General features: G+C 56.0%; 60 protein-coding genes, 2 tRNA genes and 3 pseudogenes (1 of these 65 cut by a window edge). 44 read left to right on the forward strand and 21 right to left on the reverse strand.

Features of this window, described 5'->3' with window-relative positions; translation table 11 throughout:
• The first annotated feature begins 150 nt into the window (after positions 1 to 150).
• Positions 151 to 645, forward strand: a complete 495-nt coding sequence (locus B9Z41_RS06515) for a hypothetical protein (RefSeq protein WP_100146253.1) — start codon at positions 151 to 153, stop codon at positions 643 to 645.
• A 392-nt stretch (positions 646 to 1,037) separates the two neighbouring features.
• On the opposite strand, the pseudogene B9Z41_RS17320 reads toward B9Z41_RS06515, so the two are convergent.
• A pseudogene (locus B9Z41_RS17320) lies at positions 1,038 to 1,162 on the reverse strand (IS110 family transposase); the annotation flags it as partial.
• Positions 1,150 to 1,337 (reverse strand): annotated as a pseudogene (locus B9Z41_RS06520) (IS110 family transposase); the annotation flags it as partial. The pseudogenes B9Z41_RS06520 and B9Z41_RS17320, both read right to left, overlap by 13 nt.
• A 155-nt stretch (positions 1,338 to 1,492) precedes the next feature.
• Between B9Z41_RS06520 and B9Z41_RS06525 the strand changes: the two are divergent.
• On the forward strand, positions 1,493 to 2,425 hold the full coding sequence (locus B9Z41_RS06525; RefSeq protein ID WP_100146255.1) for a hypothetical protein: 933 nt from the start codon (positions 1,493 to 1,495) through the stop codon (positions 2,423 to 2,425).
• 426 nt (positions 2,426 to 2,851) lie between these two features.
• Here the strand turns inward: B9Z41_RS06525 and B9Z41_RS06530 are convergent.
• Positions 2,852 to 3,368 (reverse strand): annotated as a pseudogene (locus tag B9Z41_RS06530) (transposase).
• A 486-nt stretch (positions 3,369 to 3,854) separates the two neighbouring features.
• Here B9Z41_RS06530 and mauJ point away from each other — a divergent pair.
• The 13 genes from mauJ to pdxA all read left to right on the forward strand — a co-directional run bounded on the left by mauJ (position 3,855) and on the right by pdxA (position 11,876).
• Entirely contained in the window at positions 3,855 to 4,361 is a 507-nt protein-coding gene (gene mauJ, locus B9Z41_RS16920; RefSeq protein ID WP_143474163.1) for a methylamine utilization protein MauJ, read from the forward strand.
• A 288-nt stretch (positions 4,362 to 4,649) separates the two neighbouring features.
• On the forward strand, positions 4,650 to 5,264 hold the full coding sequence (locus B9Z41_RS06540; RefSeq protein ID WP_100146257.1) for a LysE family translocator: 615 nt from the start codon (positions 4,650 to 4,652) through the stop codon (positions 5,262 to 5,264).
• A gap of 98 nt (positions 5,265 to 5,362) precedes the next feature.
• Positions 5,363 to 5,731, forward strand: a complete 369-nt coding sequence (locus tag B9Z41_RS06545; RefSeq protein ID WP_100146258.1) for a VOC family protein — start codon at positions 5,363 to 5,365, stop codon at positions 5,729 to 5,731.
• A gap of 77 nt (positions 5,732 to 5,808) precedes the next feature.
• Positions 5,809 to 6,198 (forward strand): phosphoribosyl-AMP cyclohydrolase, encoded by a 390-nt coding sequence (gene hisI / locus B9Z41_RS06550; protein WP_100146259.1) that lies wholly within the window; start codon positions 5,809 to 5,811, stop codon positions 6,196 to 6,198.
• Entirely contained in the window at positions 6,195 to 6,587 is a 393-nt protein-coding gene (locus B9Z41_RS06555) for a phosphoribosyl-ATP diphosphatase (RefSeq protein WP_369823298.1), read from the forward strand. The genes hisI and B9Z41_RS06555 overlap by 4 nt, the downstream gene beginning before the upstream one ends.
• An 8-nt stretch (positions 6,588 to 6,595) precedes the next feature.
• Positions 6,596 to 6,982, forward strand: coding sequence for a hypothetical protein (locus B9Z41_RS06560; protein WP_100146480.1), 387 nt, complete (start codon positions 6,596 to 6,598; stop codon positions 6,980 to 6,982).
• A gap of 10 nt (positions 6,983 to 6,992) precedes the next feature.
• A complete protein-coding gene (locus B9Z41_RS06565) occupies positions 6,993 to 7,349 on the forward strand; it encodes a histidine triad nucleotide-binding protein (RefSeq protein WP_100146481.1) in 357 nt (118 codons plus the stop codon).
• A 30-nt stretch (positions 7,350 to 7,379) separates the two neighbouring features.
• Positions 7,380 to 7,610, forward strand: coding sequence for a Sec-independent protein translocase subunit TatA (gene tatA / locus B9Z41_RS06570; protein WP_100146260.1), 231 nt, complete (start codon positions 7,380 to 7,382; stop codon positions 7,608 to 7,610).
• A gap of 19 nt (positions 7,611 to 7,629) precedes the next feature.
• Positions 7,630 to 8,100, forward strand: a complete 471-nt coding sequence (gene tatB, locus B9Z41_RS06575; protein ID WP_100146261.1) for a Sec-independent protein translocase protein TatB — start codon at positions 7,630 to 7,632, stop codon at positions 8,098 to 8,100.
• The gene (tatC, locus tag B9Z41_RS06580) at positions 8,093 to 8,869 is read left to right on the forward strand and encodes a twin-arginine translocase subunit TatC (protein WP_100146262.1); all 777 of its coding nucleotides are present in this window, start codon (positions 8,093 to 8,095) and stop codon (positions 8,867 to 8,869) included. Before tatB ends, tatC begins: the two co-directional genes overlap by 8 nt.
• Before the next feature lie 18 nt (positions 8,870 to 8,887).
• A complete protein-coding gene (locus tag B9Z41_RS06585) occupies positions 8,888 to 10,030 on the forward strand; it encodes a Do family serine endopeptidase (protein WP_100146263.1) in 1,143 nt (380 codons plus the stop codon).
• Positions 10,027 to 10,800, forward strand: coding sequence for a Nif3-like dinuclear metal center hexameric protein (locus tag B9Z41_RS06590; RefSeq protein WP_100146264.1), 774 nt, complete (start codon positions 10,027 to 10,029; stop codon positions 10,798 to 10,800). Before B9Z41_RS06585 ends, B9Z41_RS06590 begins: the two co-directional genes overlap by 4 nt.
• Before the next feature lie 2 nt (positions 10,801 to 10,802).
• On the forward strand, positions 10,803 to 11,876 hold the full coding sequence (gene pdxA / locus B9Z41_RS06595) for a 4-hydroxythreonine-4-phosphate dehydrogenase PdxA (RefSeq protein ID WP_100146265.1): 1,074 nt from the start codon (positions 10,803 to 10,805) through the stop codon (positions 11,874 to 11,876).
• Positions 11,877 to 11,879: 3 nt separating this feature from the next.
• Here the strand turns inward: pdxA and mscL are convergent, their stop codons facing one another.
• Positions 11,880 to 12,299 (reverse strand): large conductance mechanosensitive channel protein MscL, encoded by a 420-nt coding sequence (gene mscL, locus B9Z41_RS06600; RefSeq protein ID WP_100146266.1) that lies wholly within the window; start codon positions 12,297 to 12,299, stop codon positions 11,880 to 11,882.
• 153 nt (positions 12,300 to 12,452) lie between these two features.
• On the opposite strand from mscL, the gene petA reads away from it, so the two are divergent.
• The 6 genes from petA (at position 12,453) to B9Z41_RS06630 (ending at position 16,564) form a co-directional block, all read left to right on the forward strand.
• Complete coding sequence (petA, locus tag B9Z41_RS06605) at positions 12,453 to 13,052, forward strand: ubiquinol-cytochrome c reductase iron-sulfur subunit (RefSeq protein WP_100146267.1); 600 nt, start codon at positions 12,453 to 12,455, stop codon at positions 13,050 to 13,052.
• 14 nt (positions 13,053 to 13,066) lie between these two features.
• The gene (locus B9Z41_RS06610; protein WP_100146268.1) at positions 13,067 to 14,476 is read left to right on the forward strand and encodes a cytochrome bc complex cytochrome b subunit; all 1,410 of its coding nucleotides are present in this window, start codon (positions 13,067 to 13,069) and stop codon (positions 14,474 to 14,476) included.
• Between the two features lie 21 nt (positions 14,477 to 14,497).
• Positions 14,498 to 15,256 (forward strand): cytochrome c1, encoded by a 759-nt coding sequence (locus tag B9Z41_RS06615; protein WP_100146269.1) that lies wholly within the window; start codon positions 14,498 to 14,500, stop codon positions 15,254 to 15,256.
• Between the two features lie 94 nt (positions 15,257 to 15,350).
• On the forward strand, positions 15,351 to 15,962 hold the full coding sequence (locus B9Z41_RS06620) for a glutathione S-transferase N-terminal domain-containing protein (RefSeq protein WP_100146270.1): 612 nt from the start codon (positions 15,351 to 15,353) through the stop codon (positions 15,960 to 15,962).
• Positions 15,963 to 15,967: 5 nt separating this feature from the next.
• On the forward strand, positions 15,968 to 16,453 hold the full coding sequence (locus B9Z41_RS06625) for a ClpXP protease specificity-enhancing factor (RefSeq protein WP_100146271.1): 486 nt from the start codon (positions 15,968 to 15,970) through the stop codon (positions 16,451 to 16,453).
• Positions 16,454 to 16,488: 35 nt separating this feature from the next.
• A tRNA-Thr gene (locus tag B9Z41_RS06630) sits at positions 16,489 to 16,564 on the forward strand.
• A 42-nt stretch (positions 16,565 to 16,606) separates the two neighbouring features.
• Here B9Z41_RS06630 and B9Z41_RS06635 read toward each other — a convergent pair.
• On the reverse strand, positions 16,607 to 16,993 hold the full coding sequence (locus B9Z41_RS06635; RefSeq protein ID WP_158236146.1) for a DciA family protein: 387 nt from the start codon (positions 16,991 to 16,993) through the stop codon (positions 16,607 to 16,609).
• 112 nt (positions 16,994 to 17,105) lie between these two features.
• On the opposite strand from B9Z41_RS06635, the gene secA reads away from it, so the two are divergent.
• The 4 genes from secA to B9Z41_RS06655 are packed head-to-tail and all read left to right on the forward strand — an operon-like array spanning position 17,106 to position 22,466.
• Complete coding sequence (gene secA, locus B9Z41_RS06640) at positions 17,106 to 19,850, forward strand: preprotein translocase subunit SecA (RefSeq protein ID WP_100146272.1); 2,745 nt, start codon at positions 17,106 to 17,108, stop codon at positions 19,848 to 19,850.
• Between the two features lie 5 nt (positions 19,851 to 19,855).
• Positions 19,856 to 21,097 (forward strand): bifunctional glutamate N-acetyltransferase/amino-acid acetyltransferase ArgJ, encoded by a 1,242-nt coding sequence (gene argJ / locus B9Z41_RS06645; RefSeq protein WP_100146273.1) that lies wholly within the window; start codon positions 19,856 to 19,858, stop codon positions 21,095 to 21,097.
• A 1-nt stretch (position 21,098) separates the two neighbouring features.
• Entirely contained in the window at positions 21,099 to 21,986 is an 888-nt protein-coding gene (locus tag B9Z41_RS06650; protein ID WP_100146274.1) for an ATP-binding protein, read from the forward strand.
• 9 nt (positions 21,987 to 21,995) lie between these two features.
• Positions 21,996 to 22,466: a (deoxy)nucleoside triphosphate pyrophosphohydrolase gene (locus B9Z41_RS06655; protein ID WP_100146275.1), complete on the forward strand. Its 471-nt coding sequence runs from the start codon at positions 21,996 to 21,998 to the stop codon at positions 22,464 to 22,466.
• 26 nt (positions 22,467 to 22,492) lie between these two features.
• Here B9Z41_RS06655 and B9Z41_RS06660 read toward each other — a convergent pair whose 3' ends face one another.
• The 7 genes from B9Z41_RS06660 to B9Z41_RS06690 all read right to left on the reverse strand — a co-directional run bounded on the left by B9Z41_RS06660 (position 22,493) and on the right by B9Z41_RS06690 (position 27,593).
• A complete protein-coding gene (locus B9Z41_RS06660; RefSeq protein ID WP_100146276.1) occupies positions 22,493 to 22,690 on the reverse strand; it encodes a DNA gyrase inhibitor YacG in 198 nt (65 codons plus the stop codon).
• Between the two features lie 3 nt (positions 22,691 to 22,693).
• Positions 22,694 to 23,446 (reverse strand): cell division protein ZapD, encoded by a 753-nt coding sequence (zapD, locus tag B9Z41_RS06665; RefSeq protein ID WP_100146483.1) that lies wholly within the window; start codon positions 23,444 to 23,446, stop codon positions 22,694 to 22,696.
• An 87-nt stretch (positions 23,447 to 23,533) separates the two neighbouring features.
• Positions 23,534 to 24,151, reverse strand: coding sequence for a dephospho-CoA kinase (gene coaE, locus B9Z41_RS06670; protein WP_100146277.1), 618 nt, complete (start codon positions 24,149 to 24,151; stop codon positions 23,534 to 23,536).
• A gap of 12 nt (positions 24,152 to 24,163) precedes the next feature.
• Positions 24,164 to 24,982 carry an A24 family peptidase gene (locus B9Z41_RS06675; RefSeq protein ID WP_233202570.1) on the reverse strand — a complete coding sequence of 273 codons (819 nt, stop codon included), beginning with the start codon at positions 24,980 to 24,982 and terminating at the stop codon, positions 24,164 to 24,166.
• Positions 24,979 to 26,187, reverse strand: coding sequence for a type II secretion system F family protein (locus tag B9Z41_RS06680; RefSeq protein ID WP_100146278.1), 1,209 nt, complete (start codon positions 26,185 to 26,187; stop codon positions 24,979 to 24,981). Before B9Z41_RS06680 ends, B9Z41_RS06675 begins: the two co-directional genes overlap by 4 nt.
• The gene (locus tag B9Z41_RS06685) at positions 26,180 to 27,400 is read right to left on the reverse strand and encodes a GspE/PulE family protein (protein ID WP_100146279.1); all 1,221 of its coding nucleotides are present in this window, start codon (positions 27,398 to 27,400) and stop codon (positions 26,180 to 26,182) included. Before B9Z41_RS06685 ends, B9Z41_RS06680 begins: the two co-directional genes overlap by 8 nt.
• A 116-nt stretch (positions 27,401 to 27,516) precedes the next feature.
• Positions 27,517 to 27,593: transfer RNA gene (locus tag B9Z41_RS06690), tRNA-Pro, on the reverse strand.
• Between the two features lie 219 nt (positions 27,594 to 27,812).
• Between B9Z41_RS06690 and B9Z41_RS16925 the strand changes: the two genes are divergently transcribed.
• Positions 27,813 to 28,163, forward strand: coding sequence for a hypothetical protein (locus B9Z41_RS16925; protein ID WP_143474164.1), 351 nt, complete (start codon positions 27,813 to 27,815; stop codon positions 28,161 to 28,163).
• 226 nt (positions 28,164 to 28,389) lie between these two features.
• Positions 28,390 to 28,773 (forward strand): H-NS family nucleoid-associated regulatory protein, encoded by a 384-nt coding sequence (locus tag B9Z41_RS06700; RefSeq protein WP_100146281.1) that lies wholly within the window; start codon positions 28,390 to 28,392, stop codon positions 28,771 to 28,773.
• On the opposite strand, the gene B9Z41_RS06705 is transcribed toward B9Z41_RS06700, so the two are convergent.
• Complete coding sequence (locus B9Z41_RS06705) at positions 28,774 to 29,703, reverse strand: polyprenyl synthetase family protein (RefSeq protein ID WP_100146282.1); 930 nt, start codon at positions 29,701 to 29,703, stop codon at positions 28,774 to 28,776.
• Between the two features lie 199 nt (positions 29,704 to 29,902).
• On the opposite strand from B9Z41_RS06705, the gene rplU reads away from it, so the two are divergent.
• The 4 genes from rplU to proB all read left to right on the forward strand — a co-directional run bounded on the left by rplU (position 29,903) and on the right by proB (position 32,766).
• The gene (gene rplU, locus B9Z41_RS06710) at positions 29,903 to 30,214 is read left to right on the forward strand and encodes a 50S ribosomal protein L21 (protein WP_100131651.1); all 312 of its coding nucleotides are present in this window, start codon (positions 29,903 to 29,905) and stop codon (positions 30,212 to 30,214) included.
• Between the two features lie 12 nt (positions 30,215 to 30,226).
• Positions 30,227 to 30,484 (forward strand): 50S ribosomal protein L27, encoded by a 258-nt coding sequence (gene rpmA / locus B9Z41_RS06715; protein WP_100146283.1) that lies wholly within the window; start codon positions 30,227 to 30,229, stop codon positions 30,482 to 30,484.
• 63 nt (positions 30,485 to 30,547) lie between these two features.
• Positions 30,548 to 31,615 (forward strand): Obg family GTPase CgtA, encoded by a 1,068-nt coding sequence (cgtA, locus tag B9Z41_RS06720; protein WP_100146284.1) that lies wholly within the window; start codon positions 30,548 to 30,550, stop codon positions 31,613 to 31,615.
• An 11-nt stretch (positions 31,616 to 31,626) separates the two neighbouring features.
• Positions 31,627 to 32,766: a glutamate 5-kinase gene (proB, locus tag B9Z41_RS06725; RefSeq protein ID WP_100146285.1), complete on the forward strand. Its 1,140-nt coding sequence runs from the start codon at positions 31,627 to 31,629 to the stop codon at positions 32,764 to 32,766.
• A 39-nt stretch (positions 32,767 to 32,805) separates the two neighbouring features.
• Here proB and B9Z41_RS06730 read toward each other — a convergent pair whose 3' ends face one another.
• On the reverse strand, positions 32,806 to 33,432 hold the full coding sequence (locus tag B9Z41_RS06730; RefSeq protein ID WP_100146286.1) for an RNA pyrophosphohydrolase: 627 nt from the start codon (positions 33,430 to 33,432) through the stop codon (positions 32,806 to 32,808).
• A 107-nt stretch (positions 33,433 to 33,539) separates the two neighbouring features.
• On the opposite strand from B9Z41_RS06730, the gene B9Z41_RS06735 reads away from it, so the two are divergent.
• Positions 33,540 to 35,285: a proline--tRNA ligase gene (locus tag B9Z41_RS06735; RefSeq protein WP_100146287.1), complete on the forward strand. Its 1,746-nt coding sequence runs from the start codon at positions 33,540 to 33,542 to the stop codon at positions 35,283 to 35,285.
• Between the two features lie 33 nt (positions 35,286 to 35,318).
• On the opposite strand, the gene B9Z41_RS06740 is transcribed toward B9Z41_RS06735, so the two are convergent.
• Genes B9Z41_RS06740 through B9Z41_RS06750 form a run of 3 tightly spaced genes read right to left on the reverse strand, consistent with a single transcriptional unit; the run spans position 35,319 to position 37,787 of the window.
• Positions 35,319 to 36,551: a cytochrome-c peroxidase gene (locus B9Z41_RS06740; protein WP_158236147.1), complete on the reverse strand. Its 1,233-nt coding sequence runs from the start codon at positions 36,549 to 36,551 to the stop codon at positions 35,319 to 35,321.
• Between the two features lie 7 nt (positions 36,552 to 36,558).
• A complete protein-coding gene (locus B9Z41_RS06745) occupies positions 36,559 to 36,972 on the reverse strand; it encodes a hypothetical protein (RefSeq protein WP_100146289.1) in 414 nt (137 codons plus the stop codon).
• Positions 36,969 to 37,787 carry an amidohydrolase family protein gene (locus tag B9Z41_RS06750; protein ID WP_100146290.1) on the reverse strand — a complete coding sequence of 273 codons (819 nt, stop codon included), beginning with the start codon at positions 37,785 to 37,787 and terminating at the stop codon, positions 36,969 to 36,971. Before B9Z41_RS06750 ends, B9Z41_RS06745 begins: the two co-directional genes overlap by 4 nt.
• 171 nt (positions 37,788 to 37,958) lie before the next feature.
• On the opposite strand from B9Z41_RS06750, the gene B9Z41_RS06755 reads away from it, so the two are divergent.
• The gene (locus B9Z41_RS06755) at positions 37,959 to 38,636 is read left to right on the forward strand and encodes a lytic transglycosylase domain-containing protein (RefSeq protein ID WP_100146291.1); all 678 of its coding nucleotides are present in this window, start codon (positions 37,959 to 37,961) and stop codon (positions 38,634 to 38,636) included.
• A gap of 12 nt (positions 38,637 to 38,648) precedes the next feature.
• On the opposite strand, the gene grxD is transcribed toward B9Z41_RS06755, so the two are convergent.
• The 4 genes from grxD to hemA all read right to left on the reverse strand — a co-directional run bounded on the left by grxD (position 38,649) and on the right by hemA (position 42,260).
• Positions 38,649 to 38,966, reverse strand: a complete 318-nt coding sequence (gene grxD, locus B9Z41_RS06760) for a Grx4 family monothiol glutaredoxin (RefSeq protein WP_100146292.1) — start codon at positions 38,964 to 38,966, stop codon at positions 38,649 to 38,651.
• A 25-nt stretch (positions 38,967 to 38,991) separates the two neighbouring features.
• On the reverse strand, positions 38,992 to 39,831 hold the full coding sequence (gene prmC / locus B9Z41_RS06765) for a peptide chain release factor N(5)-glutamine methyltransferase (protein WP_100146293.1): 840 nt from the start codon (positions 39,829 to 39,831) through the stop codon (positions 38,992 to 38,994).
• Complete coding sequence (gene prfA, locus B9Z41_RS06770; RefSeq protein WP_100146294.1) at positions 39,828 to 40,937, reverse strand: peptide chain release factor 1; 1,110 nt, start codon at positions 40,935 to 40,937, stop codon at positions 39,828 to 39,830. Before prfA ends, prmC begins: the two co-directional genes overlap by 4 nt.
• Before the next feature lie 63 nt (positions 40,938 to 41,000).
• Complete coding sequence (gene hemA / locus B9Z41_RS06775; RefSeq protein ID WP_100146295.1) at positions 41,001 to 42,260, reverse strand: glutamyl-tRNA reductase; 1,260 nt, start codon at positions 42,258 to 42,260, stop codon at positions 41,001 to 41,003.
• 24 nt (positions 42,261 to 42,284) lie between these two features.
• On the opposite strand from hemA, the gene B9Z41_RS06780 reads away from it, so the two are divergent.
• The 11 genes from B9Z41_RS06780 to aspS form a co-directional block, all read left to right on the forward strand.
• Positions 42,285 to 42,569 (forward strand): hypothetical protein, encoded by a 285-nt coding sequence (locus tag B9Z41_RS06780; RefSeq protein ID WP_100146296.1) that lies wholly within the window; start codon positions 42,285 to 42,287, stop codon positions 42,567 to 42,569.
• A 66-nt stretch (positions 42,570 to 42,635) separates the two neighbouring features.
• Entirely contained in the window at positions 42,636 to 46,508 is a 3,873-nt protein-coding gene (locus B9Z41_RS06785) for an FAD/FMN-binding oxidoreductase (RefSeq protein WP_100146297.1), read from the forward strand.
• 15 nt (positions 46,509 to 46,523) lie between these two features.
• The gene (locus B9Z41_RS06790) at positions 46,524 to 46,940 is read left to right on the forward strand and encodes a gamma-butyrobetaine hydroxylase-like domain-containing protein (protein ID WP_100146298.1); all 417 of its coding nucleotides are present in this window, start codon (positions 46,524 to 46,526) and stop codon (positions 46,938 to 46,940) included.
• Between the two features lie 14 nt (positions 46,941 to 46,954).
• A complete protein-coding gene (ubiE, locus tag B9Z41_RS06795) occupies positions 46,955 to 47,686 on the forward strand; it encodes a bifunctional demethylmenaquinone methyltransferase/2-methoxy-6-polyprenyl-1,4-benzoquinol methylase UbiE (protein WP_100146299.1) in 732 nt (243 codons plus the stop codon).
• A 28-nt stretch (positions 47,687 to 47,714) separates the two neighbouring features.
• The gene (locus B9Z41_RS06800; RefSeq protein WP_100146300.1) at positions 47,715 to 48,686 is read left to right on the forward strand and encodes a Tim44 domain-containing protein; all 972 of its coding nucleotides are present in this window, start codon (positions 47,715 to 47,717) and stop codon (positions 48,684 to 48,686) included.
• A 58-nt stretch (positions 48,687 to 48,744) separates the two neighbouring features.
• A complete protein-coding gene (locus tag B9Z41_RS06805; protein WP_100146301.1) occupies positions 48,745 to 49,317 on the forward strand; it encodes an SCP2 domain-containing protein in 573 nt (190 codons plus the stop codon).
• On the forward strand, positions 49,314 to 50,882 hold the full coding sequence (gene ubiB / locus B9Z41_RS06810) for a ubiquinone biosynthesis regulatory protein kinase UbiB (protein WP_100146302.1): 1,569 nt from the start codon (positions 49,314 to 49,316) through the stop codon (positions 50,880 to 50,882). Before B9Z41_RS06805 ends, ubiB begins: the two co-directional genes overlap by 4 nt.
• 22 nt (positions 50,883 to 50,904) lie before the next feature.
• Positions 50,905 to 52,347, forward strand: coding sequence for a sodium:solute symporter family protein (locus B9Z41_RS06815; RefSeq protein WP_100146303.1), 1,443 nt, complete (start codon positions 50,905 to 50,907; stop codon positions 52,345 to 52,347).
• 91 nt (positions 52,348 to 52,438) lie between these two features.
• A complete protein-coding gene (locus B9Z41_RS06820; RefSeq protein ID WP_100146304.1) occupies positions 52,439 to 52,771 on the forward strand; it encodes an FmdB family zinc ribbon protein in 333 nt (110 codons plus the stop codon).
• Between the two features lie 30 nt (positions 52,772 to 52,801).
• Positions 52,802 to 53,428, forward strand: coding sequence for a DUF502 domain-containing protein (locus B9Z41_RS06825; RefSeq protein ID WP_100146305.1), 627 nt, complete (start codon positions 52,802 to 52,804; stop codon positions 53,426 to 53,428).
• A gap of 2 nt (positions 53,429 to 53,430) precedes the next feature.
• Positions 53,431 to 54,904: the 5' portion of an aspartate--tRNA ligase gene (gene aspS, locus B9Z41_RS06830; RefSeq protein WP_100146306.1), read on the forward strand. 341 nt of this gene lie beyond the right edge of the window; only the first 1,474 of its 1,815 coding nucleotides appear in the window; the start codon lies at positions 53,431 to 53,433; its stop codon lies beyond the right edge, outside the window.

The raw sequence follows: 54,904 nt of genomic DNA on the forward strand, positions 1-54,904 counted from the left end.
TATTCGCCACGATGCTCTTGCAACATGCGAACAGCGCGTTCGCGCACTTCGGGGGAAAAACGATTTGATTTGCTCATAGCTCCATCTTCTCAAAGGTTGGAGCCTCCTCAAAACACGGGGCGATTCACTAGTTTTTCAAGGAGTAGGCAGTTGTTCTTCAAGAATGAACCTTTACCTGAGGTGAGTTTGCTAGGTGTCGTCACGAAGACTATGGACACAGGCTTTGTGTTCTGGAACGTGAACGACGACTTGGGTCACTCTAGCCAGGCGATCATGGGCAGTACCCCACTCATAAAAATGTCATACGGCTATGCACGTCGCTCAGCAGCCGCAGCCTTGTACATCCAGGGCCTCTTGGACAAGGCAGGGTACGAACATGCGGTCGCAATGTTCAAAGCCCTGCAAAGACAGACCGTCCACACAATTGAGTTTCAGGAGTCAGCATCTGCGGATGCTTCTGAATTTCTTAAAAGCTATCACTACTTGATCAGCAGTCTCTTCGAAAAGATGGTCATCCAGATTGCGAACGAGTATGAGATTCCGAAGCGTCGGCTGAGTGACGCTGAGTTATTCGGAGAGGTATTTGACACTGCGAGAGCCGTGCTGGAGGAGCGACTGCATCCAAAGGGTACGGGAGCTGCCTAGCAGTCGGGCGCGGCTTACCTCTGCTACAAGGGCTTCCCCAACTTTGCAAGCAATTGACCCAGGCATGTGAATTCGGTTTTTCAATCCAGATCTGCGATTCGCCTGCTGAATGTTGGTGTTGATGTTTGGATGCAAACGGTGCGGACGGCGTAACTACAAACAGTCACTATTGCTGCATCTTTGCAGCCGACCCTGATGAAAGACGCACGCTGGGGGCTCCATTCGTTAGTCGGGCTTGGGGGCAGTGGCCTGCCTTGTATCCCCTTGAGCTAATCGAGCATTCCCCAGTGCAGGTCCAAACCTTTACACATCAACGACAAGCCTTCACGCGGCTGAAGTTTTGATCTGTGGTGGCATGTTCTTGTGGTGGTCAGCGTTGTCGGTGTGCGCGGTCAAGCTGGCTTCTTGAACCCTTCACCATGCTTGAGCACCGCCCAGCACATGCGGACGTTCTTGGCGGCAATGGCCACAATGGCCCCCGCCAGTAGCCACGCCGCTCGACCAGACTGCGTGCCCAGTGGTGGGTGCTGGAGCAGGCCTCTATGCTGATCAGGCATAGGCAGCAAATAGGCGAGGAGTTTAAGCAATTTGGCGCGTGGCACATTGGGCCGAAGCAGCGCGAGTTTGCCAGCCTCATCCACACCATGCACGGCAAAAACGTTCTTTGCCAAATCGATGCCAACGGTTACGATATTTACAAGACTTCCCTTTCAGAATACAGGTGAGTTGATGAAAAGTACGACCTCTGCATCGTGGCACTCAGTTGCCGTTGACCGCAACCCTGACGGGGCGCGGATCACTTGGGACGGGGAAGTCCCTTTCATTCGTTAGATTCTTAGGATCACCTATGCCACTACCGGAAGTCCTGCTCGGAAGACTCTTAGCTGAAGGAGTAAAAGCTGCACTGAAGGGAATTTTCCACACGGGCGATGATGCCGCGTTATTGGCACAGTTGAACAACAGTATTTGTGCTGAATTGACTTGGTCTAGTAATTTTCTGGACGAACTTCGAAATCCAGATAGTTGCGTTCTTGAATCCAAGATATTGTTGAAAAATCGAGCAAGTATTTCACAAGAATGTGATCTCCAGCTCAGCATCTCTCCGATCCAAGGATCTCTTCACGGGCCACTAAATACCATCTATGGAAATCGCAGTGCCGGGGGCATTCCAACACAGACGGTCGGCCCAAGTGAAGGCTTTGAGATAGCTCTTGAAGATGCAATTAGTCGCATAAGAACCAAAAGCGTCGAGTATCTAGATACTAGTGAATCTATTTTCAAGTACCCCGAAGGCACAACTATCTGCCTAGACAACGGCGTCAACATCTCGCCCTCAGATTTGGTTCTGGATTGTCCTCTGCACGGGGACTATTCGGGTGTTGGCATAGCGGTGCGAATTACGAACTTTCTGGACGAAATCACTATTCATAGATACGCATATGGTGGCATAGCCTTATTAGATGACCGAGCCGAACTTGAGAGGGTCATTTCGAGTGAGGAGAACTCATTCTTTCGCTACGCCGATGGCCTCGTCCCCCTTGGCCATATGTTCATTTTTAGAAACGGAGAAAGCAGCCAAGGAAAATGGCTGCCGACCGACTCACTCAGATGTCTCTACGACGCCAAATCAAGCTTGCCAATCCATCTATCCCACTCTGGTGCCTCCGTATCAATACCAACAGTCTTCGCCAAAGACTCAATAACGACGTTGCGAAACTTCGCTCGACTCTTGTGTGTATTGCGGAAACGCGGTGAATTTAGTTATGACGTAAGAATCTAACATTGCGCTCCAAGGGACGCGCCGCAAGCGGCGCGCCCCTGAGCTTTGACTACAAGGGCTTCCCCATGGTTGTCAAACAGAAATCCATCGTGGTTGAATCGCGCAGCGATTGACCACGAAACTTGACTTCACTTCTTTCCTGCATCACTGTGTGCTTCTTGTCGTTGCCTATTGAGATGAAGGCATGTGGACGGCGAAACTACAAACGGTCATACGAGGCTGCGTTGCTTGCAGCGGACCCTGATGAAAGACGCGCGCCGAGGGCTCCATTCGTTAGTCGAGGCTCTGGGTGATTTCTCACCCGGTTGACCTCCTTTAGCTAAACGAGCATTCCCCGGCGCAGGTCCAAACCTTTCACTCATCAACGACAGTCATCACACGGTGACATCTACAACTGCAATCCCAGTCATTGACTGACGACGCTGTCTATGCCGGCAGCTTGAACGCATCACCGCGTTGCAACATCGCCCAGCAAATGCGCGCATTCTTGGCCGCAATGGCCACCACCGCCTTCCAGTAGCCCCGGCGCGCTTGCACCGAAATCGCCCAGCGACTCACTGGGTCGGTTTTGTTCTTGGCCGCCGCCAGCACCGCTTTGCCACCCATGGTAAGCAAGGTGCGCAGGGGCGGGTCACCGCCTCACAGATGACTGCCGCGTCTGCGGCGTCGTTCTTGCCGCGTTTACCCGAGAGGCGGTAGGGGGCCGCGAACTTCGGTGCCATCAAGCGCACGGTGTGGCCGACTGAGCAAACTCGCGTGCCCAGTGGTGGGCGTCGGAGCAGGCCTCCATGCCGATCAGGCAGGGCGGCAACTGTGCAATAAGCTCTATGAGTTTGCCGCGTGGTACTTCTGGGCGTACCAGGGCAGGTTTGCCTGTTTCATCGACGCAATGCACAGCAAAGACGTTTTTGGCGAGATCAATTCCAACAGTTAGGATTGCCATGACTTCCCCTTCCAGAAAAAAAGTGAGTTGATGAAAAGATTTACCTCTCCATCGTGGCACTTTGTTGCCGTAAACCGCAACCCTGACGGGGGGCGGCTCGCTTGGGACGGGGAAGTCCCTTTCATTCGTTAGGCGTCTCAGGCCACACCTTTACTCCTCCCACAAATGCTCTGGTGCGACGTTGCAGTTGTCCCTCACTTCTCCTGGCCAAATACGGCGGTGGGTCTGCCGTTCGACGGGTGGCTGATCGTCCTATCCCCGCCAACGGACGACTTGGCATGCCGCGCGTCTCTCCTTGCACCACACGGAACAACCTTCGAGGAAGGCGGCGCGGTGTTGTCGAGATTCCTGAGCCGTCTCGCATGGTCCTGGCGCGGCGGAGTCGTGGAGCTGTTCCATTCAGGATCAAACATGCCCGGCCGCCCTGGGTTGCTGGGGCAGGGACGCTTCGGTCGTAGCCCCTGGGCCACGGTAGAACCCTCTCACATGATCTACCTGCCAACCGACCTGTCCAAGGACGCCGAACTCGCGTTGGCCCTCTACCGCGAAGGACTCTCGGTCAACTCCGTTCCCTTTGCATTCCTGAGCCTGTTCAAGGTACTCAACATCAGGTTTGGCGCTGGTGCGGGACAAGAACAGTGGATCAACTCGAATATTCACCGCCTCTGGTACAACCCCGCTGTAGACCGCCTGACTGAACTTCGCAAGACGCATCACGACATCGGAAACTACCTCTACGTTCAAGGCCGATGCGCGGTGGCGCATGCTCATAGCTCACCCCTCGTGAATCCAGACGAGTACGCGGAACGCAGGCGCCTGGAGTCCGACATGCCTCTCTTGAAAGAACTCGTCGCACTATTCATCGAGCAGGAACTCGGCGTCCTTTCAGATTCCAGTTTCCACCATGCGTTTGACCCGAAGCTCCACGCGGGCCAGGCCCTCATGCGCGGGAACAAGCAGGAGGGCTGGATACTTTACGAACCCTTCAAGTGAGAGACGCCTAACCCCTTACAGGGACTTCCCACGTAGTCAAGCACCGCAGGCGCGAGTTATTCACTGTTGACGTCTTTCTTACAAAGGCATGACGGGGATGGTGCGATACAACGGGAACGGAAGTTGGGTGTCAGTTGCTCCTTCGCTCTGGTGGCTTGGCTGGGGTGCGGCTTGCTAGCAGGAGATTAGACTGCGACAGAACTCCAAACCAGCGATGGGCTTGCATTTTCAACGCTTTCAGATGAAGAATTTAAGGCCCAATCATTTGCTGAAACAAAGGCGCTTCACATGCTCACCACCGAGTTTTTGATCACATCGCTCATCGTTGTTCTCATACCCGGCACCGGGGTTGTGTTCACTGTCTCTACAGGCTTGTCGCAAGGGCGTCGTGCGAGCGTCCTTGCTTCTTTGGGATGCACTTTGGGCATCGTTCCGCATTTGTTGGCCACCGTGTTGGGCTTGGCCGCTGTCATGCATACGAGTGCGCTTGCCTTTCAGCTTCTTAAGTACGCAGGTGTTGCGTATCTTTTTTATCTGGCGGTGGTCACGTGGCGTGACCAATCTGCGTTTACCGTACAGCCCATTCGGGCCGATGGTGGTGCGTTGGGCTTAGTCACCAAAGCGTTCTTGCTCAATATTCTCAATCCCAAGCTGACCATCTTTTTTCTGGCTTTTCTGCCACAGTTCATACAGCCAGATGGCGTAGCACCGCTGCTGCAACTCATGGGGCTAAGCGGCGTTTTCATGGTCATGACTTTTGGCGTATTCGTCGTTTATGGCTTGTTAGCGCATGCGTTTCGCAAGTCGGTCATTGAGTTTCCGCGCGTCCAAGCTTATTTGCGCCGCACTTTTGCGGCGGCATTTGCCGGTCTTGGCACGCAATTGGCGTTTTCTGAACGTTGAATTCATCTCACCCGCGACCTTCAAAAAAATAGAGAATCATTGTTGATGCCACTCAACAGCGTCACCGTAAGTCAACCTCAACTTCGAAAGGAAAACGTATGAATAACCCCGTCGGCTGGTTTGAAATTTATGTGCAAGACATGGCACGCGCCAAAACGTTTTACGAGGCGGTGTTTGACACCACGCTGTCTCAGCTCGACAACCCAGAGCTTGAGATGTGGGCTTTCCCCATGGACATGGCCACTTCCGGTGCCTCTGGGGCACTGGTTCGCATGCCTGGTTTCCCCTCGGGGGCCAACAGTGTGCTGGTGTATTTCAAGTGCGCTGATTGCGCCGTAGAGGCTGACAAAGCCGCCAAAGCGGGCGGTACGGTTCAAAAGCCCAAGATGTCCATTGGGCCGTATGGCCATATTGCGCTTGTCGTGGATACAGAAGGCAACATGATTGGTCTTCACTCCATGCAGTGATTTTTTGTGGTGGGCATGGCGTCCATCCATTCGGCACCGCAAAGGCAATGCCGGCCAATGTCCTAAGATCACCCCTTATGAATTGGCTAGAAAAAATCAAATGGGATGACAAGGGCTTGGTCCCCGTCATCGCGCAAGAAAACGACAGCGGCGATGTGCTGATGTTTGCCTGGATGAACCGTGAGGCCCTGCAAAAAACAGCGGAGCTCAAACGTGCGGTGTACTTCAGCCGCTCGCGCAACAAGTTGTGGTTCAAAGGCGAAGAGTCAGGCCATGTGCAAACGGTGCATGACATTCGCCTGGACTGTGACAACGACGTGGTGTTGCTGCGCGTGACACAGCTGGGCCATACCCCGGGCATAGCCTGCCATACTGGGCGACACAGTTGCTTTTTTCAACGCCTAGAAGGCAACGACTGGCAAGCCTGCGAGCCCGTGCTCAAAGACCCCGAATCGATTTACAAATGACCGCCATGAGTTCGACCGACGTCAACAATTTAGACACTTTGCAACGCCTCGCGGCAGTGATTGAAAGCCGCAAACCCGCCAACGGGGGCGACCCTGAGAAGAGCTACGTCTCACGCTTGCTGCACAAAGGGCCAGATGCTTTTTTGAAAAAAATTGGCGAAGAAGCCACTGAAACCGTGATGGCCGCCAAAGATGTGGACCACGGCGGTGACCCTGCCAAACTGGTGTACGAGGTGGCTGATTTGTGGTTCCACAGCATGATTGCCTTGGCCCACTATGGCTTGACGCCTGCCGATGTGGTGAACGAATTGGCACGCCGTGAAGGGCTGAGCGGTCTGGAAGAGAAGGCCCTGCGCAAAGCCCAGGCACGCGAACAGACGGGCGAATGACGCACGCCATGGCACTGCCGCCTGATACCTCCGCACAGAACGACTCGGTCCAGACCATCAGTCTGGTGAGCTACGTGCTGCACTTGATCGTGGCGGTGAGTGCGGTGGTTCCGGGCGCTCAGGTGGGGCCTGCTTTGCTGGTGGTGGCCTTGATTTTGGATATGGTGAAGAAGGAAGACGCCCAGGGTACGTGGCAGGCTTCTCACTTCAGCTACCGCATTCGCACAGTGCTGTGGGTGGCGGCTTTGTATGTGGTCACGGCACCGCTGTGGTTCTTGTTCTTTTTTCCAGGCTGGATGGCCTGGGCCTTGATTTCAATTTGGTTTCTCTACCGCATCGTGCGGGGTTTGGTTCGCATGAACAAGCAGCAGCCGATGGATGATTTCGTTCTTTAAAGTGATCAGCATGACGAGTGACAACTGTATTTTTTGCAAAATCATTGCGGGCCAAATTCCCTCGCGCAAAGTGTATGAAGACGATGAGGTGTTTGCCTTTCACGACATCAACCCTTGGGCACCCATTCATTTTTTGATGATTCCCAAGCTGCATATCCCCTCCATGGCGCACGTAGGCCCTGAGCATGAGGGCTTATTGGGGCGCATGATGTTGCTGGCCCCTAAGCTGGCTTTGCAAGAAGGCGCGCGTCCTTATCCGGAGGGCGGCTTTCGCATCGTGACCAACACCGGTGCTGAAGGTGGGCAAGAAGTCCACCATTTGCACTGGCATGTCATGGGTGGGCCGCGCCCGTGGTTGCGTGGCTGATTAGAATTCCCCGTATTCAAGGAGAAAGACATGGGTTCATTTTCAATTTGGCACTGGCTGATCGTGTTGTTGATCGTCATCATGGTGTTTGGCACCAAGAAGCTCAAAAATTTGGGCGGTGATTTGGGCGGGGCTGTGAAAGGCTTCAAAGACGGCATGAAAGAAGGCTCGACGCCTGAAGACAAGCCTGCTGCGCAAGTCAACGCTGCGGCTGCGGCAGACAAGACCACCATCGACGTTGAAGCCAAGCAAAAGTCTTGATGCACATTGATCGTTTGCTGTGATTGATCTTGGTATTTCCAAAATTGCGCTGATCGGCGCCGTGGCGTTGATCGTCATCGGCCCCGAGAAGTTGCCACGCGTGGCAAGAACGGTGGGCGCGTTGATCGGCAAGGCGCAACGCTATGTGGCCGATGTCAAAGCCGAGGTCAATCGGTCGATGGAGCTCGACGAGCTCAAAAAGATGAAAGACACGGTGGAGAGTGCGGCACGTGATGTGGAGCACTCGGTGCAAACGGCGACCAGCGATTTTGAAAAAGACTGGGCCGACACCACCGCAGGTTTGACGGGCAACGAATACACCCCGCTGGAAACACCGCCCCTGAGCTACCAGCACCCCGGTAAGAAGTGGCGCCTCAAACGCGGTAGCGTGCCCCAGTGGTACAAAGCCCGCCAAGGCGTGCGCACCAAGGCCCTTTCCAGCGCAGCCCGTGTGGCGCGCTTTCGTCCCGCTGTGAGGCCTGATGTCTGATACCCCTTCCCAAGACGAACTGGCTGGCACCGAGCAGCCGTTTGTTCAACACCTGATTGAGCTGCGTGACCGGTTGGTCAAATCAACCATTGCAGTGGCGATTGCAGGCGCAGTGCTGGCGATTTTCCCTGGACCTGCTGAGTTGTACGACTTGTTGGCTGCACCTTTGGTGGCGCAGTTACCCGCTGGCGCCACTTTGATTGCGACATCGGTAATTTCGCCATTTTTGGTGCCGCTCAAAATTTTGCTGATGGCGGCATTTCTGTTGGCTTTGCCGGTGGTGTTGTACCAAGTGTGGGCATTTGTGGCACCAGGCTTGTATTCCCACGAAAAAAAGCTGGTGTTGCCGTTGGTGGTGTCGAGCACGGTGCTGTTCATGATCGGCGTGGCCTTTTGTTACTTTTTCGTCTTTGGTCAGGTGTTCAAGTTCATCCAAAGCTTTGCGCCTAAAAGCATCACGGCCGCACCTGATATTGAGGCCTACTTGAGTTTTGTGATGACCATGTTCATCGCGTTTGGCTTGGCGTTTGAGGTGCCGATTGTGGTGATCGTGTTGGCACGCATGAATGTGGTGAGCATTGAAAAGCTCAAAGGCTTTCGTTCTTATTTTGTGGTGTTGGCGTTCATCGTGGCGGCCATCGTGACCCCACCTGATGTGGTGTCGCAGCTGGCTTTGGCCATTCCGATGTGCGTGCTCTACGAAATTGGCATTTGGGCCGCACAGATTTTTATCAAGCACACGCAAGCGCCAGCGCCAGACGCTGAGTGAGCGTACCCAGAGAGCTCCATGAAACGTCATTGGTTGCTTTTTTCACAAGTGGTCACGGTGGCGCTAGCGCTGTGGTTTGTCGTCGCCACACTCAAACCTGAGTGGCTCAGTCGAGTGCCACGCATGGTGGGTGTGACTTTGCAAGAGGCACCGCCATTGCCCGCTGGGGCAGTGATGCCGGGCAGCCTGAGCCCGGCAGCCAAGCGTGCAGCACCCGCGGTGGTGAGCATTGCCACCACCCAGGCAGCCGCCAAAAACCCGCAACAAAACGACCCATGGTTCCGGTTCTTTTACGGTGACCGTGAAGACGATACGCCGCAAGCGGGTTTGGGCAGTGGCGTCATCGTCAGCGCCGAGGGTTACATACTGACGAACAACCACGTGGTGGAAGGGGCAGAGGAAATTGAAGTCACCCTCAGCGACAGCCGCCACGCCCGCGCCACGGTGATCGGCACCGACCCAGAGACAGACCTGGCCATTTTGCGTATCCAGTTGGATCGTTTGCCTGTGATCACGCTGGGCAATTCCGATACCTTGCAGGTTGGCGACAAGGTGCTGGCTATTGGCAATCCCTTTGGGGTGGGTCAAACAGTGACCAGTGGCATTGTGTCCGCGCTGGGTCGCAACCAACTGGGCATCAACACATTCGAGAACTTCATTCAGACGGATGCCGCCATCAACCCAGGTAATTCGGGCGGAGCGCTGGTGGATGTGAATGGCAGTTTGTTGGGCATCAACACCGCCATCTATTCGCGCTCTGGCGGCAACATGGGCATTGGCTTTGCCATTCCCGTGTCGACTGCGCGTCAAGTGTTGGAGGGCATCGTGCGCGATGGTCAGGTGATGCGTGGCTGGATTGGCGTTGAGCCCAACGAACTGACCCCCGAGTTGGCAGAGACTTTTGGGTTGAAAGATGCGACCGGCGTGCTCATCACTGGGGTGTTGCAAAACGGACCAGCGGCGAAAGCTGGTTTGCGTCCTGGCGATGTGTTGGTGCGTGTGGCAGGGGAGCCCGTGCGCAATGTGGGCGAGTTGTTGACGCGCATTGCAGCGCTGACGCCGGGAGTGTCGGCCAAGCTTGACGTGATGCGTCGCAACCAAGCCCTGAGTTTGGATGTGACCCCAGCGCAACGCCCCAAAACCAAGGCAGCACCGCGATGAGTTCTTCGCATGGCGTGACGCGGACCTTGCTGGTTGATACATGCAACACCTTGTTGCAGCCTACGCGGTTCAAAGACTACGGCCCCAATGGCTTGCAGGTTGAGGGCAAAGCCCAGGTCAAGCACCTCGTCTCAGGCGTCACCGCCAGTCGGGCCTTGATTGAGGCTGCGATTGAGGTCAAAGCCGACGCGATTTTTGTGCACCATGGCTTGTTTTGGCGTGGTCAAGATGGTTCTGTGACAGGCTGGATGAAGCAACGTTTGGCGCTGCTGCTGGCCCATGACATCAACTTGTTGGCCTATCACTTGCCGCTGGACGCGCATCCTGAATTGGGCAACAACGCGCAATTGGGGCAACGTCTGGGGCTGGTGGCGCAAGGCACATTTGGTGACCAAGATCTTGGCTTGTGGGGTGAGCGTGCGGATGGGCAAGCATTTGCTTCGGTCGATGATCTGACCCACACCTTGACTCAGGTGCTGCAACGCTCCCCGTTGGTGGTGTCGGGTGTCAATCGTCCTATCCGTCGTATTGCTTGGTGCACGGGTGGGGCGCAAGGTTTTTTTGAAGCGGCCATTGCGGCGGGTGCGGATGCTTTCATCACCGGTGAAATTTCTGAACCTCAGGCGCACTTGGCGCGTGAGACGGGTGTGAGCTTTTTGGCTTGTGGCCATCATGCGACGGAGCGTTATGGTGCGCCTGCGGTCGCAGCCCATGTGGCAGCGCAATTGGGGCTGACGCACCAGTTCATCGACATCGACAACCCGGCTTGACGATGGCCACCGCTTTCAAGCCAATTGCCATCACCGTGGGGGATGCCGCGGGCATAGGCCCTGAGATCATTGCCCTGGCTTACCGTGATGCGCCGCAACAAGTGCAAGGGTGTGTGGTGGTTGGCGATGTGGCCGTGATGCAGCGTGCTGTGGATGTGTTGGCTCGAACCAACCCTGGCACTGTGCGCGTCACGTTGCTGCCGCTGTCGGGCTTGTCTGACTTGCCCTCAACTTTGCCCGCCCTGACCCTGCCGGTGTTGCAGGTGGGTCAAGCCTTTGACGCGGCCCAGTTACCCGCTTGGGGCCGCATCAGTGCGGCCGCTGGCGCGCTGGCTGCTGATGCGGTGGTGTGGGCCGCGCAAGCGGCTTTGCGAGGCGAGTTGGCGGCAATGGTGACGGCTCCTTTGCACAAAGAGGCTTTGTCTGCGGCCGGCGTGCCGTTTCCGGGACACACCGAAATGTTGCAAGCCTGTGCAGCCGCGCATGTCGGTGTGTCGGTGGACGATATGCCTGTGCGCATGATGCTGGCCAATCGCGAGTTACGCACCGTCCTGGTGAGCATCCATGTGCCTTTGCGTCAAGCCATTGAGGCGGTGACCGTAGAGAATATTTTGCAAACCTTGCGCATCACGCATGCAGCGCAATTGGCGTCGACGGGGCGCGCGCCGCACATGGGGGTGGCAGGCTTGAATCCACATGCAGGCGAGGGTGGGTTGTTGGGGCGTGAAGAGATTGACATCATCGTGCCTGCACTGCAACAAGCCCGTGCCGAAGGCCTGCACGTCAGTGGCCCGTTTGCGCCGGATACGATTTTTATGAGAGCTCGCGCCAAAGACGGTCAACCTGGCGAGTTTGATGTGGTGATTGCGATGTACCACGACCAGGGCTTGATTCCCGTCAAGTATCTCGGGGTTGAGCAGGGGGTCAACGTGACGTTGGGTTTGCCGCTGGTGCGCACCAGCCCTGATCACGGTACGGCGTTTGACTTGGCTGGGACAGCGCGGGCAGACCCGGCCAGTTTGTTGGAGGCTTTGGCCATGGCGCGCCGCTTGGCTGGAGGCGGCGCTCAGGCGTAAGTTTCAACGTTCGCGCAGGTTGTCGCGGATTTCACGCAGCAGCAACACATCTTCTGGGGTGGCGGGTGGTGCGGCAGGGGCTTCGGCGTTTTTGAGGCGGTTGATTTGCTTGATCATCACAAAAATGATGAAGGCCAACAAAACAAAGTTGACGGCAACCGTGATGAAGTTGCCGTAAGCAAATACCGGAACGCCTGCTTTTTTGAGGGCCTCAAGCGTCATGGGGGTGCCGGCGGGTGGCGTGCCGAGGGCTAAGAAAAAGTTGGAAAAATCAAGCCGGCCAATCAAGGCCGAGATGATCGGCATGATCAAGTCATTCACTGCGGAGTCCACAATTTTTCCGAAGGCCGCGCCGATGATGACGCCAACGGCCAAATCCATCACATTGCCCTTGATGGCGAAGGCTTTGAACTCTTTCAGCATATCGAATCCTTAATGAGGGTGAAGGGTTGTCAAATTCCAGCATAGCGCAAAGCTTGCATCTGGCAAATGATGCTCGCGCGCGGGAAGTGACCGCATACTGGTCAGCTACAATTCGCTGTTAACCCAACCAGTGACAATTGTTTGAGGAATTCCATGAGTGACACCCCAGTAGACACCAGCAAACGCACGTGGCTGATTGCATCCACCTGCGCGGGTGCAGTGGGCGGCGTAGCAGTTGCCGTCCCCTTCGTGAGTACCTTCCAACCCTCCGAGAAGGCCAAGGCCGCCGGCGCGGCTGTGGAAGTTGATATTTCAGCCCTCAAGCCCGGTGAAAAAATGACCGTGGAATGGCGCGGCAAACCCGTTTGGATTGTCAAACGCACGCCTGAACAGCTGGAGAGTCTGAACAAGACCGAATCACAGCTGGCAGATCCCAAGTCAGAGCGCAAGCCTGCGGAATTCACACCTGAATACGCACGTAATCAAGCACGCTCGATCAAGCCAGAAATTTTTGTCGGTGTGGGCATTTGTACACACCTGGGCTGCTCGCCCTCGGACAAGTTCACGTTGGGGGCACAGCCCTCATTGCCAGACGACTGGCAAGGTGGTTTCTTGTGCCCTTGCCATGGATCGACTTTTGACATGGCCGGTCGCGTGTTCAAGAACAAACCTGCACCTGACAACCTCGAAGTCCCGCCACACATGTACCTGTCCGACACCAAGTTGTTGATCGGTGAAGACAAGAAAGCCTGATAGGACAACACACCATGGCTGAATTCAAAGAAATCTCTCCCAACGCCAGTGCTGGCGCAAAACTGCTCAACTGGGTGGACAACCGTTTTCCGGCGTCCAAGATGTACAAAGAGCACCTGTCTGAGTACTACGCGCCGAAGAACTTCAACTTCTTTTATTTCTTTGGCTCGCTCGCACTGTTGGTGCTGGTGATCCAAATCGTGACCGGTATTTTCTTGGTCATGCACTACAAACCTGATGCAGCACTGGCCTTTGGCTCGGTTGAGTACATCATGCGTGATGTACCCTGGGGCTGGCTGATTCGCTACATGCACTCCACAGGCGCTTCGGCGTTCTTCATCGTGGTCTACATGCACATGTACCGTGGCCTGATTTACGGTTCGTACCGCAAACCCCGCGAACTGGTGTGGGTGTTTGGTTGTGCCATTTTCTTGTGCCTGATGGCAGAAGCCTTCATGGGCTACTTGTTGCCTTGGGGCCAAATGTCCTACTGGGGCGCACAGGTGATCGTGAACTTGTTTGCTGCTGTGCCCTTCGTCGGTCCAGATCTGGCCTTGCTGATTCGTGGTGACTATGTGGTGGGTGATGCCACCCTGAACCGCTTCTTCAGCTTCCACGTGATTGCAGTGCCTTTGGTGCTGTTGGGTTTGGTGGTGGCACACATCATCGCTCTGCACGAAGTGGGGTCGAACAACCCAGATGGCGTAGAAATCAAGGGTCCGAATGCACCGAAAGATGCGCAGGGTCACCCACTCGACGGCATTCCATTCCACCCTTACTACACGGTGCACGACATCTTGGGCGTGAGCGGTTTCTTGTTGGTGTTCACTGCGATCATCTTCTTTGCACCTGAATTCGGTGGCTACTTCCTCGAATACAACAACTTCATTCCAGCAGACCCGCTCAAGACCCCGTTGCACATTGCCCCCGTTTGGTATTTCACGCCTTTCTATTCAATGCTGCGTGCCATCACCAGCGAGATGATGTATGCCTTGATCGCTTGCGTATTGGCAGGAGCCGTACTGGGCGTGACTCGTACCAAGCTGTCTGTCTTGTTCAAAGGTGTGGTCGTTGGTGGTGCGGTGGCCTTGGTGTTGATGATGCTGTCGATCGACGCCAAGTTCTGGGGTGTGGTCGTGATGGGTGGCGCTGTGGTCATCTTGTTCTTCCTGCCTTGGTTAGACAACTGCGGCGTCAAGTCGATCCGTTACCGTCCTGATTGGCACAAGTACCTCTACGGCATCTTTGTGATCAACTTTGTGGTGCTGGCTTACTTGGGTGTGCAACCTCCGTCAGCCATTGGCGAGCGCGTGTCCCAAGTGGGCACCCTGTTCTACTTCGGTTTCTTCTTCTTGATGCCTTGGTGGAGTCGCCTGGGCCAGACCAAGCCGGTCCCTGACCGTGTGACGTTTGCCCCTCACTGAGATTCACGGAGCACATTCACCATGAAAAAAATTCTTCTCAGCTTGGCTCTGGTTCTCGGTGTGGTCACCGGTGCCCAGGCTTCAGGTGGCGACACCATTGCGTGGGACAAAGCGCCCAATAAAACCAATGATTTGGCGGCCTTGCAAAACGGCGCCAAGTTGTTTGTGAACCATTGCTTGAACTGCCACTCGGCAGCGTTCATGCGCTACAACCGTCTGACCGACATCGGTTTGACCCAGCAGCAGATCAAAGACAACCTGTTGTTCACCACTGACAAAGTGGGTGAAACCATGAAGTCCAACATTGATCCCAAGCAGGCCAAAGAGTGGTTTGGTGCCAACCCTCCTGACTTGACCGTGATTGCACGTTCACGTGCAGGTCATGGCGGAACGGGTGCAGATTACCTCTACACCTACATGCGCACTTTCTACCGTGACGAAACCAAAGCCACGGGTTGGAACAACTTGGTGTTCCCCAACGTGGGCATGCCCCACGTTCTGTGGGAGATGCAAGGCGTACGTCGTCCTATCTATGAAGAGCATGAAGAACACGGTCACACCGTCCATGTGTTCAAAGGTTGGGAACAAGTCACGCCCGGCACCATGACGCCGTTGCAGTACGACCAGGCCATGGGTGACTTGGTGGGTTACTTGCAATGGATGGCTGAGCCCGCTCAAAATACCCGTGTTCGCATTGGTGTGTGGGTTCTGCTGTTCTTGGTTGGATTCATGTTCATTGCTTGGCGCCTGAACGCTTCGTTCTGGAAAGACATCAAGTAATCACATAACTTCGGTGATGGGTTTGCACCTGTCATCACCCCGCGGAGTGACAGGTCAGCCTGTCACTCTTTTTGATTTTTAGGAGCTGCCCATCATGATGGTGCTTTACTCGGGAACCACGTGTCCCTTTTCTCATCGCTGCCGTTTTGTCCTGTTTGAAAAAGGCATGGACTTTGAGATTCGTGACGTGGATCTCTACAACAAACCCGAAGACATCAACGTTATGAATCCCTACGGCCAGGTGCCTATCCTGGTTGAACGTGATCTCATCTTGTACGAGTCAAATATCATCAATGAATACATCGATGAGCGCTTTCCCCACCCTCAGCTGATGCCCGGTGACCCCGTGGACCGCGCACGCGTGCGTTTGTTTTTGCTGAACTTTGAAAAAGAGCTGTTCACGCACGTGTCGACGCTGGAGTCGCGTGTGGCCAAGGCCAATGACAAGGCTTTGGAAAAGGCGCGCGCGCACATTCGCGACCGCTTGACCCAATTGGCGCCAGTCTTCTTGAAGAACAAGTACATGTTGGGCGATAACTTCTCGATGCTGGATGTGGCCATTGCCCCCTTGCTGTGGCGCTTGGATCACTATGGCATTGAGCTGTCAAAGAACGCTGCGCCGTTGCTGAAATATGCGGAACGTATCTTCTCGCGCCCTGCCTACATCGAAGCATTGACGCCGTCTGAAAAAGTGATGCGCAAGTAATTGGCATGCTGAATACGCCCGACGCTTCATCGACTCGTCCATATCTGCTGCGTGCTTTGCACGAGTGGTGCACCGACAACGGCTTCACGCCTTATGTGGCGGTGTTGGTGGACGAGACGGTGCAAGTTCCTATGGAGTATGTGAAGAACGGCGAGATTGTGTTGAACGTCAGTTATGACGCCACCAGCAGCATGACCTTGGGCAATGAGTTCATTGAATTCAAGGCCCGCTTTGCGGGTACTGCCCGTGAAATCGTCGTGCCTGTGAGTCGCGTGCTGGCTATCTACGCCCGAGAAAACGGGCAGGGTATGGCGTTTCCGATGCCGGTGGCGAAGTCAGATGACGCGCCTGTGCAGACAGCCACTTCTCCTGTCCGTACTGGACTGAGTGCTGTCGATGCAAGTCATGCAGAGGCGTCTTCTGCCGATGGTGACGAGCCACCACATCCCACATCTCCCAGCGGACGCCCAACTCTCACGCGTGTGAAATAAAAAACAGCCTTCTTCGAGGCTAAAATAATGACCATGCCGATTTAGCTCAGTTGGTAGAGCACCCGCCTTGTAAGCGGTAGGTCGTCAGTTCGAATCCGACAATCGGCACCATACAAAAGTCCGCTGTGCGCAAGCCCAGTGGGCTTTTTCCATTCAAGTGGGTGATTTCACTTTCACACGAATCGTGGTGACATTCCAGCCTTTGGTGCGCAGGTGTGCACACAAGGCGGGCAAGGTTTGGCGCAGTTTGGCTGCAACTGCGCTGTTGGGTACCAACAGGCACCACGTGTCGCCTTCCACTGAGCCCGATTGCACCAAACTACGCAAGGACACAGGCAGCAAAGGTGCGATAGCGCGCAATCTGTTTTGGTTATCGCGAGCGATGGCGGAGAGTTGAGCCAAGCCGGGCGCCGAGTCGACAACTTGTTCCAGGGTTTGGGCTCTGCCACGCAAGATGGTGCGTGTTTTTGGCGCTGTGCTGTATCCCAGGGCTCGGTAAGCTGCAAGGGTGTCAGGATGAGGTGGTTCTCGGGTGGCCATGGACCAATTATGGGGCTGCGCACGGTTAAAATTCGCCGCTTCTATCCAGCCTTTCACAAAGGATCAAGCGGCTCTCTGTCTTGCATGAGAGAGAGGTCGCCGCAGCGCTCGCATGGCTTTCAATTTCCTCACCCAAATTTTCGGTAGTCGCAATGAGCGCTTACTCAAGCAGTACCGTAAAACCGTCGCGCAAATCAACGCTTTGGAGCCCGGCTTAGAGCAACTCAGCGATACGGCGTTGCAAGCCAAGACCGATGAGTTCAAACAACGTGTCCAAGGTGGCGAGACGCTGGATGCTTTGTTGCCAGAGGCTTACGCCGTGGTGCGTGAAGCGTCAAAGCGTGTGATGAAAATGCGCCACTTTGATGTGCAACTGGTGGGCGGTATTGCTTTGCACCAAGGCAAGATTGCAGAGATGCGCACGGGCGAGGGCAAAACTCTGACTGCGACGTTGCCGGTTTACCTGAACGCACTGTCCGGACAAGGCGTGCACGTGGTGACAGTGAACGATTACTTGGCCAGCCGTGATGCGCAATGGATGGCGCGCTTGTACAACTTCCTTGGGCTGTCGGTAGGCATCAACCTGCCGCAAATGCCGCGCGAAGAAAAGCAAGCGGCTTATCGTGCAGACATTACCTACGGCACCAACAACGAATACGGCTTTGACTATTTGCGCGACAACATGGTGTACGAACCGGTTGACCGTGTGCAACGCGGCCTGAATTACGCCATCGTAGACGAGGTGGACTCGATTTTGATCGATGAGGCACGTACGCCGTTGATCATCAGTGGCCAAGCGGAAGACCACACCGAGCTGTATGTGGCGATCAACCAAGTGGTGCCACTGCTGACGCGCCAAATTGGTGAAGAAGACCCACGCACTGGCGAGGGCATCATCACACCGGGTGACTTCACGGTCGATGAAAAGTCGCACCAGGTTTTCATGACCGAGCAGGGCCATGAAAACGCCGAGCGCATTTTGGCCAGCCGCGGGCTGTTGCCTGAAGGTGCGTCGTTGTACGACCCCGCCAACATCAGCCTGATGCATCACTTGTATGCGGCGCTGCGTGCCAACCACCTGTATTACCGCGACCAGCACTATGTGAACCAGGGTGGCGAGATTGTGATTGTGGATGAATTCACGGGACGCCTGATGTCGGGACGCCGCTGGAGCGATGGCTTGCACCAAGCGGTGGAGGCTAAAGAAGGGGTTGAGATTCAAGCGGAAAACCAAACACTGGCATCGATCACATTCCAGAACTATTTCCGCCTTTACAACAAACTCGGCGGCATGACGGGGACGGCCGATACCGAGGCCTATGAGTTTCAAGAAATTTACGGGCTTGAAACTGTGGTGGTGCCACCTAACCGCATCAGCCGTCGCGATGACCAACTCGATCGTGTCTACAAGACCACCGACGAAAAGTACAAAGCTGCAATTGACGACATCCGCGACTGCTACGAGCGCGGTCAACCGGTGCTGGTGGGCACCACCTCGATTGAAAACTCGGAGTTGATTGCGGGCATGTTGGAGAAGGCCAAGTTGCCCCATCAAGTGCTCAACGCCAAGCAGCACGCGCGCGAGGCTGACATCGTGGCGCAAGCAGGCCGTGCCAAGATGATCACCATTGCCACCAACATGGCCGGTCGCGGGACCGACATTGTGTTGGGTGGCAACGTGGAGAAGCTGATTGCCGAGGTGGAGGCGGATGACAGCCTTGACGCCACAGCCAAGCAACAAAAAATTGACGCTTTGCGCGTGCAGTGGACCAAAGACCATGAGATGGTGAAGTCACTGGGTGGGTTGCGCATCATCGCCACCGAGCGCCATGAGTCACGTCGAATTGACAACCAACTGCGTGGGCGTTCAGGCCGACAAGGTGACCCAGGCTCTTCGCGTTTTTACCTGAGCTTGGATGACGCCTTGATGCGCATCTTTGCGGGTGAGCGCGTCAAGTCCATCATGGATCGCTTGAAGATGCCTGAAGGCGAAGCCATTGAGGCCGGCATCGTCACACGCAGCATTGAAAGCGCCCAACGCAAAGTCGAAGCACGCAACTTTGACATTCGCAAACAGCTGTTGGAATACGACGATGTGTCCAACGATCAGCGTCGCGTGATCTACCAGCAGCGCAACGACATTTTGGATGCGACCGATTTGACGGCTCAAATCGCGGGTTTGCGTGAAGGTTGCTTCACGGATTTGGTCCGTCAATTTGTGCCGTATGAATCGGTGGAAGAGCAATGGGACATTGCAGGGCTGCAACGCGCCTTGTTACAGGAGTGGCAGATTGACCTGCCATTGCTGCAAGAGATTGAAAAAGCCACAGCCATCACTGATGAAGATATTTTGGCGCAGGTAATTGCGGCGGCACACGCCGCTTTCCAGGTCAAGGTGGAGCGTGTGGGCATCGACCAGTTCACGCCCTTCATGCGCGTGGTCTTGTTGCAAAACATCGACAGCCATTGGCGCGAGCACTTGGCGGCTTTGGACTACTTGCGTCAAGGCATCCATTTGCGCGGCTATGCCCAAAAACAGCCCAAACAAGAATACAAGCGCGAAGCGTTTGAGTTGTTTGGTCAGTTGCTGGATGCCGTCAAAAACGAAGTCACGCGTGTGCTGATGACGGTCAAGATCGAATCGACCGAGCAAATTGAGCAAGCTGCCAGTGAGCTGGAAGATCGTGCCGAAAGTTTGCACAACGTGACGTATACCGCGCCCAATGAGTCGGGTGTCGCCGAGACCACGGCGGATCCTCAGACCTTTGCAGCTCAAGTGCCGGTGGTGGGTCGCAACGAGCCTTGCCCTTGTGGCAGCGGCAAAAAATACAAACATTGCCACGGCCAATTGGCCTGATCTTTATGCCTGTTCATTTGATTCCCCCAGTTGCTTCGGCTTTGCACCCCATTGCCGGTGTGCGCATTGGCGTCACACAAGCTGGCATTCGCAAAGCCGATCGCAAAGACTTGACCGTGGTGTTGATCGACGAAGGTGCGTCGGTCAGTGGCGTGTTTACCCAGAACCGTTTTTGTGCCGCGCCTGTGCAAGTGTGTCGTGAGCACTTGGCTTCGGGACAAGGGATACGTGCCATGCTCATCAACACGGGCAATGCCAACGCTGGCACGGGTCAGCCTGGGCTGGTGCGTGCACGTGCCACCTGCGTGGCTTTGGCCAAAGCACTGGATATTGCACAAGAGCAGGTGTTGCCGTTTTCGACCGGTGTGATCATGGAGCCGCTGCCGCACGACCGCATCATGGCGGGTTTGCCCGCAGCCATTGCGGCCGCAGGTCACGCATCCAGCTCTCAGCAGTGGGTAGACGCTGCTGAGGGCATCATGACCACGGACACCGTGCCCAAAGCCGCCAGCACCCAGTTGCAGCTGGCCGGCACGACCGTCAGCATCACAGGCATCAGCAAAGGCGCTGGCATGATTCGTCCCAACATGGCCACCATGCTGGGCTTTTTGGCAACGGACGCATGTGTCGCACCTGAGTTGATGAAAGAGCTGTCTTTGGCCTTGGCGGAAGGCTCGTTCAACCGAGTGACCGTGGACGGCGATACCTCGACCAATGATTCGTTTGTGGTGATTGCTACAAATAAGGCGCCTCATGCACCGATCACCAGCCTGCAAAGCCCAGAAGGTCAGGCCTTGTTCCAGGCGATGCTGCAGGTGGCGCGCCAGTTGGCACAAGCCATCGTGCGCGATGGCGAAGGCGCGACCAAGTTCATCACCATTCAGGTCGAGGGTGGCCGTGATGGCGCCGAATGCCGTCAGGTGGCTTATGCCATCGCACATTCACCCTTGGTCAAAACGGCGTTCTATGCCAGCGACCCGAATTTGGGCCGCATCTTGGCGGCTGTTGGTTATGCCGGTATTGCTGATCTCGACCAGACAGGCATTGACCTGTACTTAGACGATGTACATGTGGCCATTCAGGGCGGCCGTCACCCAAGCTACCGCGAAGAAGACGGTCAACGTGTGATGAAACAAACCGAAATCACCGTCCGTGTGGTGCTGGGGCGTGGCAACGCCACCGACACCGTGTGGACGTGTGACCTGAGCCATGAGTACGTGACCATCAATGCCGATTACCGAAGCTGAAATGAACGATTTGTCGAACCACCCCCTTGAACGTTTGGTGCAACGCGCCGAAGCCCTGATGGCACGCATTGAGTCCGTGTTACCCCAACCTTTGTCGGCACCTGATTGGTCAGCCAGTGTGGCTTATCGCTACCGCAAGCGCAGCAGTGGCCATGGCAGCTTGGAGCCCGTGCGTCATGTGGCAAGCTTGGGGCTGAAAGATCTGCAAGAGATCGATGGACAGAAAGAAAAAATTCAACGCAATACCGAGCAATTTGTGAATGGTTTGCCGGCTAACAACGTGCTCTTGACGGGCGCGCGAGGCACGGGTAAGTCGTCGCTGATCAAAGCCTGTTTGAACGAGTACGCGCCGCGCGGCTTGCGACTGATTGAGGTGGACAAAGACGACTTGACGGACTTGCCTGACATCATTGATGTGGTGTCGACACGACCAGAGAAGTTCATGATTTTTTGTGATGACCTGAGCTTTGAAGATGGTGAGCCTGGCTACAAAGCCCTCAAGTCCATCTTGGACGGTTCGGTGGCAGCAGCAACGCCCAATGTGCTGATTTATGCCACCAGCAACCGCCGCCATTTGTTGCCTGAATACATGAAAGAGAACCTCACCTACACCCACACCGACGACGGTGAGGTGCACCCGGGCGAAGGTGTGGAAGAGAAGATTTCGTTGTCTGAGCGCTTTGGCTTGTGGGTCAGCTTTTATCCTTTCAGCCAAGACGAATACTTGACCATCGTGGCGCAGTGGCTGTCTTCGTTTGGCGTGCCTTCTGCGCAAGTGGAAAGCGCCAGACCAGAAGCCCTGGTGTGGGCTTTGGAGCGTGGTTCACGCAGTGGGCGCGTGGCTTACCAGTTTGCCCGTGACTACGCGGGCAAACATGCCCAGGCTTGACGCGACATCATGACATCTCCGCATGTGCGTGTGGTCGATGCAGACCAACCCCGTTCTGTGGAGCGTGGCTTGGTGCAAGTGGCTGTGGGTGTGCTGATTCGTGATGACCATGCGTTTTTGATGACCACCCGTCCGCCCGGTAAGGCCTATGCTGGTTATTGGGAGTTTCCGGGTGGCAAGCTTGAAGCGGGTGAAACGGTGGCCGAGGCTTTGCGCCGTGAGCTGCAAGAGGAAATCGGTATCACCATTACCGACTGCCAGCCATGGCAGACCGAAGTGATTGACTACCCGCATGCCTTGGTGCAATTGAACTTTTGCAAAGTCACCCATTGGACGGGGGAGCTCCAAATGCGCGAAGCCCAGAGCTTTGCGTGGCAGCAATTGCCTGTGGTGGTGGCGCCTGTGTTGCCAGGCACGGTGCCGGTGTTGCAGTGGTTCGCGCAAGAGCGCCAGTTTGTGGGTGCCACCCACAAGGCGTGATTGCCAAGGGTTAACTCACCCAGCGCTTACTGCAGGGGCGTGTTTTCGAAATCCGCATCGTCTTGCGGCGTTTGATCGGGCAAGCGGTGTTCTTCGTTGGCCCAGGCACCCAGGTCAATATTGCGGCAACGTTCGCCACAAAAAGGTCGGTAGACGTTGGCCGTTTCGTACCGGCTAGGACCGCCACACTGCGGACATTTGACAATGCGAACCTCGGTGCTCATGGCTCAAACGCACAAGGCCATTTCAAACGGCACATCGTCGGTGCTGGGTTGCAAACGGCCATCGCCGTCTTGGCGCATCATGCGCACCCAAATCATCAAGCGGTTGCCGCTAATTTCTGGAATCAGACCCAGGGCGGGATCAATGGCGACGCGCATGAGTTGGAACTTGCCCTGCGCGAGGGACTGTTGAAACTGACCACCCATGGCCATCATTTTTTGCGTGTTGCCTGTGTCGCGCATCAAGGTGAGCAGCAGCTTGACGGAGGCGTTCATCGGTTGAAAGCTCTCGGCCCAACGCAAGATATCAGTACGGCGTGCGTCACCGCTTTGTTGTTGCCATGCGTGGTAGGCGGGCAGGTCGAAGCAGCAGGTACCACCGGGAATAGCCACTCGGTTGCGCAAGGCAGTCAGCCATTCGTTGTCGGTCACGGACTGACCGATTTTGCCGACGGCATTGTTCATGGCATCAAAGCAGCGGTCCAGTTGATAGAGCAATTGGTCCAAAGCCTGTTCTGATACCGAAGGGTTACCACGCAGGCCATTGAACATTTGTTTGTGACGATCTAAGTCTTTGAGGATGTCTGACTTGAGGTCGGTGCGGCCTCCTGCTTCAACCAACTCAAACAGCGTGGTGAGCGCGAAGTGGTTGTCCACCGGGTGGTTGCGTGTGGTCAGTTCTTCGAAACGCTGAAACAGGTGTTCCAGGCGCAGATAGGTGCGCACACGTTCGTTGAAGGGATGTTCGTACAGAATCACGCAGTAAAACGAATAGATCGGAGGGCCGTTTTGGACAGCATGGATCATACCCTCTGAAATCTCGTTTTCTGAGCAGAGTCGCCTGGGTTACAGAGGCAAATTCAGAACCTCTGCGTGCAACTCATCCAAGCTAAGTTTCTCATTGAAGATCACCCAGTCTGCCGCAGCCAGACGCGCTGGTCGCTTGGCCTGAGTATCGATGATGCGTTGTACAGCCTCTTGGCTTAAGGCGCTGCGAGCCATGACACGTTGAATTTGTGTTTCCACCAGGCAGTCCACCACCAACACGCGGTCAAGCCGCTGACGCCACCGGTCTGACTCCACCAGCAAAGGCACATCAAACACCACCGTATGACGACCTGCTGCAAGGGCGGCGTTTGCTTGACGCTCGGTTTCTTGTGCGACCAAGGGATGAATGATGGCTTCCAGCGCACGTTTGGCATGAGGGTCGTTGAACACGAGGACACGCATTTGGTCCCTGTCCAATGCGCCTTCAGCGGTGAGAAAGTGAGCGCCAAACTGCTGGCTGATCGGGACAAGTGCAGCACCTCCCGGTGCCGTCACAAGACGGGCAATGGCATCTGCATCCACAAGAGCTGCGCCGCGCTTGAGCAACATCTGAGCGACTGTGCTTTTGCCACTGCCAATGCCACCGGTCAGTCCAATGCGAACTGAATGAAGAGGGGCGGTTGTGATGGAGGGCATGATGGGGCCTGCTTACCAACCGATCAAGCGCATGACACGTTCACTGCCGCAAAACGCCAATAGACCTCCAGCGATAGCGAGGAACGGACCAAATGGCAGGTAGCCACCTTCGTGCAATTTGTTGTGTGTTTTCAGTACCAAGCCCACCACAACTCCTGCGGTGCTGGCCAACAACACCAGGGGAATCAGAGCCAGGGGGCCAAGCCAAGCCCCCAGTGCCGCCAGTAGTTTGAAGTCACCTGCTCCCATGCCTTCTTTGTGTGTGAGTTGCTCAAAGACATAGGCAACCGACCACAGCGAGGCATAGCCGGCCACAGCGCCCCAGACGGCATCTTCAAGCGGCATTGCGACCCAGTGATTGGCGCTGGCGATCAACCCTGCCCATAGCAAGGTTTGGGTCAAGTCGTCGGGCAGCAATGTCGTTTGCCAATCGATCACAGCCATGGCCAACAAGCTGGTGCCAAACCAGGCCCAGCACAAGGCGTTGAGGGTCAAGCCCCAGCGCCAGGCGCAGGCCAGCCACAACAAACCTGTTGCGGCTTCAATGGCTGGATACACCCAGCCAATGGGATGCTGGCAAAAACTGCAACGTCCTCTGAGCCAGAGAAAGCTCAAGAGTGGAATGTTGTGCCACGCCCGCAAGGGCGTGTGGCATTGCGGGCAATGTGATGCGGGTTGGCAAATGTCATAGCGTGGTGCAGCGTCGTGTGTTGATTCCACGGGGTTCATCACCATCAGGGGCAGCCGATGAATGAGCACATTCGTAAAACTGCCGACGAGGATGCCCAAGATGACGACCAAAACACCTGATCCAAAATTAAGTTCTGTCACACCACTTGTCCCAGTTGAAAAATAGGTAAATACAAGGCCACCACCATGCCACCAATCAGCACACCCAAGACCACCATGATGAATGGTTCCAGCAGCGTGGACAAGCGCGCCACGGCGGCACTCACCTCGTGCTCATAGTAAGTGGCGGTTTTGTCCAGCATCTGATCGAGCGAGCCAGACTCTTCACCAATGGCACACATTTGCACAGTCATTGGTGAAAACAAACGCCCATTTTTACTCATGGCTTGGGCCAGCGAGCTGCCGTGCATCAGTTCATCACGAATCGACTGAGTGGCAGCCTGGTAATGCAGATGCCCGGTGACACCTTGGATGGCTTCCAGTGCATCTGTCAGCGTGATACCTGCTGCAAACAAGGTGGCGAGTGTGCGTGTCCAGCGTGCCAAGCAGGCATGGTGAACCAAGCGGCCCAGCACGGGTAGTCGCAGTGCAAGGGCATGCCAATGCCATGTCAGTGTGGGACGATGGCGCACCAGATGCTGTGTCCCCCAAATCACTAAAGCACACAAAACAACAAGTATTCCCCCGTGTTGCTGCCAGACCTGGCTGAGTTTGATCACACCACGCGTCAATGCGGGTAACTCTGCGTCAAACGACGCAAAGATGTTTTGAAACGCAGGCACCACAAACGACAAGAGAAATACCATGACGGCCAAGGCTATCACGAGCACCGCACATGGATAGACCAAAGCTGAACGCAGGGTTGTGCGCAAGGCGTCTGATTTTTCGCGATGCTGTGCCAAGCGACTCAGCATGGTGTCGAGCATGCCCGACATTTCACCGGCAGCGACCAAGTTGCAAAACAAAGGGTCAAACACCACATGACGGCGTAGTGCGTGGTTCAAAGCCATGCCACTTTCCACTTGATGTCGCAAATCTTGAACCAATGCTTTGATGGCCGGGCGACGCAGCCCCCGCGCAATGATGTCGAACGCTTGCAGCAATGACACGCCCGACTGCAAGAGGGTGGCCAGCTGGCGCGTCAGTCGCGTGATCTCTGTTGGGCGTATGCGTGGGCTGGTTTTTAACCAGTTGGGCAAACTGAATTCACGACGCACATGTGTTGGGCGTATGCGTTGCGCATGCAGTTGGGCAATAACTTCTTGCTTGGTCGCTACTTGCATCTTGCCCTTGACCAAGCGGGCCTCGCGGTCATGGCCATGCCAAAGAAAGACGGGATCAGCCATGGTGCGTCAAGGCCATGACTTCTTGAGCCGAGGTGAGGCCTTGCAAGACTTTGAGCCAACCGGCTTGGCGCAAGTTGCGGATGCCCTCTCGTGCAGTTTGTGCTGACAAGGCCTGTCCATCGCTGTTGTCCAAAATCAGGGTTTGCAGCGCATCGCTGATGGGCATGACTTGAAAAATACCGACACGTCCTTTGTAGCCTTGATCGCACGCATCGCATCCCACGGCTTTGAAGAGTGGACGGGTTTGAATATCTTCCAGGGTAAACATGGTTTGAGGTGTTGCAGTCAATGCTTCCCGAATGAACTGCGTCTGCGACGCTTCCATGGGCGCTTTGCATGCTTCGCACAATCGTCTGACCAGGCGTTGCGCGGTGATCAACACCACGCTCGCTGCCACATTGAACGGCTCTACGCCCATATGTCGTAAACGAGCCAAGGTGCTTGGGGCGTCGTTGGTGTGCAAAGTCGACAAGACGAGATGCCCGGTTTGTGCAGCCTGAATGGCAATCTCGGCAGTTTCCAAATCACGAACCTCTCCCACCATGATCACGTCCGGGTCTTGTCGCATCAAAGCTCGCAAAGTGTGTGCAAAAGTCAGTCCAGCACGTTCATTGATGTTGACCTGATTAGCGCCATGGAGGTGTATTTCAGAAGGATCCTCTACGGTGGAGATGTTGACTTCTGGTCGATTTAACAACTCCAGGCAGCTGTAGAGTGAGAGCGTTTTGCCCGAACCTGTCGGGCCTGTCATGAGCACCATACCGTGCGGGCTTTTAATGGCAGCTAACAAGCGAGCCTGATCATCAATCTCGTAACCCAAATCGCTCAAGTTGGGTCGTTTCTTGCTGAAATTTAAAACTCGTACCACCATCTTTTCACCGTGGATAGTCGGCAACGAACTCACTCGCAAATCCACCAATTGCCCTGCCTGGGAATATTGAATTCGTCCATCCTGAGGCAATCGTTTTTCGGCGATGTCCATGCGCGCCAATATTTTGAGGCGTGAAACCAGCGCATCGCGCAAGCTCATGGGCGGCGTAGCCACTACGCGCAAAAGACCATCAATGCGAAAGCGAACGCGTAAATCGGTTTCTCCGGTTTCAATGTGAATGTCTGAGGCGCCTTTGAGCAATGCTTGCTGGAACAAATCATCCAGTGCTTTGACTGCTGGGCCGTCTGGTGACATCGGCACGGTTTTGGGTGGAGTTGGCATGCAAATTCTGAATCGGTGATACAGAATTTTTCAGCCCAGACCGCTGCTGCGGAGCGAGTGGACCTCACATAAAAAATCCCCTGGCCTTTACGCAACAGGGGATTTGTTTGACTATTTGGTCGGGGTGAGAGGATTCGAACCTCCGGCCTCTACGTCCCGAACGTAGCGCTCTACCAGGCTAAGCTACACCCCGATGTCTGCTGCAAGGTGAACTGCATGACCTCACAGGAATAATTTTAACAAACGCATGCGATGGCACGGGCGCTCTCTCGCTAGGACTTTGCGGATCAACCCAAAGTCGTATTTGGCTTTGAGCGAGTTGATGTCGATCAATCTCAGAAGGTTAAAGGCACACCCTGCTTAGACCAGGCCCTAAAATTTATAAGGCTTAACAAAATACCAAGAGGTAGATATGAATTACGTTTTTCATTCAATCCAAGGAGTTGCTTTGCGTTTCCTGACAGCGTTGACGATGGCTTTCTCACTTGTAGGTATTGTTCATGCAGGACCTTTCCCCACCATACCTCTGAAAGAATTACCCGACCCGTTGCGTTCTGTTTGGAAAGAACTCAAACCTGAAATGACGGAAATGAGCCACTGTGCCGCGGCATTTGATAGCCACAGCGATGGCGACAAAATGGTCTTTCGATGTTCGATTCACATCAAAATGTCAGCGGAGGGAGAGCGACGTGCCATGAAATATTGCGAAGAAAAGCGCGAAGAAAAAAATATCAAAGCTCCTTGCCGACTTGTGGTTGAGTAACTGACAGCATGTATTTGTATCCGCATGCCCGTATCTATCGACATGGCATATTTTCAAAAATGATATTTAAATTCCATGTTAGATATATTTTTGTCTGATTTTTTAAATCAACACCAATGAATTAAATTCAATTCATTGGTGTTGATGCTGGTTTTTATCTTATTGAATAATTAAATATTATGTATATAATCTAAATATATATTTATTTTTTTATTGGAGATCACTCATGGCACGTACCACCATAGCCGCTCAATTGGCCAAATTGCGCAAAGACCGTGAAATTTTGGAAAAGCGCGAAAAAGCTTTGATGGCAAAAACAAATGACAAAGTGCTGGGCAAAATTGTTCAAATGGCAAAAGAGGCGGGTATCACTGCTGCTGATATTGCAAAAGCCATGGGTACTGTCAAACCCGCCAAGGTCAAAGCTGTTCGCGTTGCCAAAAAAGGAGCTTTGGCAGGTAAGAAAGTAGCGCCTAAATACCGCAATCCTGCCAATCCCGAGCAGACTTGGACGGGCCGTGGTGTTTCCCCGTCTTGGGTGCAAGCTTTGAAGGCTTCCGGTACCTTGGATTCGGCGTTGATCGCTGTGGCAGCCACACCCCAAGAATAACTAGCTCCGGCGGTCCAGTAACTGGGCCGCCAAATCATGTAGGGCCTCTTGATAGGGGCCTTTCGGCAATATGCCCAGCGCCGCAATGGCGCGTTCTGCTTCAGCGCTTGCAGCGGCCCGGGTTGCGTCTAGCGCACCTGTGCGACGAACGATTTGAATAATTTCGTCCAAACCATCCATTTCGCCATTTTCAATAGCGCGTTGAATGGTTTCTTTTTCTTGTGGCGTTCCACGCTGCATGGCAATGATCAGCGGCAAGGTGTTTTTGCCTTCGCGTAAATCATCCCCCAAATTTTTTCCTAATTCTTGGGCATCGCCATCGTAGTCCAGCACATCGTCAATCACTTGAAATGCCGTACCCAGAGCTTGTCCGTATTCGGCACATGCGGCCTCCACTTCGGGTGAGCTCTGTGCAATCACTGCGGCTAGGCGGGTGCTGGCTTCAAAGAGCTTGGCTGTTTTCGAGCGAATGACGCGCAAATAGCCAGCTTCATCCAAGGATGCGTCATGCATATTCATCAATTGCATGACCTCACCCTCTGCGATCACGTTGGTCGCATCGGCCAATATTTCCATGACGCGCATTTCGCCTGAATCGACCATCATTTGGAAAGCGCGTGAATATAAAAAATCACCTACTAGCACACTGGCGGGGTTGCCAAAAGACTCGTTTGCAGTAGGCCTGCCGCGTCGCAATGTAGATTCGTCTACCACATCGTCGTGCAGCAAAGTGGCTGTGTGAATGAATTCAACCACGGCTGCCAAATTAAAGCGTTGCGAGGCTGTGTAGCCGATGGCACCGGCCATCAACAATAGCAACGCAGGTCGGATGCGCTTGCCACCGGCGGAAATGATGTACTGAGAAACTTGCCCCACCAATGGCACGCCAGAATCTAGGCGTTGGGCGATGACGCGGTCGACTTCTGCCATATCGGCAGAAATCAGGGACAAAGCGGAGGAGGGTGCTGTCGACAAGTAGGGCCTTAAACCAATGAAAAGCTTACTGATTATAGGGATGGTACTGCGCGTAGCCTAGTTGATCTGCACAAGAGGCAGAGAGCTGCTATAATTTTTGGCTCTGCGGAAATCCGTCCGCAGAGTTCACTCAGATTTTATCTAGAGGTCTTACATGTACGCGGTCATAAAAACCGGTGGCAAACAGTATCGTGTTGCTGCTGGCGAAAAAATTAAAGTAGAACAGATTGCTGCGGACGTTGGCCAAGAGATTGTGATCGATCAAGTGTTGGCAGTCGGTAACGGCGCTGAACTCAAGATCGGCACACCCTTGGTGTCCGGCGCAACTGTCACAGTCACAGTGTTGTCTCACGGTAAGCACGACAAAGTGCGCATTTTCAAAATGCGTCGTCGTAAGCACTACCAAAAGCGCCAAGGGCATCGTCAGCAATTCACTGAATTGCAGATTGCTTCCATCAACGGCTAAGGAGCATTTGACATGGCACAGAAAAAAGGCGGCGGCTCTACGCGAAACGGGCGCGATTCCAAGCCCAAAATGCTCGGTGTCAAAGCGTTCGGTGGTGAATTGATCACTGCAGGCGCCATCATCGTGCGCCAACGTGGTACCAAGTTTCACCCCGGCACCAATGTCGGCGTGGGCAAAGACCATACCTTGTTCGCTTTGGTGGACGGCCACGTGTCGTTCGGCGTCAAAGGCGCTTTGAACAAGCACATGGTCAACATCACACCCGTTTGATTCCATCGAACTGACTTGTGACAAAGCCCCGACCTGTCGGGGCTTTACTACTTTAAGACATCCATGAAATTCGTTGACGAAGCCTATATCGACATTGCCGCTGGTGATGGGGGGAACGGCTGTGTCTCGTTTCGCCATGAGAAGTACAAAGAGTTTGGTGGCCCCAATGGCGGTGACGGTGGTCGAGGTGGCCACGTGTTTGCCGTCGCAGACCCGAACCTCAACACCCTGGTTGACTTTCGGTTTTCACGCCGTCACGAAGCCAAGCGTGGGCAACACGGCATGGGGTCCGACATGTTTGGACACGCTGGGGAAGACATCACGCTCAAAATGCCCGTGGGCACTATCATCACTGACGCTGAAACTGGCGATGTGTTGTACGAGTTACTCACTCCCGGCGAGGTGATCACCATCGCCAAAGGGGGCGATGGCGGCTTTGGCAATATGCGCTTTAAAAGCGCCATCAATCGTGCACCCCGCCAAAAAACGCCGGGCTGGCCGGGTGAAAAAAAGGAACTCAAACTAGAGCTCAAAGTGTTGGCTGATGTGGGTTTGTTGGGGATGCCCAATGCCGGCAAGTCCACGCTGATCTCCGCCATTTCCAACGCCCGTCCAAAAATTGCCGATTACCCCTTCACCACCTTGCATCCCAACTTGGGCGTGGTGCGTGTGGGGCCAGAGCAGAGCTTTGTGGTGGCCGATGTGCCGGGGTTGATCGAAGGTGCCTCCGATGGTGCCGGACTGGGTCATCAGTTCTTGCGTCACTTGCAGCGCACACGTTTGTTGCTGCATCTTGTGGACATTGCACCGTTTGATGACGGTGTGGATCCGGTCAAGCAAGCCAAAGCCATCGTGGCAGAACTGAAAAAATACGACAAAGCCTTGTATGACAAGCCACGTTGGCTGGTCTTGAACAAGCTCGACATGGTGCCCGCTGATGAACGCGAAGCGGTGGTGGCTGACTTCGTCAAACGGTTCAAGTACAAAGGTCCTGTGTTTCAAATTTCAGCGCTCACGCGCGAGGGATGCGAACCTTTGATCAAAGAAATTTACAAGCACATCAAAGCGCAACAGGTGTCGGAACAGCCACCGGAGTATGTCGACCCGCGCTTTGTCGATCCCGCGGTCTAACTTTCATTCACATGACCCACACCTCTACCCACTTGTTACGCGACGCGCGTCGCATCGTGGTCAAGGTCGGCTCTAGCCTGGTGACCAACGAAGGCCGTGGCTTGGATGAGCACGCGATTGGTGAGTGGTGCCGTCAACTGGGCGTGTTGGTGCGCGATGGCCGAGAGGTCATCATGGTCTCCAGCGGTGCCATTGCCGAAGGCATGAAGCGCTTAGGCTGGACCAGCCGTCCGCATGAGTTGCACGAACTGCAAGCGGCGGCTGCCGTAGGGCAAATGGGCTTGGCTCAGATGTACGAAACCAAGCTGCGCGAAAACGGTTTGGGCTCTGCACAAGTCTTGCTCACCCATGCCGACTTGGCGGACCGCGAGCGTTATCTCAACGCCCGTTCCACCTTGCTGACCTTGTTGACCCACGGTGTTCTGCCGGTGATCAACGAGAACGACACCGTGGTCAACGACGAAATCAAATTTGGTGACAACGACACCTTGGGCGCCTTGGTGGCCAACTTGGTAGAGGCCGATGCCTTGATCATCTTGACCGATCAAAAAGGTCTTTACACCGCTGATCCACGCCGCGACCCAGCTGCCACGTTTGTGCACGAAGCCCGCGCAGGAGATGCTGCACTGGAAGACATGGCCGGAGGCGCTGGCTCCAGCATTGGCAAAGGTGGCATGATCACCAAAATTTTGGCTGCCAAGCGCGCTGCAGGTTCGGGTGCTTCTACCGTGATCGCCTGGGGACGAGAGCCCGATGCCTTGGTTCGTTTGACCCAAGGCGAGGCGATCGGCACCTTGTTGGTCGCACCGACCCAAAAGCAACAAGCTCGCAAGCAGTGGATGGCCGACCACCTGCAACTGCGCGGCTCCGTCACCATCGACGATGGCGCTGTGGGTAAGTTGCAGCATGAGGGCAAGAGCTTGTTGCCGATTGGCATGACGGGTGTGGATGGCGACTTTTCACGCGGTGAAGTGATCGCCATCTTGGATTCTCATGGTCACGAAGTGGCCCGTGGCCTGGCTAACTACGCTGCGGCTGAAGCACGCTTGTTGTGCCGCAAGCCCTCTGCGGATGTGGAGCAACTGCTCGGCTATGTGGCAGAGGCCGAGATGGTGCACCGCGACAACTTGGTGCTCACCAAACTCGTTTGAGCTTAGTCGGCACGAAGGCCTGAGGCCTTCGCAGTTTTTTCAATCACCTTGTTTGAGTGCAGACTGAGGGTCTGGGTCGAAACTGGCACCCGGTGGCAACTCTATGCTGATGGACATGCCAAATTGTTTCGTGCCCACATTCATTTCTTGCTGGATGTGATTCATTCCGCGCAAATAGCGGTTGCGGCCTTCTTGGCGCGGTAAATAACGTGACAGCTCGGTCAACGCCATTTCGTACACCCCACGTTTGAATTCCACCACCACATCCAGTGGCACCCAGTAGTCGTTCCAGCGCCAAGCGTCGAACTCGGGATGGTTGGTGGCGCGCAAGTTCAATGAATGATCGGGCGCCATCAATTGCAGCAAAAACCAAATCTGCTTTTGGCCTTTGTAAAAGCCGCGCGCATCGCGTCGGATGAACCGGTCTGGCACCTCATAGCGCAACCAGTCGCGGGTTCGGGCCACGATACGCACATGCTCTTGTTTGAGCCCCACTTCTTCGTGCAGTTCGCGGAACATGGCTTGCTCGGGGGTTTCGCCTCGATCAATGCCGCCTTGCGGAAACTGCCAACTGTGGGTGCGTATGCGCTTGCCCCAAAACACCTGATTTTTCTGGTTGAGCAAGATGATGCCGACGTTGGGTCTGAACCCTTCTCGGTCAAGCATAATCAAACCTCAAATTTTTTAAACTGAGTCCATTATGCACAGAGCTGCTGTGCACACCTCAGGACTCACCCTGATTTCCCTCTGACATCACGTATTTTTGTGCCGATATGAAAGCCTCTCAGTTCCTCATCTCCACCCTCAAAGAAGCCCCCGCCGACGCCGAAGTGGTGAGCCACAAACTCATGATGCGTGCGGGCTTGATCAAGAAACTGGGCGCTGGCATTTACAACTACATGCCCATGGGCCTGCGTGTGATTCGCAAGGTGGAGGCCATCGTGCGCGACGAAATGAACCGCGCGGGTGCGGTTGAACTCAGCATGCCCGTGGTCCAACCTTCGGAGTTGTGGCAAGAAACCGGACGCTTCGAGAAGATGGGCCCTGAGTTGTTGCGCATCAAAGACCGCCATGGTCGCGACTTCGTGGTTCAGCCCACCAGCGAAGAAGTGGTGACTGACATTGCTCGCCAAGAATTGCGCAGCTACAAACAGTTGCCCAAAAACTTCTACCAAATTCAGACCAAATTTCGTGATGAACGCCGTCCCCGCTTTGGCCTGATGCGTGGGCGTGAGTTCATCATGAAAGATGCCTACAGTTTTGACCGCGACCAAACCGCTGCCAAAGACAGCTACCAAGTCATGGCGCAGGCCTACCGTCAAATCTTTGACCGCTTCGGTTTGCAATACCGTGCCGTGGCTGCAGACAGTGGTGCCATTGGTGGCGACTTGAGTGAAGAATTTCAGGTGATCGCTGCCACAGGCGAAGACGCCATCGTCTATTGCCCCACCAGCAGCTACGCCGCCAATATGGAAAAGGCCGAGGCCCTGGCACCCGCGCAAGCCCGTGGTGCTGCGTCGCAAGCACTGACCAAAACCGCCACCCCAGGCAAAAGCACCTGCGAAGACGTGGCGGCTTTGTTGAATGTGCCCTTGAACACCACCGTCAAATCGCTGGTGTTGGCGACGGACACGCTCAACGACACAGGCGAAGTCGTCAAGTCGCAAGTGTGGCTTTTGCTCTTGCGCGGCGACCACGACATGAACGAAGTCAAAGTGGGCAAATTACCCGGCTTTGAGGGTGGTTTCCGTTTTGCAACCGCTGGCGAAATTGACGGCCACTTTGGCTGCAAGCCCGGCTACTTAGGCCCCGTCAACTTGAAACAGCCTCTCAAAGTGGTGGCAGACCGCGACGTCGCCGTGATGAGCAACTGGGTGTGTGGAGCCAACGAGGTGGACTTTCACAACACCGGCGTCAACTGGGGCCGTGACCTACCCGAGCCCAGCCTCGTGGCCGACCTGCGCAACGTGGTGGCTGGTGATGCTTCCCCCGACGGGCAAGGTGTGTTGGCCATTGAGCGTGGCATCGAAGTGGGCCATGTGTTCTACCTCGGCACCAAATACAGCCAAGCCATGAACGCCACATTCCTGGACGAAAACGGCAAACCACAGTTCATGGAGATGGGCTGTTACGGCATTGGCATCACCCGCTTGCCAGCGGCTGCCATTGAGCAAAACCATGACGCGCGCGGCATCATTTGGCCCGACGCCATTGCCCCCTTCACGGTGGTGATCTGCCCCATCGGCATGGACCGCAGTGCAGAGGTCAAATCCGCTGCCCAACAGCTCTATGCAGACCTCATGTCTGCTGGTGTGGACGTTATCTTGGACGACCGTGGCGAGCGCCCTGGCGCCATGTTTGCCGATTGGGAACTCATTGGCGTACCGCACCGCGTGACCATCGGCGACAAAGGCCTCAAAGACGGCTTGGTGGAATACCAAAACCGCCGAGACCCTGAAGCCACCAAAGTGCCCGCTGCTGATGTACTGGCCTTTGTGAAAGCCAAACTCAGCGTGTGACAAGCGTGTCCTTCTCCGATATTGCGCAATAGCTTATCGGTGCGATGCTTGTCGCTTGGGGCGATCAATAGCTTTCGGAGGGGATAGCTCCAAACTGGTGAGAGTCTCCAAGAACGCCACCAAGTCATGTGCCTCCTGCGCGCTCAAGTGCAGGGGTTTGAGCAAAGCTTCTCCATCTTGGTGTAACCGCTCTTCGTTGAGTGCTGAGTAGTGTTTCACCACATCTTGCAAAGTGGCCAGACTGCCGTTGTGCATATAGGGCCCCGTGCGCGCCACATTGCGCAGCGACGGCACCTTGAACTGACCAAATTGGCTGTGATGCTCCGTCAAGTGCCGGGTGCGCTCTCCTGAAGCGCGTGTGACGTCGTCAGACCAGATACCCAGACGGTTGTGCGCGTCCTCGCGCACCAAGCGAACACCTGCGTGGCGACCTGCATCCACCTGTCCGCGCGCCACAAAATACGGTACCCCCACGTCATGAAACTCGCCATTCGAAAACATGGGACCAACATGGCAGACATGGCATTGGCCCTTGCCCATGAAAATCGACAAGCCCCGTCTTGCTGCTGGTGGGTAACGTGCGGCGGCGCGCGCGTCATGGCGTGCCAGCGCATCACGCAACAGGTCAAAGCTGCTTTTGCCTGACTGCAAGGTTTCCATGTAGGCCGCCAGTGCCTTGGCTGCATTGACCAGCCGCATCTCATCAGCGTCGTTGAGCGATGGATGCAACAGCTGTGTCACGCCAAATGCCTGTTGGTACTGGTGCGCCAGCGTGGCATCACTTCTCAGCAGGTCAGCCACATGCGTCGCAGTGGCGCCCATCTCCTGAGGGCTCAACAAAGGCCGAAGCGCGAACGACCACAGGCTGTCCGAACCGCCGTCCCAGCCTAGCCAGTACGTGTGCGCCACATTCCACAGACTTAGCGTATGACGCACCAAGGGGGATTGACCGACAGCGCCTTTCGCCAGTGGCAAACCATCCGCCAAGCCTCGGGCGGGTTGGTGACAACTGGCACATGACATGTCCGCTCTTGGTGACAGACGCGCCTCAAAAAAAAGTGCGCGGCCCAGCGCAATCGCTGCTGGCTGGCCCGAGACGCGGTTGGATGCATCGTTTTCGCGCTTCAAAGGCCAGGGACCATGCGACAAGATGGCCTGCCGTTCCTCCTGCGTGAATGCTGGCGCGGCATGCGTCGCAGGTACCAACGCCACCAGTAGCCATACCCACCACAAGCCGTTCATTCGCGCAGAGAAACCATAGCTCATGATGGCCTTACCGCAGGTTGTCATCCAAGCGCAGCGTCTCGCCCCCTTTGGACGTTTGCACCTCAAACACATATTGCCAGCGACCCGGCATGTGAAACAACAAACCAGTGACCTGGAACTGATCCCCACTGCCGCGCGACACCTGGGGCCGGTAGTTCATGCCATGCTTGTGCGCAGGCATCAGCGCATCCACTTTCAGGTCAAACACCACAACGCCGGGTGGCGCACACACCTCTGCTACCAGCCCAAAAGGTTGCCCCACTTTCACGGGAGAGGGCGTGGTGCGAAACGCCACTTGCAATTCACCTGACTGGGCCACTTGTATGTCAGGCCCCTTCTCGCACCCTGCATACGTTGTATTGGCCCAGCACAGCAGTACCAAGCCAAGTGTTGCAACCGCCCGATTGGATGGGGCAATCATGGCTTGACCATCTGGCCAAACAAGGCTTCACCATTTTTGTAGGCAATGCGCTCTGCCACTGGCGGTGGCAAGTCTTGCAACCACTGGCGTGACCAACGCGCATGCTCAGGTACGTACAACCAACGTTCCGGCGTGTAGGTGTCAGTGCCCACCAAAAACCGATCAGGAAACTCCATGAACGCTGCACGCCACTCGGGGTCTACCTTGCCCCCGTTGCCATGATCGCTGCGAAACGCCAAATCGGCCCACAGGTGTTTGTGCTTGCGCAACATCTCGCGCACCTTGGCGGGCGTATCAAAACCCGAATGCGCCCACAGCACCCGCGCATCGGGGTCTTGCTGAAAAATACGTGTGACAGCATCTGCATCTGAATGCGCATGCAAGAACAACTGGTGCTCCTTGGCCAACTGCACCATGCGCCGTGGAATGGGCAAATCCATGTCAGCACCAAAGATATGAAACTCACCAATTGCGGCGTATTTGTAGCGCTTGAGCCGGTCCTCCAGGTGCGCCACCATGGTGTCACTGCGGAACCAAGTGCTGGTTTCGCCGCGATTGCGATAGGGCCGCAATGCAGGAATGATCAAGTCAGGTGCCTGCGCATACAGCCTTTGCGTGCCCTCATCGCTTGAACTTGACACCATGGCACGGCGTACTCCGTTCTTGCGCAGCATGGTCACGATCTCTTCAGGCGAAATCCGCTCCCACGCATCGTGGCTGTAGTGCAGGTGCGCGTCAAAAATCGGCAATGCATCGTTTGCGTGTGCAGAACTGATGGTCAGCAGCAGACTTACAAGAAACCCAATGCGATTCATAAGAAGCTCCTATGCGGGAAAATTGGTGAAGGCAATTTTGTACTGTTCTGTATTTATCTGCTTTGCAATCTGCTGCAAGTAACGGCGTTGATCTGGGTAAATATGGTCAAGGTTGGTGTTCATTGTTCTCGCATCTGAGCCATATGACGATGCCCTGCGTAAACTGACCGAGTGAAAAATACCCGTCCTGTACTGCTCCCTCTCGTATTGGCCCTGTCGGCTTTGTGCGCCCAAGCCGGTCCCCAGCGTGAAGAACCGCTGGCTGACGCAGTGCGCACCGCCTTGAGTGCTGCGGTCACGCAGCAAGGCCCACCTGAACTTGTGCACACTGACGTGCAGTCTGAGCAAACCTTTGCAGCCTGGCTGGCGCATACCCAAAACGTGTTGCGACAGCGTCTGCGTCCGAGAGGCTCGCCCAGTGCGCGCGCCCAGACAAACGTCGGGCAAAGCTCTGCCACACCCAACCATGAATTGGATGCCGACAGCTTGCAACGCGAGTTTTTGCACACCGTCTGGTACGAGAGCCAGCGTGCAGGACTCGACCCAGCCTGGGTGCTGGGGCTGATTCAGGTGGAAAGCGGATTTCGAAAATTTGCCATCAGCAGGGCAGGCGCGCGTGGCTACATGCAGGTGATGCCGTTTTGGACGCGTGTGCTGTCAGACGGCGATGCCAGTCAGCTGTTCCATGCCCAGGCCAATGTGCGCTTTGGTTGCGTGATCTTGCGCCACTACCTCAACTTGGAGCACGGTGATTTGGCGCTGGCACTGAGCCGCTACAACGGCAGCCGTGGGCAAAGCGCTTACCCCACGGCGGTGCTGTCAGCCAGCAAGGCCTGGCGGCCTCGCTAGCGAGGTGATGTTTTAGCCGTTCAAGGCTTTGGCCAGTTCGCCCGACTCGTACATCTCCATCATGATGTCTGAGCCGCCAATGAACTCGCCCTTGACGTAGAGCTGCGGAATGGTGGGCCAGTTGCTGTATTCCTTGATGCCTTGGCGAATCTCGGCGTCATCCAGCACGTTCACGGTTTTGATGGCTTTGGGCTCAACACCGCAGGCCTTCAAAATTTGAATCGCACGGCCCGAGAAGCCGCACATCGGGAAGCTGGCGCTGCCTTTCATGAAAAGCAGCACCTCGTTGCTTTTGACCAGGTCATCAATGCGTTGTTGCACATCACTCATCGTCACTCTCCAAACTAAAACCAGATTATTTCATTGTCGGCCAGCGCCCGCCGGTGCAGCGCAAGATGCCCGCAAGGTCAGGGCGGCTTTGCACCTGTTCAAACCCAGCGTTGAGCAGCAGATCATGTACGGCCAAGGCTTGGTCAAAGCCATGCTCCATCAGCAGCCAGCCGCCGGGGCGCAAATGAGCGCGCGCTTGTTGCACGATCTGTCGAATGTCGTTCAAGCCGTCGTGGCCAGAAGTGAGGGCTTGCAAGGGTTCGTGCTGTAAGTGCTCTAGGTGCGGGTCGTGGTCCGCCACATAAGGTGGGTTAGATACGATGGCGTCAAACTGTGCCTCGCCCAGCGGCGCGCACCACGCGCCTTGGCGCCAAGTGATAGACAGGGCCAGCCGATCGGCATTGGCCTGTGCCACAGCCAGGGCGTCAGCGCTCAGGTCAACCGCCCAGACCTGGGCCTCAGAGCGACTGTGCTTGAGGGCCAGTGCAATCGCGCCACTACCTGTGCCTAAGTCCACCACTTGGGGGGAGGGAATATCGGCCAAGCAACTCAAGGCCCATTCCACCAGCACCTCGGTGTCCGCGCGGGGGTCGAGCACGCGCGCATCCACTTGCAAAGACAGGCCAAAGAACTCTTTCTGACCGGTGATGTAGGCCAGCGGAACGTGCGCCAAGCGGCGCGCCACCTGCGCCTGAAAAGCCAGGTGCGCAAGGGGATCGAGGGTTTCGGTGTCATGGCTGAGTAGCCAAACCCTGTCATGCAAGTCACGGCCCACGCTGTGCAACAACAGCATTTGGGCTTCCAGACGCGTCACGCCTTGTTGTTGAGCCCAGGTGAGGGCGCTTTGAACGTTCGCTGACGTCATGGCGTGCCCGGGTCCAGTGCTTGCAATTGCTCGGCTTCATGGGCGTGCCGCAAGGCCTGCAAGGGCTCAGCCAAATCGCCCTCCATGATCAGGTTGAGCTTGTACAACGTCAGGTTGATGCGATGGTCCGTCCAGCGTCCCTGCGGAAAGTTGTAGGTGCGAATGCGATCGCTTCGGTCGCCGCTGCCAATCAGTCCTTTGCGCAACGCTGCGTCTTTGGCCGCCCGTTCGCTGCGTTCTTTTTCTTGGATACGTGCTGTCAACACCCGCAGGGCTTGGGCTTTGTTGCTGTGTTGACTGCGTCCGTCTTGGCATTCGGCCACGATGCCGGTGGGCAAGTGGGTGATACGCACCGCCGAATCGGTCTTGTTGATGTGCTGGCCGCCCGCGCCGCTGGCACGGTAGGTGTCGATGCGCAGGTCAGCGGGGTTGATCTTCACCGCTTGTGCTTCATCGGGTTCGGGCATCACCGCCACCGTACAGGCGCTGGTGTGGATGCGCCCTTGGGTTTCGGTGGCGGGCACACGCTGCACACGATGGCCACCCGATTCGAATTTGAGCTGGCCATACACACCGTCTGTGCCGCTGGGGCTTTCCAGTCTCACCACCACTTCTTTGTAGCCGCCCAAGTCGCTGGCCGATTCGCTGACCAGTTCGCTGCGCCAACCTTGACGCTCTGCGTAGCGGGTGTACATGCGCAGCAAATCGGCAGCAAACAGGGCCGACTCATCGCCACCTGTACCAGCGCGAATTTCTAAAAAAGCGGGGCGTGCATCATCTGGGTCTTTGGGCAGCAGCATGCGCTGCAACTCGGTTTCTAGCTGCGTCAACTCGGCTTGGGCGTGGGTGACTTCTTCTTCTGCCATGGCCCGCATGTCGGGATCATCGGCACCGTCTTGCAGCATTTGTTGCGCCGCGTGCAGGTCAGATTCACGTTGCTGGTAGCGTGCATAACGCCCGGCGGTTGCGGTGACGTCGGTGTGCTCGCGCGACAAGGCCAAGAACTGCGTCATGTCCTTCATGATGTCTTCACGCGACAACAAAAAGTCCAGCTCAGCCAGGCGTTGCGCGTAGCGCTCCAGTTGAGCGCGCAGAAAGGCTTTCATGGCATCAGGCTGCCGTCACCCAAGGCAGGGCAGGCGCACGGATGGGGTGATGAACATGGGAGGTCATGGCTTGCTGCGCAAAAAGAAGCGCTCAATGGCCTGGCGTGCGTGTTCACGTGACTCGACGTCACCTGCATGCAATTCGGCCATGGCACCGTGCAGCATTTTTTGGGTCAAGCCCCGCGAGAGGGCTTCAAGAACGGCTTCCACGTCATCGCCTTTGGCCAGCAGTTTGCGAGCACGGGCCAGTTCGGCGTCTCGCCACTCGTCGGTTTGGGCGTTGAGTTGCTGAATCAGCGGTACGTTGCTGCGTTGCTCCAGCCAATGGGCGAAGTTTTGTACGCCCACATCGATGATGGCTTCGGCTTGGGCCACCGCTGCTTGGCGGTTGGCTTGGCCAGTTTGCACCACCTCTGACAAATCGTCCACGGTGTAGAGGTAGGCGTCTTCGAGTGACTTGACCTCAGGCTCGATGTCACGTGGCACGGCCAGATCGACCATGAACATGGGGCGGTGCTTGCGCTGGCGCAGGGCCCGTTCTACGGCACCCAAGCCAATCAAAGGCAGGGTGCTGGCGGTGCAGCTGATCACGATGTCAAATTCATGCAACCGCTGAGGCAGGTCAGACAAGCGCATCACCTCGCCGCCAAATTGCAGGGCCAGTTTTTCGCCACGCTCCAGGGTGCGGTTGGCAATGGCCAACGACTTGGGTTGCTTGGCTGCGAAGTGAGTGGCGCACAGCTCAATCATTTCCCCTGCTCCCACAAATAGCACTTTGGTTTGAGCCAAGTCTTCAAACAGCTGCCCTGCCAAACGCACCGCCGCCGCCGCCATGCTGATGGAGTGCGCGCCAATTTCGGTCGAGCTGCGCACCTCTTTGGCCACTGCAAATGAACGTTGAAACAGCTGGTTCAAGGTGGTGCCCAGGGCGCCGGCTTCAGAGGCGGCACGCACCGCGTCCTTCATCTGGCCCAAGATTTGTGGTTCACCTAACACCATCGAATCCAGGCCACTGGCCACGCGAAACGCATGGCGTGCTGCTTCGCTCTCCATCAGTTCATAGGTGTGGCCTTGCAGGGCAGCCATGGGCACGCCGCCCGATTGGGCCAGCCATGCCAGGGTTTGTTGCATTTGGTGGTGCGTGCCTGCCCCGTAAATTTCGGTGCGGTTGCAGGTGGACAAAATAGCCACCTCGCTCTCGCCGCTGAAGGTGTTGCGCAGCGTGGTGAGGCTGGGGCCCATTTGATCGACCGCAAAGGCGAAGCGACCCCGCAGATCCAGCGGGGCTGTGTTGTGATTGAGGCCAAGAGCCCAGACTGCCATAACTGTCGATTATAAAATTTACCGATGGGTCCTTACGAGCAACTCTTCCACGTCCTCAATTTCATGGCACCCGCCTGGTGTTTGGCCCTCCTGTGCGCGCTGTGTGCGCGTGCCATGGTGCGTGTGGGCCTGCCCAAAGCGCCTTGGTCCATGCGTGCGCAAGTGTTAACCAACGGTTTGTTGGGTGTGGCCGTGTTGTTGGGTGGGCTGGCGCTGTGGGGCGTGGACGGCAAGATGGTTACTTGGGGTGCCCTGGTGCTGGTGTCTGCCAGCACCCAATGGCTGATGTGCCAAGCCTGGCGTCGCTGAATGGCGCACAACCCGTAGGGAGATACCCTGCGGTAACATTCAAACCCCTCTCGCGCACCCTCCAAAATGAACGCTCCTACCTCGCTGAACCACTTGCTGTCCATGGCCGAAGAGAGTCCACGGCTGCGCGAAATCCCTTACAACTACACCTCGTTTTCCGACCGCGAAATCGTGCTGCGTCTGCTGGGTGCCGAGGCCTGGGAGTTGCTGCTGCGCTTGCGCCAGGAACGCCGTACCGGACGCTCGGCCCGTATGCTCTACGAGGTGTTGGGTGATATCTGGGTCGTGCAACGCAACCCCTACCTGCAAGACGACTTGCTGGACAACCCCAAGCGTCGCCACCAGCTGGTAGAGGCTTTGCACCATCGTTTGGGTGAAGTGGAGCGTCGCCGCACGCCCAATGAAGACGCGGAACGTGATGCTTCGGTGGGGCAGTTGCTGGTGGCCGCCTCGCGTGCCATTGAAAGCTTCAACGCTCAATTTGAAGCGATTGCCGCTTTGCGCAAAAAAACTGAACGCTTGCTCAAGAAGCACACCGCCTCTGACAACATCAAATTCGATGGTTTGTCGCGTGTGTCGCATGTGACCGACGCCACCGACTGGCGGGTGGAATACCCCTTCGTGGTGTTGACCCCTGACACCGAGGCCGAAATGGCCAAGATGGTCAAAGACTGTATTGATCTAGGGCTCACCATCGTCCCACGTGGCGGCGGCACGGGCTACACCGGTGGCGCGATTCCTTTGACTTGGAAGAGCGCGGTCATCAACACCGAAAAGCTCGAAGCCATGTCGTCCGTGGATATGCGTGACTTGCCAGGTGTAGGCCATCCGGTCCCCACCATCTGGACCGAAGCCGGTGTGGTCACGCAGCGCGTGGCCGATGCCGCTGAGCGCGCCGGCTTTGTGTTTGCCGTTGACCCCACCTCCGCTGAGGCCTCGTGCATTGGCGGCAACATCGCCATGAATGCGGGCGGTAAAAAAGCCGTGCTGTGGGGCACCGCACTCGACAACTTGGCCAGCTGGCGCATGGTCACCCCCGATGCGCAGTGGCTCGAAGTCACCCGCGTTGGGCACAACCTGGGCAAGATTCACGACGCTGACATTGCCAGCTTTGACTTGCAGTATTTCGAGGCCGATGGCAAAACCCCGATTCGTCAGGAGCGCTTGGACATTCCGGGACCCTCGTTCCGCAAAGAAGGTCTGGGCAAAGACGTCACTGACAAATTTTTGAGCGGCTTGCCTGGCATTCAAAAAGAAGGCTGTGACGGCTTGATCACCAGCGCGCGCTGGATCTTGCACCGCATGCCCCAGCACACCCGCACGGTGTGCATGGAGTTCTTTGGCAACGCCAAAGACGCAGTGCCCAGCATTGTGGACATCAAAGACTTCATGTTTGCCGAGCAAAAGCGCAGTGGCGTGTTGTTGGCAGGACTGGAACATTTGGATGACCGCTATTTGCGTGCGGTGGGTTATGCCACCAAGAGCAAACGCGGTGGCTTGCCCAAGATGGTGTTGATTGGGGACATCGCCGGTGACGACGCCGATGCGGTGGCGCGCGTCACCTCTGAAGTGGTGCGCTTGGCCAACTCGCGCAGCGGCGAAGGCTTTGTGGCCATCAGCCCCGAAGCGCGTAAAAAATTCTGGTTGGATCGCAAACGCACCGCTGCCATCAGCCGCCACACCAACGCCTTCAAGATCAACGAAGACGTGGTCATTCCGCTGCCCCGTATGGCCGAATACACCGACGGGATCGAGCGCATCAACATCGAACTGTCGTTGCGCAACAAGATTGCCCTGTGCGATGCGTTGGACGAATTCTTTGCCCGTGGCAACCTGCCTTTGGGTAAGTCCGACGACGCGGCGGACATCGCCTCACCCGAGTTGCTTGAAGACCGTGTCACGCAAGCCCGCTCGCTGATTGCCGAGGTGCGTGGACTGTGGCAGCAGTGGCTGCACGATTGCGACGCGTTGTTCGTGCCCTTGCAAGACCACAGTTTGCGCGCTAGCTGGAAGACCCAGATTCGCGCTGTGTTGCAAAACATCTTCACCGGGGCGGCTTTCTTGCCGATCTTGGAAGAGTGCAACGCCATTCACCAACGCGTGCTCAAGGGGCGCGTGTGGGTGGCCTTGCACATGCATGCGGGCGATGGCAATGTGCACACCAACATCCCCGTCAACAGCGACGACTACGCCATGCTGCAAACCGCGCATGAAGCCGTGGCGCGCATCATGACCTTGGCACGCTCGCTCAATGGCGTGATTTCGGGCGAACACGGCATTGGCATCACCAAGCTGGCATTTTTGACCGATGCCGAGTTGCAACCTTTTGCCGACTACAAAGCACGTGTCGACCCCGAAGGACGATTCAACAAAGGCAAACTGCTGCGCAACAACGACACTGATGCCAATCTGCGTCACGCTGATTTGAGCCAGGCCTACACCCCGAGCTTTGGCTTGATGGGGCATGAGTCCCTCATCATGCAGCAGTCTGACATTGGGGCCATTGCCGCCAGCGTCAAAGACTGCTTGCGCTGCGGCAAGTGCAAGCCAGTGTGCTCCACCCACGTGCCACGTGCCAATTTGCTCTACAGCCCGCGCAACAAAATTTTGGCGACGTCGTTGCTTGCAGAAGCTTTTCTGTACGAAGAACAAACCCGCCGTGGTGTGTCGATCAAGCACTGGCAAGAGTTTGAAGACGTGGCTGACCACTGCACCGTGTGCCACAAGTGTTTGACACCTTGTCCGGTCAATATTGACTTTGGTGATGTGTCCATGAACATGCGCAACTTGTTGCGCAAGATGGGTCAAAAGACTTTCCGTCCTGGCAATGCGGCTGCCATGTTGATGCTCAACGCCACCAACCCGGAAACCATCAAGTTGGTCCGTGCCGGCATGGTGGGTGTGGGCATGAAGCTGCAACGTGTGGCCCACGATGTGCTGAAACTGGTGGCGCGCAAACAAACCAATTCACCCCCAGCCACGGTGGGGGCTGCGCCCATCAAAGAGCAGGTGATTCACTTCATCAACAAAAAAATGCCAGGCGGTTTACCCAAGAAAACCGCCCGCGCTTTGTTGGACATTGAAGACAAAGATTACGTGCCCATCATCCGCAACCCCAAGACCACCACCTCCGACACCGAGGCTGTGTTCTATTTCCCAGGTTGTGGCTCAGAGCGCTTGTTCAGCCAGGTGGGCTTGGCCACGCAGGCCATGCTCTGGCATGCCGGTGTGCAAACCGTGTTGCCACCCGGCTATCTGTGCTGCGGTTATCCGCAGCGCGGCAGCGGGCAGTTTGACAAGGCTGAAAAAATCATCACCGACAACCGTGTGCTGTTTCACCGTGTTGCCAACACGCTCAACTACCTCGACATCAAGACGGTGGTGGTGAGCTGTGGCACCTGTTACGACCAGTTACAGGGCTACGAGTTCGACAAAATCTTCCCAGGATGCCGCATCGTTGATATCCACGAGTACCTGCTGGAGAAGAACATCACGCTCGACACCAGCCAGCAAGGGGCCTACCTGTTCCATGACCCCTGTCACAGCCCGATGAAACAGCAAGACCCGATGAAAACGGTCAAGTCGTTGGTGGGCGACACCGTGCTCAAGAGCGACCGTTGTTGCGGCGAGTCGGGCACTTTGGGTGTGACTCGTCCAGACATTGCCACCCAAGTGCGTTTTCGCAAGGAAGAAGAAATTCGCAAAGACGAAACCGCCTTGCGTGCCATCACGGGCGATGCCACGGGCAACGTCAAAATCTTGACCAGCTGCCCCAGCTGTTTGCAAGGCCTGACCCGTTATGGTGATGACCTGCAAAACGGTTTGCTCGAAGCCGACTACATCGTGGTCGAGATGGCGCGCAAGATTTTGGGTGAACAGTGGATGCCCACCTATGTGGCCCAAGCCAATGCCGGTGGCATTGAGCGCGTGTTGGTCTGAGGCGGGAGAATAAACATGGCTGGTTTAGACAAAAACACCCCCATCCCGCAAGATATCACGGTGCATGGGGCCACCCGTGTGCTGGAGGTGAGCTTTTCGGATGGTGCGTCGTTTCGCATTCCGTTTGAACTCATGCGGATCTACAGTCCCTCGGCTGAAGTGCAGGGCCACGGGCCTGGCCAAGAGGTGTTGCAAACCGGCAAGAGCGATGTCACCTTGACCGAGCTGGCACCGATCGGCAACTATGCTGTGCAACCCACCTTCAGCGATGGTCACGACACGGGCATCTTTTCGTGGGAGTACCTCTACTTTTTGGGCGCCCAGCAAGACCAACTGTGGGCCGATTACGAGCGCCGCTTGGGCGAAGCAGGCGTCACGCGTGATGCCCCAATGCCCGAGGCAGCAGGTCCCGGTTGCGGCCACTCACACTGATAACATTGACAACCATGAGCAGCACCCACTTCGGTTTTAAAACGGTCGACGAAACAGACAAAGCCCGTCATGTGCGTGGCGTGTTTGATTCGGTGGCGTCCAAGTACGACGTCATGAACGACCTGATGTCCATGGGACTGCACCGTGTCTGGAAGCGCTACACCGTGATGGTGGCTGACCTGCGCGAAGGCCACCAAGTGCTCGACATTGCAGGGGGGACCGGCGACTTGGCCATGGCCTTTGCCAAAGAAGTAGGCAAAACCGGTCGCGTGGTGCACACCGACATCAACGAAGCCATGTTGCGCACTGGGCGTGACCGCTTGCTAGACCACGGGGCGGTCTTGCCCACCTTGGTGTGCGATGCCGAAAAACTGCCTTTCCCTGACAACCACTTTGATGTGGTGAGCGTGGCCTTTGGCTTGCGCAACATGACGCACAAAGATGCAGCACTCAAAGAGATGTGCCGCGTGCTCAAACCCAACGGCAAATTGTTGGTGCTGGAGTTCTCCAAAGTGGCCAAGCCCTTGGAGAAAGCCTACGACTGGTACTCCTTCAACATCTTGCCTAAGCTCGGCAAGTTGGTCGCAGGTGACGATGCCAGTTACCGCTATTTGGCCGAATCAATTCGCATGCACCCTGGTCAAGAGGAATTGAAATCCCTTATGAAACAAAATGGCTTTGGCCATGTGGACTTTCACAACATGAGCGCCGGGGTTGTGGCACTTCATGTTGGAATCAAGTGCTGAGCGCATCCTAATTTTTGGAGACAAGAAAATGAAAATTTGGTCCACGGTGTTGGTCATTGCTTTGGCCCTGACAAGTTTGCAAGCCGATGCTGCCAAGCGTTTGGGCGGTGGTAAATCTGTCGGTCAACAGTCCAACCAAGTCACACAACGTGAAGCGGCCAAGCCTGCCACGCCAACACAAAACGCTGCGCCTGCGGCGACACCTGCCGCACCTGCTGCTCCTGCACCAGTGGCGCAACCCCAACGTAAACCTTGGGGTGCCATGTTGGGTGGTTTAGCTGCTGGTTTGGGTTTGGCTTGGCTCGCGCACTCCATGGGCTTGGGTGCTGAGTTTGGGCAGTTCTTGATGTTTGGTTTGATCGCTATGGTGGTCATGATGGTGATTGGCATGGTCATGCGTCGTCGCCAACCTGCGGTTGCCAACACCAGCCCCTATGCTTTTGAAGGTGCTGGCGCTCCTGTGGAGCCACGCACCATGCCGCAGTACAACCCACAAAACGTAGGCAATGATGCCTCGGCTCGCCCAGTGGACACCGACCCCCGTTACACACCAGGTGCCGCAGGTTCTGGTGCCGTCATTGGTTCTGGCTTGGCAGGCAGTCAGACTTGGGGCATTCCGGCCGACTTTGACACCGTGGGTTTTGTGAACGCGGCCAAACAAAACTTTCATACCTTGCAGCAAGCCTGGGACCGTGCCGATGTGAGCACTTTGCGCTCGATGATGACTGACAGCATGGTGGAAGAAATCAAAGCGCAATTGGCCGAGCGCGAAACCACCGCCAGCGGTCAGCCCAACCATACCGAAGTGGTGATGCTGGATGCACAGTTGCTGGGTATTGAAGAGGCGGGCGCCTTCTACATGGCCAGTGTTGAGTTCTCTGGTCTCATCCGTGAAGAGCCTTCTGCGGGCCCCACCCCCTTCCGCGAAGTCTGGAACATGACCAAGCCCAAAGACGGCAGCTTGGGTTGGTTGGTGGCAGGCGTTCAAGCGCTTCAATAACGGGCGTGATTACCCTGCCGTCTGAGTGACGTGCAAATACAAGGAATAATTGGGGACTATGGCCACACAGTCCCCTTTTTCTTGGTTGAGTGACGCCGCAGACAAACTGCGCGCCAACCTTCCCGCAGACTTACCTCAAGCTTTGACGCCCCCTCCTTGGGCGGTGCAAGAGTTGCAACAGCGGGTGGTGTTGTTCTTGAACCATGTGTTGATGCAAGAACCTGCGGCGCGTGAGCGTTTGCAGCGCCAACGCGGTCGCAGCGTGCAACTGCATTGGCGCGATCAAGTGTTTCAATGCCAATTCACCCCAGCAGGCTTGCTGGACCTAGCGCTTGCTGATCAACCTGCCAAAGCGCCTGACTTGGTGTTGCGTGTCAGCGAGACCTCTCCTTTTGCGTTGGCCCGTACTGTGCTGCAAGGTGACAAACCAGCGATTCGCATCGAAGGGGATGTGCAACTCGCAGCCGAGGTGAATTGGCTCATCGACCATGTGCGCTGGGATCCGGAAGAAGATTTGGCTCGCCTCATTGGCGATGCACCAGCCCACACCTTGGTGCAAACAGGCCGTCGTGCGGTAAGCGCTTTGCGTGACTTTGTGCAACAACGCACCACACCGAAGGCACCGTCATGACACGTTTGTTTCGCGGTGTGTACATCGTCTTTATTGTTTTGCGTTACGGTTTAGACGAACTGGTGTTGACCAGTTTTCAAACACCCGGTTTGCGCTTGCTGGCGCGCATTGTGTCGGTCGGGCGTGATCTGCGGGCACCGCGCGGTCAGCGTTTGCGTGAAGCGCTGGAGCAACTGGGGCCCATTTTTGTGAAGTTTGGCCAGGTGTTGTCTACGCGACGCGATTTGTTGCCCCCAGACATTGCCGACGAGTTGGCTTTGTTGCAAGACCGCGTGCCGCCGTTTCCATCCAGCGTGGCCGTGGCCACCATTGAGCGCGCCTTTGGGCGCCCCTTGGCGGATGTGTTCGTTGAGTTCACCCATCAGCCGGTGGCCAGTGCTTCTATTGCCCAGGTTCACTTTGCTGTCGCCAAAGAGCGCAATGGACAGTTGCGTGATGTAGCGGTCAAGGTGCTGCGCCCCGGCATGCTCACGGTGATCGACAAAGACCTGAGCTTGATGCGCACGATGGCGGGTTGGGTTGATCGCTTGTCGGCGGATGGCAAGCGTTTGAAACCACGTGAGGTGGTGGCTGAGTTTGACAAGTACCTGCACGACGAGTTGGACTTGGTGCGTGAAGCCGCCAATGCCGCGCAACTGCGCCGCAACATGGAAGGCCTCAACCTGGTGTTGATTCCGGAGATGTTGTGGGACTACTGCCACACCGACGTGATCGTGATGGAGCGCATGAATGGCGTGCCCATCAGCCAAGTTGATCGTTTGCGTGAGGCCGGGGTGGACATTCCGAAGCTGGCGCGCGATGGCGTGACCATCTTCTTCACGCAGGTGTTTCGCGATGGGTTCTTCCACGCCGACATGCACCCGGGCAATATTCAAGTCAGCATTGACCCGGCCACTTTTGGGCGCTATGTGTCGCTGGACTTTGGCATCGTGGGCACGCTCACAGAGTTTGACAAAGAGTACTTGGCGCAAAACTTCACCGCTTTCTTTCGCCGCGACTACAAGCGTGTGGCCGAGCTGCACGTGGAGTCGGGCTGGGTGCCCGCGGACACCCGTGTGGACGAACTGGAGTCAGCCATTCGAGCAGTGTGTGAGCCGTACTTTGATCGCCCACTCAAAGAAATTTCTTTGGGCATGGTGTTGATGCGCTTGTTCCAAACCTCGCGTCGTTTCAATGTCGAGATTCAGCCGCAACTCGTGTTGTTGCAAAAAACCTTGCTCAACATCGAAGGCCTGGGGCGACAGCTCGACCCCGAGTTGGACTTGTGGAGCACCGCCAAACCATTCCTGGAAAAGTGGATGTTGGAGCAAGTTGGGCCCAAAAAGTTGTGGGACCAACTGGTGGCGGAGGCGCCGCGTTATGCCAAGCTGTTGCCAGAGTTGCCGCGCCTGGTGCATGACTTTTTGAAACATCGCCAAAGCGATGCCAACCCACAATTGCAAACGCTGATCAACGAACAACGTCGCACCAACCGCCTGTTGCAGCGTTTGATGTGGTGCGGCGTGGGTTTTGTGGCTGGCTTGCTTGCCATGCAATTTCTGGTTCGCCTACATCCGCATTTTTGAGTTTTCAAAAGGAGTTTGACCCGTGTTGCTCACACTCGTCATCGTCTACTTGTTGGTCACCATCGCCATCGGTTTGATGGCCGCCAAGCGGGTGCAAAACTCGGCCGACTTTGCCATTGCAGGGCGTCACTTGCCGCTGGCCATGATTGTGACCACCACCTTTGCCACGTGGTTTGGGTCGGAAACCGTGCTGGGTATTCCCGCCAAGTTTGTCAATGGCGGCTTGCACGGCGTGGTGGAAGACCCTTTCGGTGCTGGGTTTTGTCTGATCTTGGTGGGCTTGTTTTTTGCGGGCAAGCTCTACCGCATGACCTTGCTCACCATCAGCGATTACTACCGTGAGCGTTACGGACGTACGGTCGAAGTGGTGTGCTCATTGATCATCATGGTCAGTTACTTGGGCTGGGTGTCGGCACAAGTGACCGCGCTGGGACTGGTGTTCAACGTGTTGTCCAACGAGGTCATCAGCATTCCCCTCGGCATGGTGATCGGCGTGGTGTCGATCTTGGCATACACCTTGTTTGGTGGCATGTGGTCGGTGGCTATCACCGACTTCATTCAGATGATCATCTTGGTTGTGGGGCTGTCAATTCTGGCGGTGTTTGCGGCCGATCAAGCGGGGGGCGCTGACAAGGTGGTGGCCCTGGCCATCAGCCAAGACATGTTCAAGTTTTGGCCAGAACCCAATTTCAAAGACCTGGTGTTTTTCTTCGCGGCGGCCATCACCATCATGTTTGGATCGATTCCACAACAAGATGTGTTTCAACGCGTGATGTCTGCCAACAGCGTCAAGGCCGCCACCCACGGTCCGGTGATTGGGGGCATTTGCTACATCTTGTTTGCGTTTGTGCCGATGTTCTTGGTGGTCAGCGCCATGCTCATCATGCCCGAGAAGGCCGCGGCCTTGATTGCACAAGACCCGCAAAAAGTGTTGCCCACTTTGGTGATGGAGCACATGCCGTTTGTCATGCAGGTGCTCTTCTTCGGGGCTTTGCTATCTGCCATTAAGTCGTGTGCCTCGGCCACCTTGCTCGCGCCCAGTGTGACCTTCACCGAAAACATTTGGCGTCAGTTCCATCCTCACCAAAGCGACAAGCAAGAGTTGCGCGCCATGCGGGTGACCGTGCTGGTGTTCAGCGTGTTGGTGCTGTGCTATGCCATTGCGATGCAAGGCACCTCGATTTATGAAATGGTGTCTGGGGCCTACCAAGTGCCGTTGGTGGGAGCTTTCGTGCCGTTGGTGTTCGGCCTGTATTGGCCGCGTGCCACCACTCAGGGGGCGGTTTTTGCCATCGTGTTGGGCTTGTTGACCTGGGGCTTGTTCATGTTCACCCCTGCAGGTCTGCAGTTTCCGGCCCAACTGGCGGGGCTGATGGCCAGCTTGGTGGGCATGCTCGGGGGGTCTTTGGGGCCACAAACCATTCGCAACGCCCACGCCAGTCACCACAAACTGGTGACCTCCTGAGCCAGTTTGCGTGGCGCCCTGCGCCTGTGTGCTGGGGGGCTTGAAGACAGGGCCACCGCCTATAATTACGGGTTTTACTCATCCTTTAGCCATGCCTATCTACGCCTACAAATGCGGGTCCTGCGGCCATGCCAAGGACGTTTTGCAAAAAATCTCTGATGCCCCTCTGACCGATTGTCCAGAGTGCGGCAAACCTACGTTTACCAAACAGCTCACCGCTGCGGGCTTTCAGCTCAAAGGGTCAGGTTGGTACGCCACCGATTTCAAAGGCGGCTCGGGCGGCACTTCTGCGCCTCCGGTTGCACCTGCTGGCGGCGCTGATACCTCGGCCGCACCCTCAGCAGCCCCCAGTTCGGGCGACAGCACGGCTGCCAGCGCGCCGGCTGCTGCTGGTGGTTGTGGCGCTTCGTGCGCCTGCCATTGAACTTTTTGCACCTTCACCACCACGCACACCATGCCACTTAAAAAATACCTGCTCGCCGGCCTGTTGGTCTGGACGCCTTTGGCCATCACGGTCTGGGTGCTGACTTGGTTGGTTGGTGTGATGGACGGCATGTTCATCAACACCGTGTCGTCCTTGGTGTCACACGAGACTTTGGTTGAACTGCGTGACATCACCGGTTTGGGCATGGTGCTGGTGTTTTTGGGGTTGCTGATCACCGGGGCTTTGGTGTCTAACGTGGCAGGACGCTGGTGGGTCAAGCAGTGGGACAAGTTGTTCACCCACATCCCAATCGTCAAGTCCATTTACACCAGTGTCAAAAAAGTATCGGACACCTTGTTTTCCAGCAATGGCAATGCGTTTCGGCAAGCCTTGTTGGTGCAATACCCGCGTGCAGGGGTGTGGACCATTGCGTTCCAAACAGGCACTCCCACCGGTGAAATTGCCGATAAGCTGCCTGGCGACTATGTGAGCGTGTATGTGCCCACCACGCCCAACCCCACCAGTGGCTTCTTTTTGGTGGTGCCGCGCTCGGAGGTCAAAGAGCTTGACCTGAGCGTGGACGAAGCCTTGACTTATGTGATCTCGATGGGCGCTGTGTCGCCCGGTACCCCTCCAATTCAAACAAAGAGTAATTGAACATGGCAATGCGTTCCCACTATTGCGGTCTGGTGACCGAAGCCCTGACTGGCCAAACGGTGAGCCTGTGTGGCTGGGTCAACCGCCGTCGTGACCACGGTGGCGTGATCTTCATCGATTTGCGTGACCGCGAAGGCTACGTGCAAGTCGTGTGCGACCCCGACCGTCCTGACATGTTCAAGGTGGCAGAAGACGTGCGCAACGAGTTTTGTATCCAGGTCAAGGGCCTGGTGCGTTCGCGTCCTGAAGGCACCACCAATGACAACCTCAAAAGCGGCAAGATTGAAGTGCTGTGCCATGAGTTGATCGTGCTTAACGCATCGGTCACGCCCCCGTTCCAAATCGACGACGACAACCTGTCGGAGACCACGCGCCTCACGCACCGCGTGCTCGACCTGCGTCGCCCCTACATGCAAAACAACCTGATGCTGCGCTACCGCGTGTCCATGGAAGTGCGCAAGTTCCTGGACGCCAATGGGTTTGTCGACATCGAAACCCCCATGCTCACCAAGAGCACGCCCGAAGGCGCACGCGATTACTTGGTGCCCAGCCGTGTACACGACGGCCAGTTCTTTGCGCTGCCTCAGTCGCCCCAGTTGTTCAAACAGTTGTTGATGGTGGCCGGCTACGACCGCTACTACCAAATCACCAAATGCTTCCGTGACGAAGACTTGCGCGCTGACCGCCAGCCTGAATTCACCCAGATCGATATTGAAACGTCCTTCTTGGACGAACAAGAAATCCGTGACATGTTCCAAGGCATGATCACCACGGTGTTCAAGAACACCATCAACGTTGACCTGGGCGAGTTCCCCGTCATGACCTACGCCGACGCAATGCACTTGTACGGTTCGGACAAGCCAGACCTGCGCGTCAAGTTGCAGTTCACAGAAGTGACCGACGTGATGGGCGATGTGGACTTCAAAGTCTTCTCTGGCGCCGCCAACATGAAGGGTGGTCGCGTGGTGGCCCTGCGCGTGCCCCATGGCTCGGCAGAAGGCGGCGGCATCAGCCGTGGCGAGATTGATGCCTACACCGAGTTCGTCAAAATATATGGTGCCAAGGGCTTGGCTTACGTCCGCGTGAACGACCTTTCCAAAGGGCGTGACGGTTTGCAGTCGCCCATCGTCAAGAACATCCATGACGCAGCATTGAACGCCGTGCTGGAACGCTCTGGCGCACAAAACGGTGACCTGATTTTCTTTGGTGCCGACAAGGCCAAGATCGTCAACGACGCCATCGGTGCGCTGCGCATCAAAATTGGCCACAGCGAATTCGGCAAGAAAAACGGTTTGTTCGAAGACCGTTGGGCCCCGATGTGGGTGGTTGACTTCCCCATGTTCGAGTTCGACGAAGAAGCCCAGCGCTACACCGCCACGCACCACCCCTTCACGGCACCCAAAGATGGCCACGAAGACTGGATGGTCACCGCGCCCGAGAAGTGCATCTCCAAGGGCTACGACATGGTGTTGAATG

The sequence above is a fragment of the Limnohabitans sp. JirII-31 genome (assembly GCF_002778315.1).
Taxonomy (GTDB): Bacteria; Pseudomonadota; Gammaproteobacteria; order Burkholderiales; family Burkholderiaceae_C; genus Limnohabitans.

Coding starts and splice junctions, on each gene's coding strand:
- B9Z41_RS06730 (WP_100146286.1), bottom strand. CDS start 33,432: ATGCTTGACCGAGAAGGGTTCAGACCCAACGTCGGCATCATCTTGCTC.
- mscL (WP_100146266.1), bottom strand. CDS start 12,299: ATGCTGAAAGAGTTCAAAGCCTTCGCCATCAAGGGCAATGTGATGGAT.
- B9Z41_RS06825 (WP_100146305.1), top strand. CDS start 52,802: ATGCCACTTAAAAAATACCTGCTCGCCGGCCTGTTGGTCTGGACGCCT.
- coaE (WP_100146277.1), bottom strand. CDS start 24,151: ATGCCCTCCATCACAACCGCCCCTCTTCATTCAGTTCGCATTGGACTG.
- argJ (WP_100146273.1), top strand. CDS start 19,856: ATGCCTGTTCATTTGATTCCCCCAGTTGCTTCGGCTTTGCACCCCATT.
- prfA (WP_100146294.1), bottom strand. CDS start 40,937: ATGAAAGCCTTTCTGCGCGCTCAACTGGAGCGCTACGCGCAACGCCTG.
- B9Z41_RS06620 (WP_100146270.1), top strand. CDS start 15,351: ATGATGGTGCTTTACTCGGGAACCACGTGTCCCTTTTCTCATCGCTGC.
- B9Z41_RS06585 (WP_100146263.1), top strand. CDS start 8,888: ATGAAACGTCATTGGTTGCTTTTTTCACAAGTGGTCACGGTGGCGCTA.
- cgtA (WP_100146284.1), top strand. CDS start 30,548: ATGAAATTCGTTGACGAAGCCTATATCGACATTGCCGCTGGTGATGGG.
- tatA (WP_100146260.1), top strand. CDS start 7,380: ATGGGTTCATTTTCAATTTGGCACTGGCTGATCGTGTTGTTGATCGTC.
- B9Z41_RS06555 (WP_369823298.1), top strand. CDS start 6,195: ATGACCGCCATGAGTTCGACCGACGTCAACAATTTAGACACTTTGCAA.
- B9Z41_RS06650 (WP_100146274.1), top strand. CDS start 21,099: ATGAACGATTTGTCGAACCACCCCCTTGAACGTTTGGTGCAACGCGCC.
- ubiE (WP_100146299.1), top strand. CDS start 46,955: ATGAGCAGCACCCACTTCGGTTTTAAAACGGTCGACGAAACAGACAAA.
- B9Z41_RS06800 (WP_100146300.1), top strand. CDS start 47,715: ATGAAAATTTGGTCCACGGTGTTGGTCATTGCTTTGGCCCTGACAAGT.
- B9Z41_RS06540 (WP_100146257.1), top strand. CDS start 4,650: ATGCTCACCACCGAGTTTTTGATCACATCGCTCATCGTTGTTCTCATA.
- pdxA (WP_100146265.1), top strand. CDS start 10,803: ATGGCCACCGCTTTCAAGCCAATTGCCATCACCGTGGGGGATGCCGCG.
- B9Z41_RS06805 (WP_100146301.1), top strand. CDS start 48,745: ATGGCCACACAGTCCCCTTTTTCTTGGTTGAGTGACGCCGCAGACAAA.
- prmC (WP_100146293.1), bottom strand. CDS start 39,831: ATGACGTCAGCGAACGTTCAAAGCGCCCTCACCTGGGCTCAACAACAA.
- B9Z41_RS06565 (WP_100146481.1), top strand. CDS start 6,993: ATGACGAGTGACAACTGTATTTTTTGCAAAATCATTGCGGGCCAAATT.
- hisI (WP_100146259.1), top strand. CDS start 5,809: ATGAATTGGCTAGAAAAAATCAAATGGGATGACAAGGGCTTGGTCCCC.
- B9Z41_RS06660 (WP_100146276.1), bottom strand. CDS start 22,690: ATGAGCACCGAGGTTCGCATTGTCAAATGTCCGCAGTGTGGCGGTCCT.
- B9Z41_RS06590 (WP_100146264.1), top strand. CDS start 10,027: ATGAGTTCTTCGCATGGCGTGACGCGGACCTTGCTGGTTGATACATGC.
- B9Z41_RS06635 (WP_158236146.1), bottom strand. CDS start 16,993: ATGGCCACCCGAGAACCACCTCATCCTGACACCCTTGCAGCTTACCGA.
- B9Z41_RS06785 (WP_100146297.1), top strand. CDS start 42,636: ATGAACGCTCCTACCTCGCTGAACCACTTGCTGTCCATGGCCGAAGAG.
- B9Z41_RS06655 (WP_100146275.1), top strand. CDS start 21,996: ATGACATCTCCGCATGTGCGTGTGGTCGATGCAGACCAACCCCGTTCT.
- B9Z41_RS06610 (WP_100146268.1), top strand. CDS start 13,067: ATGGCTGAATTCAAAGAAATCTCTCCCAACGCCAGTGCTGGCGCAAAA.
- mauJ (WP_143474163.1), top strand. CDS start 3,855: ATGATCTACCTGCCAACCGACCTGTCCAAGGACGCCGAACTCGCGTTG.
- petA (WP_100146267.1), top strand. CDS start 12,453: ATGAGTGACACCCCAGTAGACACCAGCAAACGCACGTGGCTGATTGCA.
- B9Z41_RS06790 (WP_100146298.1), top strand. CDS start 46,524: ATGGCTGGTTTAGACAAAAACACCCCCATCCCGCAAGATATCACGGTG.
- B9Z41_RS06750 (WP_100146290.1), bottom strand. CDS start 37,787: ATGAATCGCATTGGGTTTCTTGTAAGTCTGCTGCTGACCATCAGTTCT.
- B9Z41_RS06685 (WP_100146279.1), bottom strand. CDS start 27,400: ATGCCAACTCCACCCAAAACCGTGCCGATGTCACCAGACGGCCCAGCA.
- B9Z41_RS06705 (WP_100146282.1), bottom strand. CDS start 29,703: ATGGCAGAAGTCGACCGCGTCATCGCCCAACGCCTAGATTCTGGCGTG.
- grxD (WP_100146292.1), bottom strand. CDS start 38,966: ATGAGTGATGTGCAACAACGCATTGATGACCTGGTCAAAAGCAACGAG.
- tatC (WP_100146262.1), top strand. CDS start 8,093: ATGTCTGATACCCCTTCCCAAGACGAACTGGCTGGCACCGAGCAGCCG.
- proB (WP_100146285.1), top strand. CDS start 31,627: ATGACCCACACCTCTACCCACTTGTTACGCGACGCGCGTCGCATCGTG.
- B9Z41_RS06780 (WP_100146296.1), top strand. CDS start 42,285: ATGGGTCCTTACGAGCAACTCTTCCACGTCCTCAATTTCATGGCACCC.
- B9Z41_RS06735 (WP_100146287.1), top strand. CDS start 33,540: ATGAAAGCCTCTCAGTTCCTCATCTCCACCCTCAAAGAAGCCCCCGCC.
- B9Z41_RS06545 (WP_100146258.1), top strand. CDS start 5,363: ATGAATAACCCCGTCGGCTGGTTTGAAATTTATGTGCAAGACATGGCA.
- hemA (WP_100146295.1), bottom strand. CDS start 42,260: ATGGCAGTCTGGGCTCTTGGCCTCAATCACAACACAGCCCCGCTGGAT.
- rplU (WP_100131651.1), top strand. CDS start 29,903: ATGTACGCGGTCATAAAAACCGGTGGCAAACAGTATCGTGTTGCTGCT.
- B9Z41_RS06525 (WP_100146255.1), top strand. CDS start 1,493: ATGCCACTACCGGAAGTCCTGCTCGGAAGACTCTTAGCTGAAGGAGTA.
- ubiB (WP_100146302.1), top strand. CDS start 49,314: ATGACACGTTTGTTTCGCGGTGTGTACATCGTCTTTATTGTTTTGCGT.
- B9Z41_RS16925 (WP_143474164.1), top strand. CDS start 27,813: ATGAATTACGTTTTTCATTCAATCCAAGGAGTTGCTTTGCGTTTCCTG.
- B9Z41_RS06560 (WP_100146480.1), top strand. CDS start 6,596: ATGGCACTGCCGCCTGATACCTCCGCACAGAACGACTCGGTCCAGACC.
- B9Z41_RS06680 (WP_100146278.1), bottom strand. CDS start 26,187: ATGGCTGATCCCGTCTTTCTTTGGCATGGCCATGACCGCGAGGCCCGC.
- B9Z41_RS06615 (WP_100146269.1), top strand. CDS start 14,498: ATGAAAAAAATTCTTCTCAGCTTGGCTCTGGTTCTCGGTGTGGTCACC.
- B9Z41_RS06820 (WP_100146304.1), top strand. CDS start 52,439: ATGCCTATCTACGCCTACAAATGCGGGTCCTGCGGCCATGCCAAGGAC.
- secA (WP_100146272.1), top strand. CDS start 17,106: ATGGCTTTCAATTTCCTCACCCAAATTTTCGGTAGTCGCAATGAGCGC.
- B9Z41_RS06745 (WP_100146289.1), bottom strand. CDS start 36,972: ATGATTGCCCCATCCAATCGGGCGGTTGCAACACTTGGCTTGGTACTG.
- B9Z41_RS06625 (WP_100146271.1), top strand. CDS start 15,968: ATGCTGAATACGCCCGACGCTTCATCGACTCGTCCATATCTGCTGCGT.
- rpmA (WP_100146283.1), top strand. CDS start 30,227: ATGGCACAGAAAAAAGGCGGCGGCTCTACGCGAAACGGGCGCGATTCC.
- B9Z41_RS06700 (WP_100146281.1), top strand. CDS start 28,390: ATGGCACGTACCACCATAGCCGCTCAATTGGCCAAATTGCGCAAAGAC.
- B9Z41_RS06740 (WP_158236147.1), bottom strand. CDS start 36,551: ATGAGCTATGGTTTCTCTGCGCGAATGAACGGCTTGTGGTGGGTATGG.